This window comes from Microtetraspora sp. AC03309 (genome assembly GCF_020826795.1).
GTDB lineage: Bacteria > Actinomycetota > Actinomycetes > Streptosporangiales > Streptosporangiaceae > Microtetraspora > Microtetraspora glauca.
Genome location: NZ_JADDIL010000013.1, coordinates 1 through 57,010 on the forward strand (window position 1 = coordinate 1; position 57,010 = coordinate 57,010).

Consider the following 57,010-nt stretch of genomic DNA (forward strand, 5'->3'; position numbering starts at 1 on the left):
CACCGACACGCCCGTCCCCACCCCCACGGGAAAGCCCATCACCGTCACCAAGGTCACGCCGATACACCGCAGTAACGACGCGACCTGGATTTCGGGCGCGGTGGTCGACGCCGCGACCTTGGCACGGATCAACGGTGAGATGAAGGCATTCGGCGGGTACGTGGCCGACGAACGCGCGGACGCTGTGATGCGGGCCGCCGGCGCGGTCGAGGCGACCTCCTCGACGGTCGAGTTGGAACTGACGGGCAACCATCCGAAACCCGTAAGGATCACCAACGTGCGCACCGTCTCGCAGTGCGACGAGCCGCTGAAGGGCACCGTGTTCTTCTCGGGGCCGCAGGGAACGTCCGACACGGTCCGCATCGGGTTCGATCTGGACGAGACGTCGCCGATCGCCCACTATGCCAAGCCTGACCCCAACGACGGCCCGCCCCTGCTGTACGGGGACTACTTCGCCGACCACAAATACACCCTGGAGCAGGGCGAACAGACGACGTTCCGCCTGGCCGCCCGTACGTCCGAGAAGTACTGCGAATATCGCTTCAGGTTCGAACTCATCGTCGACGGCAAGCCGGCGGAGCAGATCATCCCCGAAGACGGGCCGCCGTTCAAGGTGACGGCCGAGGTACGAAAGGGTGAGTACGCGCTCGCACCCCTGGACTGCTCGGCCTATCGGAGCCGCTATGCCAGCAAGCTCTTCTATTCGGGCACGATTCCATCATCCGACTTTCCGGCCTGGATTCCCATGAGCAAAGCCCAGTCGGTGTGCGGGTGAACGTCTGTCTCCCGCGGGCCGTTTCCCGCCCGGCCGAACGTCGTGACCCGCGCTCGGGAATCGAGGCGTCCGGCCGTGCACAGGTGCGGTCCTCCCCCGAACGACCGCGCCACGTGAACCGGCCGCGCCGGGAGGTCGCGCCGAGAGATCGCACCGTGCCGTTTCGCCGCCTGCTCGCAGTCGCCGCCACCGCCGGTGTCGCCGCCCTGCTGCTGAGTGGTTGCCAGAACAGCGGACCCGACCCGGCGCCATCCGCTCGGCCGGAACGATCAGAACGATCCGACCGGCCCGAACGAGATGCCCGTCCGGGAGTCACGGTCGAGGTCGTGACGACCAAGAAGCTCTACGTCGATCTCGACCTGAAACAGAAACTCCAGTACGTCAAGGTGAGCGGAATCGGCGATCCGGCCCTTTCCCAGAAGATCAATGAAAGGCTGCGCGGCGCCGCGGAGGAGATCCTCGACGATTTCCAGGACGACCTCAAGGACCTTCCCATGGGCGAGGTGAGAGAGGGGTCGACCCTGAGCTCGACGGCGACGGTAGGGTTGCGCGGCCCGCGGGTCGTCTCTGCCTATTACCGTTTCTCCACCGATGCCCCGGAACTGGGTCGTGTCCCTTTCATGACCTACACATCGCTGGTCATCGACCTCGCGACGGGCCGCGAACTGACCGTCCGGGACCTGCTGGCGCCTCGGGTCCGCACGGCGGAAGGAACGACAGATTTCGCGCGGGTGCTCACCAGGTCCGGGCCGAGTGGAAGGCTCTGCGAGCAAAGTCCTCCGGGCACCCGGCCACTTCAGCCCAACGACATCTTCTCCGGCAAGCCCGAAGAACACGTGGTGGACGTCTTCCCCACAGCCGAGGGCGTCACCTTCACCCTCGCGCTGTGGAAGCTCGGCTATCCGATGTCCTGCAACGGCCAGGCGATCACCGTGCCGTACACGAACCTGGCCGGGTTGCTCGCCCCCGCTCTGGACCCTTCACCGCATCAAGGCGGGTGACCGTCCTCGCCGGGCTGCTCGTACCCGCCGCCGGCCCCTGAACCGCGTCGAGCATACGATCGCGCCGCGCGTGACCTAATCGCCGCGCGTGACCTACACGCCGCGCGTGACCTAATCGCCGCGCGTGACCTACACGCCGCGCGTGACCTACACGCCGCGCGTGACCTAATCGCCGCGCGTGACCTACACGCCGCGCGTGACCTACACGCCGCGCGTGACCTACACGCCGCGCGTGACCTACACGCCGCGCGTGACCTAATCGCCGGTCGCGCCGTCGACGCGCTCCCGCAGCAGGTCGGCGTGGCCGTTGTGCCGGGCGTACTCCTCGATCATGTGAACGAGGATCCACCGGTGGGAGCAGTCCTGACCGTGGCGCCGGCTCTTGCCCACAGCGTCCAGCGGGACTCCGGCCGACAGCTCGCGGGCGTGCTCGATCTCGGCCTGCCAGACCGCGAAGGCCTCCTCGGCCGAGGCGGTGTCCACCTCGTCGAAGTCCGCGTCCTGGTTGACGTCCTTGCCCCACAGGCGGGGGGCGCCCTCGCCGTTGAGGACGTTCCTGAACCAGACCTGCTCCACATGGGCCATGTGGCGGACCAGGCCGAGCAGGGACATGGTCGACGGCGGCGTCGAGCGCTCCCGGAGCTGCTCCTCCGACAGACCGGCGCACTTCACGGCGAGGGTCCCGCGATGCCATTCGAGCCAGTTGTTCAACATGGCCCGCTCATCGCCGATGAAAGGGGGAGGAACGCGGTTGTCAGTCATGCCTTGCAACGTAGCGCCATGCCGGCCTGACAACGAACCGAATTGCGGCACCGCACCGGCACCTGCGCCACACCTGTACGGCACCTGTACGGCACCTGCACCGCGCCGGAACCTGCCCGGCGGTCCGGCTCGAACGAACCCGTGCTCGGGCGATGCCCGGCCTGATCTGCGCCGACCTCGTCGTTCGGCGCGCTGTCCCCGTCTGTCGGCAGGCCGCCGCCCGGCTCCACTCCCGGCAGCCCGACGCCCGGCTCCACTTCCGGCAGGCCGCCGCGTCGGGCGTCGGGCGGAGGGTGACCTGCGGGTCGATCAGAAGCCGATGGCCTCGCGGACGAGCACGACGGTGCCCCGTTCGGGCATGGCCTCCCGCTCCAAGATGAGGATCTTGCCGATGAACGAGGTCTGCCCGTACAGGTCATGCAGCCGGCGCCACTCCCTTGGCAGGCTGTAGGCGCGGATGCGGCGCAGGCCCGTCTCCTCGTCGGGCACCACCTTCTGCGCGCCGACCACCCAGACCGCCTGGCGGGCGCCCGACGCGTACGGCGCGATCTGGCTGCCGCTGGCGGAGGCGACGAGCATGCGACCGTCCTCGGTGACGGCGTGCACGCTGCCGACGACCACCTCGGGAGTCGCCCCCAGCCGGATCCGGGCCTGCACGTCGTCACCCAGGTCACCGGACCGTGCCCGCACGGACTGGTACTCACCGGACTCGTCGATGTCCTCGGCGATGCCGGAGAGCCGAAGCGTCTCGCTCGAGGCGGTGAACACCTCCCGGTCCCGTGGTACCAGGTCGGCGACCAGCTTGCGCGCCTCGGCGGCGGTGTCCACCAGGTGTACGGCATAGCCGTGGTCGCGCAGAGCGGCGGCGGCGCGGCCGAGCCGGGCCTCGCCCGCCGGGTCCGCGAACGCCTCGTCGATGGCGGGGGCTTGTACCGTCATAACGGTTCCTTTCAGGAACTAACTGGATGTGTGGTAACTGGCCTCATTCTCAGGAACCATGGACGTGGAGCGGAAGACGGCACCTTTTCCTGCCTCGGTTACCTGGAGAGAACCTTGACCACAGACACCCACCCGTCCATCGGCGATCGGGCCCACGAGCTCATAGCGGCCCGCGACGACGCCACATGCCGCGTACGGGAAATCCTGGACCGGGTCGGCGACAAGTGGTCACTGGCCGTCGTCGCCGAACTCGGCAAGGAAGGGCGGCGCTTCACGGAGCTCAAACGCGCGGTTCCGGGCATCAGCCAGCGCATGCTGACCGCGACGCTGCGCGGTCTGGAACGCGACGGCCTGGTCCTGCGCACCGTGCATCCGGTCGTGCCGCCCAGGGTCGACTACGCGCTCACCTCGCTGGGGCGGACGTTGCTCACCACGGTGTGGGCGCTCATGGACTGGGCGTTGGAGCACATCGACGACATCGATCGGGCCCGCAACGAATACGACGCCCGATAGCCCGATAGCCCGATAGCCCGATAGCCCGATAGAAGGTCCTGAAGACCGCCCCGAAGACGGCCGTCGGCAACGACTCCCCCGATGCCGACATCCCGGGCACCATGCACGAGAACGTGCTCACCGCGCTGCTCGGCCCGCCCCGCGCCGGGGCCATCGCGTACGGTTCCACGCCGGGCCCGATCCGGTGGCCTCGACAGACGGCGGGCGGGGTCACCTGGCGGCGGATTAATCGATGGATTCGCCCTTTTCCCCTCTCGTACAGTCACCGGGGCACAACGTCGTCACGGGGGGCACAACATGCGCGTCCACTACCCTCGCACCCCGCATCTGCCCTGGTCGCCAGGAGCGACGACGGACGACGTGCGCGCCGGCGGCCTGTCCGGGCTCGTGGGACGCGAGGTCGTCGTCACCGAGAAGCTCGACGGCGAGAACACGACCATGTATTCGGACGGGCTGCACGCCCGTTCTCTCGACTCGGCGCACCACCCGTCCCGCGCGTGGATCAAGGGTCTGCACGGCAGGATCGCCCGGCACATCCCGCCGGCCTGGCGGGTGTGCGGGGAGAACCTCTACGCCCGGCACTCGCTCGCGTACCACGATCTGGAGAGCTGGTTCTACGCCTTCTCGGTGTGGGACGGCGACCGCTGCCTGGACTGGGACGAGACCGTGCGCTTCAGCCGGCGGCTGGGAGTCCCGGTCCCCGCGGTTCTGTGGCGCGGTGTCTGCGACGAGCGCGCGTTGCGGGCACTGCGCCTGGACACGGCGCGGCACGAGGGATACGTGGTACGGACCGTCGAAGGGTTCCGGCGGGAGGAGTTCGCCCATCGCGTGGCGAAATGGGTGCGTTCCGCGCATGTGACGACCGACGAGCACTGGATGCTCGCGCCCGTCGTGCCGAACGGCCTGGGCCCCGCCGCCGCGCTGTGGGAGGTTCGTTCGGGGGCCGGTCCCGCCGTGCCGTCACTCCTTGCCGCGCTGGGGACGGCGATCGACGAGCTCCGCCAGGCCACCGCGCCTTCCGTCGAGCCCGCCGTACCGGAGCGGGCTCCCATGGAGCGGGCCGGGGCGGCGGTCGCCGACGTCTCCGCACGGCTCGACGTGCTGGAACGGTCGGGGGACGCCCGGCTGGCGGGCGTGCTGGCGGCGCTGTTCGACGACGCACCGCGGCCCTGGCTGGCGTCCCGGCTGGTGGCGCCCCTCGGCATGGGGCTCGCGCGGCGGGTCGCCGATCTGGCCGGGCTGCACGCCCGCCTGCGCGATCCGTATCCCGAGGAAGCGCGCAGGACCGGGCTGGTACGGCTGGCCGGAGCCGCCGACCTGGGCGTCCTGCACGCGGTCGCCGCCGCCACCCTGGCCGGGTGCCACGACGACGGATCCCTCGCCGCGCGAGAGCAGATCGCGTGGTCGGAGCTCCACGCCGAGGACGCGGGGCTGCTCGGCGAGGCGCCGCTGCGCCCGCTGCGCGAGGGACTGCGCGCGATGCTCGGCGGATGCGGTCCGGACGCGGCGGACCGATGCTGGGCCGAGGCCCGGGAAGCCTACGCACTCGGCCGGATCTCCTCACCGGAGGAGGCCGTGGCGGCGACCTGGCGATGGCGATCGGGCGCGTTTCCCCGGCTCGTCATCATGGTCGGGCCGTCGGGCACCGGGAAGAGCACCTTCGCCAGGAACCTCATCACCACAGGCACCACAATCAGACCCACAGGCACCTCAGGCACCTCAGGCAACGCCGGCACCGATACCGGCACCGATGGAGGCGTCCGCCCGGCCACCCGCGCCGACGCCGTCGTCTCGCTCGACGACCTGCGTGCGGCCCGTGGATCCCGGTCGGACCAGCGGGCCAATCCCGCGATCCTCCGCGAGGGTCTGCACCGGCTCGACGAGCTGCTGGCCGGCGGCGGGACAATCGTCTGGGACGCCACGGCACTGAACCGGCGACAACGCTCGCTGGTGCACGCGGTGGCCCGCCGTCGCGACGCGCTGACGACGCACGTCGTCATGCTGGTACCCGACGGCGAGCTGGCGCTGCGCAACAGCGGCCGCGCGAACCCGGTACCACCGGAGGTGCTCTCGGCCCAGCTCCGACGCTTCGCCCCGCCCTTCCCGTGGGAAGCGCACCGCACCTGGTACGCCGGGCCGGACGGACGGGTCCACGACACCGCCGGAGCCCTCGACAGTACGGACTGAGCCCATGCGAACAAGCGAAGAGATCTATCACCGGGTCCGCTGGGATCCGCGCTTCGATCCGGCGCGCTTCGTGCTGGGGATCAACGTGCGGGCGGCCGCTCCCACGCGGGTGCCGCTGCCCGCGTTCGTGCCCGGAGGCGACATCCCCTGGCACCGGATCATGTTCGTCGAGGCGGACGGCGAGGTGGTCTGGGATCGGGCCTCCGGCCTCGACCTCCTCGACTCGTCCCAGGCGGGCCGGGTACGGGAACCGCGCAGGTTGCGGGAGCCGTCCTTCACCGCGTGCGTGCCGTACGTGTGGGACCCGCTCACCGGTTGGAGTCCGGCCCCTGCCGTACAGGCGGGGATGCCCCACGTGCCGGGCGCGTCCGGGGCGCGCCTGCGTGTGCTGACCTGGAACACCCTGTGGGATCGCTACGACAGCGACCGGATCGACACCGCCGGGCGCAGGCCGCTGCTGCTGGAGGCCCTGGAACGGGCCGACGCCGACGTCATCGCGTTGCAGGAGGTCGAGACCGGGCTGCTCGACATGCTGCTGCGGGCGCCGTGGGTTCGCTCCGCGTACACGCTGGGCACCGATCCGCGCGGCGGGGACGTCGACGACAGCGGGCTCCTCCTGCTCAGCCGCCTGCCCGTGCGGGAGGCGGGCCGACATGCCCTCGGCCCGCACAAGGCCGTCGTCGCCGTCACGGTGGAGTCCGCGGCGGGGCCGATCGTGGTGGCCGGCACGCATCTGACCAGCGACCATTCGGAGAACGGCCCGGCCCGGCGCGGGGCCGAGCTCGACCGGCTGGCCGAGGTGCTGCGCGGCGTGGAGGGTGACGTCATCCTGCTCGGCGACCTCAATGACGGGGGAGGCGGGCCCGCCGACGTGCTCGGCCTGCGCGACGCCTGGACCGAGGTGCACGGGCTCGACGACCAGACGCCGACCTTCGATCCACGGGCCAATCCGCTGGCGGCCGTCTCCTCGCTCTCCGGCCGAGCGTCCCGGCTCGACCGCGTACTGCTGCGCGGTCACGACCTGCGGGCCGGCGCGGCGGTTCTGCGGGGCGACTCCCCCGCGACGCCGGGCGGGCTGTTCGTGTCGGATCACTACGGCGTCGCCGTGGATATCGTCGCCGGCGAGAGCGAGTACGGGCAGGGCACGCAGGCCGGCGTTCTCGACGCCCGGCCCACCGCGCGGACGGCGGTGGCGTGGATCCCGCCGGAGGAACTCTGGCCCGCGATCCAGGAGATCCGCGAGGAACACGACCCCAAGGCCGGCAGGTGGCCGCCGCATGTCACGGTGATGTTCGGTTTTGTACCGGAATCCGATTTCGAGGAGGCGGCGCCTCTCGTGGCGGCCGCCGCGGCCGCGACCGCTCCGTTCACCGCACTGCTCGAAGGCGTGCGCGCCTTCCGTCACCGTGACGGCTCCACGGTCTGGCTGGACCCTGCCTCCGCCGGGCGTGAGCCGTGGGCGGAGCTGCGCGGCGCGCTGGAGCGCGCCTTCCCCCGCTGCCGGGGCGGCGCGGAGGGCTACACGCCGCACCTCACGCTCGGAAGGGCCCGCGATCCGGAGCGCCTCATCGACGAGTGCGCGGCACGACTCGGCGGCGGGCCGGTGCGTGTCGACGAACTGGTCCTGCTGTCCCGACGCGGCGAGGAGCCGATGCGGCCCCGGGCGACCGTCGCCCTGGGAACCGGCGAGGTGCGCTGGATCACTGACAACACGCGTGAACCCGGCCCACACACCCCGGCCGGGCGCGCAGGCGGGACTCCCGGCGACGTTCCACGAGCGGCCGGGCGCGGCCCCGGCGGGCAGGGGACGGTCGAGGACATCGATGTCCCCGGGGAACCGGCGGCGCGTGACGTCGTGGAACGGCTGCGGGTCTCGCTGGCCGGAGGCGTGGTCCACGTCGCCGGATCGCGCCGGCTGGGGTGCGCGCTGCCCGGTGCGGACCTCGACCTGGTCGTGGCGCTGCCCGGTGAGCCCGATCTCACGGACGTCGAGGCGCGCGTGGCGGCGGCGCTGCCGGAGGCGACGGAGACGCGGCGCGTGGTCGGCGCCCGGGTCCCCGGGCTGCGGATGCGGGTCGGCGGTCTCGACGTCGGTCTGGACGTCGATCTGGTCGTCGTCCCGACCGCCGGAATGCCCCCGGCCGAGGCGGTGGCCCGCCGTACCGAGCTGGGAGAGGAAGCGGCGATCGCCCTGAGCGCGATCAGCGACGCCGACGCCGTCCTCGCCTCCGTCGGCGTGGACGCTGCCGCGTTCACCCGGCTGGCCCGTGAGGTGAAGGCATGGGCGAAGGCGCGCGGGCTGGACTCGGCTCCGTTCGGCGGTCTTCCTGGCCTGGCCTGGGCCGTCCTCGCGGCACGGACGGTACGGGAGGCCGGGGATCTCCCGCCCGGCGACCTGCTCGGCCACTTCTTCGGCATGTGGGCGGCATGGGACTGGCGGCGGCCGGTCAGCCTGTGGCCGGAGGCCACCCCGGGCGCGGGGCAGGAGACACCGCCCCCGCCTGGTACGGCACCGGCCGGAGGGCAGGAAACGCCGCCGCGACCTGGTACGGCACCGCGCCGAGGGCAGGAGACGCCGCCGGATGACGGTCGGGGCGCGGCTGTACAGATCATGACTCCCACGGCCCCGGTCCGCCTGTGCAGCGAGCAGGTCGGCGCCGGCTGGCGGGATCTTCTGACGCGGGAGCTCTACAACGCCTGGGAGACCACGGAGGCGGCGGCGGAGGCCGGCCGCGATCCCCTGGCGGAGCTGCTGTCGCCGCCGCCGTTGCATCGGCGGCACGCCGCGTGGGCCGTCGTGACCGTACGGGCCGGGCGGACGGAGGAGTTCGGCGTGACGCTGGGGCGGGTCCGGGGCCGGATGCGGGCGCTGCTCGCCTCTCTCGAACGCGCGGGAATCCAGGACGCGCATGCCTGGCCTCAGCCGTTCGACGCCGGGCAGGGACGGGCCCGGTTCGCCATCGGGCTCGGGCGCACCCCGCCCGACGCGGCCGGGCTCGCCGAGGTGACGGGGCCCTGGGCCGCCGGACTGCGCGGGGTCGGCGTGGAGTGGGCCGAGTGCGGCGTCGTGCCGACGCTCGGCGGCGCTTCTCGATGACCGAGGGCAGGCTCATGGCCGCCCGGACGGCGGGCGGTGGGGCGTGCCGTCAGCGGAGCAGTTCCACCGAGCGGGCGGCGGCGTGGAGGAAGACCGGGTCGCCGGTCCGCGCGTGCTGGCGGAGCGCGGCCTCGGTCAGCTTGATGGCGTGGGCGTCGCCGGTCTCGGCGGCCCTCCCGGCCAGCTCGCCCGGCGCCGGAGGGTCATCGGAGGGAAGCGGCTCGGCCGTGCCCTGATACGCGAAGCCGCTGTACAGCGCGGCGGCCACCTGCCACAGGGCGTCGTACGTGGGCCGCCAGAGCTCCCTGGGCAGGTGGTCCAGCACCGACGACACCGCCACCGGCGCCGTCACCGCGTGGATGAAGTCGATCGGCGCGTGCCTGCCGTGCGTCAGGAACACCCCGGCGAACACCCGGGTCAGCTCGGTCAGGTCGGCGGCGACGTCCGTGGGCGGGCGCAGCGAGGAGACGACTCCGGCGAACTCCGGCAGGTCCCGCAGGTGGGCGAGGTGCGCCACGATCAGTTCGGTCGGCGCCAGTTCCAGGATCGGCAGTACGGCGACCGCCTGTTCCAGCGTCCGCACACCGCTGGTCAGCGGCCGTCCCGGCAGTTCGACGTATCCGGCCGCCCAGTAAGCCAGCGCCTGGGCCAGCTCGGTGAGCCTTGGCGGGGTCTCCTGCTCGGCCAGCGCCCGGACGGCGTGCGAGGTGCGGATCACGCCGTGCGTCGCGCCCGCGGCCAGGCCCGGGGTGAGCCGCGGCCACCATTCGGCCAGGACCGCACGCCACGGGGCCTCGGTCAGGCGCTCAGTGAAGTAGGCGGTCCAGTCGCCGACCCTGCGCCGGTCGCCGAGCGCGGCCCGCCAGTCGGTGACGCGGCCACGGGTGTCGGGCCCGCCGTCGAGCCGGGGCAGGTAGCCCGAGACCCAGTCGGCGATCGTCTCCGCCGCGCCCAGCCGTACCAGGGCCTCGGCGACCATCGGGCCGTGGTTGGACAGGCCGCCGCGATACTCGGGTCCGGTGGGCGCCAGCCGGACCAGTGCTTCGTCGAGATGATCCATCGTTCTCCTTCTATATAGGGTTCAGACTATATAGTTCGGAGACGATACGCTGTCCATCGTGGGGACTGTGGACGCTGTGGAGACCGTGGACGGCGTGAACGCTGTGGAGACCGTGGACGTCGCGGTGCTTCGTGCGCTGGCCAATCCGGTGCGACTCGGGATCGTGCGCAGGCTCGCGGTCGAGTCCGACATCTGCGCGTGCGACTTCACCGACGAGTTCTCCGTGAGCCAGCCGACGATCTCCGCGCACCTGAAGGTGCTGCGCGAGGCCGGACTGGTGCGTACGCGGCGCGAAGGCACCACCATCTGCTACTCGCTGGTGCCGGAAACACTGGCCGGACTCGTGGCCGACCTCCAGCGGCTGACCGCACCCCAACCGGCGCCCAGCAGCTGACCGCACCCCAACCGGCGCCGGGCCGGGCTCCGGGAGCCTCAGACGCCGCCCGGCCGGCGGGAGACGCTCTCGAGATAGGCGGCGGCCACCCTCTTGGGGACGGCCATCCGCCACGCGTCGATGACGATCTCCCGCATCTCGGTCGCGTCGATCGCCGCCATCGTGAGCTGGACCCAGTTGTACCGCTCATCGGACGGGCGCGGCATGTGGAACTTCCCGGGCTCGGCCGCGACGAGCGCCGCGCGCTCTTCCTTGGGGAAGGCGAACCCCATCGTCGTCTCGTCGGGCGAGATCGCGAGATAGACGATCCTGCCGACCCGGAACTTGATCCGATCTCGTATCAGATGCTCCGAGGTGCGCGGCAGGGCCAGCGCCACCCGGCGCACGTCGTCGACTGTGATCATCTCTACCACCATCTCCTGTTCGTACGGCTCAGCAGGACGCCTTCGGCCGGCGCGCCCGCCGGTCGGCGCGAGTACGTGAAGAGCGGGCGCGGCACGATGACCTCGCCACCCATCATGATCGAGGGCGGGCGCGGCGCGGGAGGGTGGCTTCAACGCGGCGGCCGCCTCCTGAGACCGGGGGTCACCGATCCCGTTCGGCGGCCGCCGCCTCCCGGGACCGGGGCCCTCCGATCCCATTCGGCGGCCGTGGCGACCGCCTGATCCCGCCGGCCTGGATGTTCTTCGAGATTCCGGGCAACTGACGACCGTCTTCCTGCGAACACACCTGTGTCAGGAAGCAACGCGGGCGCGAGCCGTACTCGGACGGTTCGACGGCCGCGCGTCGACGCGGGGGGCGTGACCATGCTCAAGAACTTCTGGTACGCGGTGGAGTTCGGCGACAAAGTCGGGCGCAGGCCGGCGAAGGTGACCTGCCTCGGCCAGGACTTCGTCCTCTACCGCACACGCAGGGGCGAGGTCGTCTGCCTGTCCGACCTGTGCGTGCACCGGGGCGGCGCGCTGTCGATGGGCACGGTGAAGGGCGACACCGTCGCGTGCCCCTACCACGGCTGGGAGTACGAGCCCGGGGGCGCCTGCGTGCGGATCCCCGCCAACCCGCCGGGACGCGGGATTCCCGGGAAGGCCCGGGTCGACTCCTATCCGACCGTCGAGAGGTACGGCATGGTGTGGGCGTTCCTCGGCGACCTGCCCGAGGAGGAGCGGCCGCCCATCCCGCACATCCCCGAGCACGGCGACCCGGCCTTCCACTCCGTCCACGTCGAGATGGAGTTCGCCGCCAACTACGAGCGGACACTGGAGAACGTCGTGGACTCCGCGCACATCCCGTTCGTGCACGGCACGACGTTCGGCAACCCCGACAGGCCGGAGATCCCCGACTACACGATCACCCTGGACGACTGGTCCGCGGTGGCGGACATCCGGCTCAGCTCGGCACCGCCCAGAGGGCTGCGGGGCGTCCTCACGCGCCGCCGGAGCAGGCCCGAACAGGTGACGGTCACCAACGGCTGGTACCTGCCGAACATGGTCAAGATCCACATCCGGCTCCCGTTCGGCGACATGATCCTCTACGACTTCAACATCCCGATCTCGCAGGACCGTACGCTGGTCAAGATCCTGGGCTTTCGCAACTTCCTCACCGGCCGCTGGGCGGACGGCAACGCGCGCAGACGGATCGAGCGGATCCTGCTCCAGGACCGGCCGGTGGTGGAGTCGCAGCGCCCCGAGTTGCTGCCGTTCGACCTGTCCGACGAGCTGCACCTGCGCAGCGACGCCCTCCAGGTCGCCTATCGCCGGCGGCGCGCCCAGCTCATCGAGCGCGGCTGGTGGGTCGGCGGGGACGACGTCGTCACCGGCGACGGCCCGCGCCGCACCGCGACCGTCATCCCGTCTCCCGCGCGCCGCGACGATCCCGAGCTCACCCGCGCCTGGGTGCACAAGGCGAGGGGTGGCAGCGGCGCGCCGGTCTCGGACGACGCCGCCACCTGATCGCCCGGCCGGGTCGAGCGCCGCCGCGAACCCGCCGGAACACCCTGTGCCGGACGGGCGCCCTGTGCCGCGGCCCGGCGCCCTGTACCGGCCGGGTCAGGAGGGGGCAGGGGCCGCGAGCATCGCGGCGGCCATGACGCGTAGCGACGCGGCCAGCCGCGCCGACTCCCCGCGCTCCAGCAACCGCAGGACCGGTTCACTCTGCAGGCTGCACAGCAGAATGTGGGCCAGCAGTTCCGCGTCCAGTTCCGGTCGCCGCTCGGCGATCAGCGCGCTGGTGTGGCCGTGCCAGAACCGATAGACGGGATGGTCGTCCGGTGACCCCTGGGCACAGTCGTCGGCCTGACCCGCCTGTGCCTCCTGCTCCTTCCACTCCGGCCTGGACGCGGTGGCGGCGTGACCGAGCGCGGCGAGCAGCCCCTTGTTGCGGCCGACCAGCTCGGCGATCGCGTCCAGGAAGGCCATGAGCCGTTCCTCCGGCGGAGCACCGGGGCCCAACGGCGGTGGTCCGTTCGTGACGGCCTCGTTCAACGCGTACGCGCGCTCCTGCATCAGCGCGACCATGAGCCCCAGCCGGCTGCCGAAACGGTGGAACACCGTGCCCTTGCCGACTCCGGCCGCGGCGGCGACCCGCTCCATGGAGACCTGCTCCGGCCGGTACCGAGCCAGCAGCTCCTCCGTCGCCCGCAGGATCGCCTGCCGGTTCCGTGCCGCGTCGGCGCGCTCGCGACGCCCCTCAGCCATAAGGACCTCTTCACATAGACAAGTGGACCGTCGGTCAAGTACGCTCTCGCCTATCTTGACCGTCGGTCCAGTTTATTGCGAACTCTGGAGGACATCATGCGCCGAATCCGCTATCACGCCTACGGTGGCCCCGAGGTACTCGTCATGGAGGAGGCCGAGCCTCCCGTCCCCGGCCCCGGGCAGGTACGGATCCGCGCCGAGGCGATCGGCGCCAACTTCGTCGACGTGAAGTTCCGCCAGGGGCCCGACACCGGCGGCATCTATCGGCGGGAGTTGCCCGCCGTGCTCACCGGCGACGTGGTGGGGACGATCGACGCCGTCGGACCGGGCGTCGGCCCCGAGCTCGTCGGGCGGCGGGTCGCCACGCTGGCCGAGGACGCCTTCGCCGATCAGGTCCTGGCCGACGCCGAGTGGCTCGCGCCCGTACCGGACGGGATCGACGACGCCACCGCCAGCATGCTGCCGATGGGCGCCCCGGTGGCACTGGGCGCCCTGCGCACCGCCCGGCTGTCGCCCGGCGAAACCGTGCTGGTCCACGCCGCCACGGGAGGCATCGGCCACCTGGCCGTGCAACTCGCCAAGATCGCCGGCGCCACGGTGATCGCCACCGCGGGCTCCCCCGCCAAGCTCGACTTCGCCCGTGCGCTCGGTGCGGACGCCGCCGTCGACTACTCCGCCGCGGACTGGCCCGAGCGGGTACGCGAGATCGCGCCGGGCGGCGTCGACGTCGTCCTGGACTCCGTCGGGGGCGACGTCCTGAGAAGCAGCCTCGACCTCCTTGCCCCGTTCGGCCGGGCCGTCGTCTACGGGGCGGCGAGCGGCGAGGTCACCGACATCCCCGTGATGAGCCTGTTCGCGGTCAGGTCGGTGACGGGGTTCTCGCTGCTCGCCTGGCGCGCCGCCGCGCCCAAGCAGGCACGCGAGGACATGGACGAGGCGGCACGCCACGCGGTGGAGGGGAGACTGCGCGCCACGCTGCACGCCCGCCTGCCCCTGACCGAGGCGGCCGAGGCGCACCGGATCCTGGAGAGCCGCTCGCAGCTCGGCCGCGTCCTCCTCATCCCCTGACCACGGGACCGGCGGACATCCGCGTCCCCTGACCAAGAGACCCGCGGACATCCGCGCGAGCCGCGTCGGCTTCGTGCGAGCGCGTCGGCTTCACACGTCGGCGTGGCGACCCGATGGCCGCCACGCCGCAGACCGTACGGCAGGGGCGGGTCAGCCGGTGACGCAGGTCGTGGAGTTGAGCGTGAACGAGGTCGGCTTACCGGTATCGCCGGTGTGGGTGGCCTGGAAGCCGAACTCGGTCGAGCCGCCCGGCGGGATGCTCGCGTTGTAGGAGAGGTTCCTGGCGGTGACCTGGCCGCTGGAGGGTGACACCGTGGTGTTCCACGCGGAGGTGACACTCTGCCCGCCGGGCAGCGTGAACGACAGGCCCCACCCGTTGATCGCCGAACTTCCGGTGTTGGCGATGGTGACGGACGCGGTGAAGCCGGTGTTCCAGCTGTTCATCGTGTAGGTGACCCGGCACGGGCCGGACCCGGTCGGCGACGCCGAGGGGCTGGGCGAGGGTGACGGACTCGCCGAGGGGCTCGCAGAAGGGCTGGGTGACGCACTGGTGGTGTCCAGGCCGAGGAACCGGATGGCGGCCAGTTCCATACCGCTGGTGGGCAGGCTGTGCCCCACGCCCTGGACGCTGATCGCCTCGACGGGGGCGTTCACCCCACTGCTTCCGTACCGCGTACGCGTCCAGTTCGACTGCGGCTGGTCGGTGAAGGTCGGCGTCTGACTGAGCCCGTGGACGTTGGTCCACTGCTTGATCTCCTCCTGGAGGTTGGGATAGCGCAGCGTCGAGTCCTCGGTGCCGTGCCAGACCTGCATGCGCGGCCGGGCCCCGCTGTAGCCGGGGTACGCGGCCCGCACCAGGTCACCCCACTCCTGCGGGGTCTTGATCAGGTTGCCGTTGGCGCAGGTGCTGTTCCAGCTGGAGCCGTCGGTCGTGGCGAAGCAGCCGAACGGCACGCCCATGAACGCCGCCCCCGCCTTGAACACGTCGGGGTAGCCGCCCAGGAGGACGTTGGTCATCATCGCTCCGGAGGACGCCCCGGTGACGTAGACCCGGGACGTGTCGGTGGTGTAGCGCTGCTGGACGTACCTGACCATGGACACGATCCCCACCGGGTCGCTGCCGCCGTCGTGGCGCAACGCCTGCGAGGAGGAGACGTCGAAGCAGGAACCACTCCTGGTCGCCGACGGATAGATCACGATGAATCCGTACTGGTCCGCCAGTGAGGCGAACTGGGTGCCGGAGTAGAAGGCCGGGCCGGAGCCGGTGCAGTAGTGCACCGCGACCAGGATCGCCGGACGCGCGGGGAGGCGGTCCGGTACGTACAGGTGCATCCGCAGGTTGGTGGGGTTGGTGCCGAAGCCGGTCACTTCGGTGAGCGACGCCGAGGAGGCCGGTACGGCCATGACCAGGCCCGTGAGCATGAGCAGCACGGTTGCGATCACCGCGCCCAACGCCCGAGCTTTCACCCTCATCCGCTGTCCTTCCTGACTAGGGGGTGCGTTCGCGTGGAGGAGTGCGCAGATATGAAACATTCCGGATGGTTATCCGAAATATTTCGCAGCACAAGGTGCGTGGCCGAACCGTCTTCAATCCCATGAAGCTGAGCTGGTGCGCGAGGCGAATTCACGGCTCGGGGGTCTGAAAGTTTCCATCGGTGGCGACCGGGCGACCGGGTTCCACCCGTCGCTCGCCACGCCGATGTCGATGCCGGATGCCGACGGCGCCAGCCGGCCGTACGCGGTCCGACGCCGCGCTGCGCCCATGACCGTGCCCCTGACCGTGACCGTGCCCATGACCGTGACCGTGTGGCCTGCGCGTGGGCGTGGGCGTGGGCGTGGGCGTGGCCAAGTGTGGATCTTCGGTCTATAGTCGGACCACACCCCTGATCTCGTCGATGGTCTGGGCGCGCCGCTGAAAGCGCCCGTCACGATGAACATTCCTCTCCTCGCGGGAGCCTTCCGCGCCCTGTCATGAGCCCGGTCGTCAGCGGTCCCGCGATACGCGTCAGGACCCGCGAAGATCTGCGAACCCAGCGCCGCCGGCGCCCCCAGCGCTGTCTCGGCCATCTGTGCGTCGCGCCGTTGTGGCCCATGCACGGAGCCAACCTCGGAACGCTGCTCCGCACGTGCGACGCCGCCGGGGCCTGCCTGGCCGTACCCCGGTTGCCGTGGGTGCCCGAGGCGCTCGACCGCGGGAACACGCTTCGCCGTCCGGCCTGCGTGCACTGGGTGCGCGGGCCGCTGAGATGGCTCGCCCAGCAGAGGGCGGCCGGGACCCGGGTTCTGGGCGTGGAGCTCGCCGAGAACGCGGTACGGCTGGCCGACCTGCCGATGGCCCGCCGTCCGACCGTCGCGGTCCTGGGCCACGAGCGCGACGGCATCCCGCCCGAAGCGCTCGACCTCCTCGACGCCGTCGTGGAGATCCCGATGATCGGCACCGGGGCCAGCCTCAACGTCGCGGTCGCGGGTTCGCTGGTCCTCTACAAGCTCGCCGGCTTCGCCTGATCCCCTACTCCCCCGGGGTCACGTCCAGTCCGGACTCGGCGATGCGCTGCCGGAAGGGCTTGCGCCGCAGCGCCAGCACGGTCTGCGTCAGCAGGTCGGCGAGGGGCATCGGCAACTCGGCGTCCAGCCCCCTGGCGGCGGCCTCGGTCGCCGCCCACTCCGCCTCGATCACCGGCAGCGACTCGCGGGCCCTGGAGGTGAGGCGCACGATCCGCCGCCGGGCGTCCGCACCGGGGTCGACGGCCACCAGGCCGGAGCGGGTCATCTGAGCCACGGTCTGACTGGCGGCCGAGTGCGTGACCCCGACCTTCCCGGCCAGCTCGCGGATCGACGCCGGGCCGTCCGCCACCAGCGCCCGCACGTACGGCGAGAAGCGGGGCCGGTAGCCGGGCAGGCCCAGCTCGTCGTACACCTTGGCCACGTCGCCGTCGAGCAGTTCCAGTACGTGACGCAGCAACGTCCCGACGGCCGCGCGCTCCGGCATGCTCTCCATGGCCGCTAATGTAACAGCGCTGTCATAACTTTGCGGAAGGAGATCGCATGAGCCTCTATCCCCAGATCGAGCCGTACGACAGCGGCATGCTCGACGTGGGCGACGGTCACCTCGTCCACTGGGAGACCTGCGGCAACCCCGAGGGGAAGCCCGCCGTCGTGCTGCACGGCGGGCCCGGGTCCGGGTGCGCCCCGGGGTGGCGGCGCTACTTCGATCCGGAGGCGTACCGGATCGTGCTGTTCGACCAGCGCGGCTGCGGGCGCAGCACGCCGCGCGCCGACGCCCCGGACACCGACCTGTCCGCCAACACGACCGCGCATCTACTGGCCGACGTCGAACGGCTGCGCGCGCACCTGGCGATCGACCGCTGGCTGGTCTTCGGCGGCTCGTGGGGCTCGACGCTCGGGCTGGCGTACGCCGAGACGCACCCCGAACGTGTCTCGGAGATGATCCTGTTCAGCGTCGTCACGACCTCGCGCCGAGAGGTCGAGTGGGTGACCCGCGACATGGGCCGGGTCTTCCCCGAGGAGTGGGCACGCTTCCGTGACGGCGCCCCGGAGGGCGAGCGTGACGGCGACCTCGCCGGGGCGTACAGCAGGCTGCTGCACGACCCCGACCCCGCCGTACGCGAGAAGGCGGCCAGGGACTGGTGCGCGTGGGAGGACACCCACGTCGCCACCGTGAGAGATCACCGGCCCGACCCGCGCTATGAGGACCCGGCGTTCCGGATGACCTTCGCCCGGCTGGTCACGCATTACTGGTCGAACACCGCGTGGCTGGAGGAGGGCGCCCTCCTCCGGGACGCGGACCGGCTGGCCGGCATCCCGGGGGTCCTGGTTCACGGCCGCCTCGACATCAGCGGACCGCCCGACATCGCCTGGCGACTCGCCCGCGCCTGGCCCGACGCGACGCTCGTCCTCGTGGACGACGCGGCGCACGGCGCCGGCCACTCCGGTGTCAGGGACGCTCTCGTCGCCGCGACCGACCGCTTCGCCGCACTCGCGCCGTGACCGGAGACGGCCGCCCGGGCCGTGCTCCCGACGAGCGGTCCTGGCCGGACACTCCGTGGCGGCCGGAGACGACCGTCCGGGCCCGTGCTCGCGAGAGGCGATCGCCGTCGGACACTCCGTAGCGGCCTGTCATGCCACCTGGCCAGGCATTTCACGGCGACCTGGGCACGAACCCAGATCACGACCCGCTGGAACGCGACCCGGGCCGCGGGCGGAGGAGCCCGGCCCGGGAGCGGATGGCCGCGGTGGCGGCGTTCAGCTCCCGTTCGTCGCCGATCGTCACGTTTCCCTCGTACGTCACCCCGGCGGGCGGGCTGTCGTGCCCCACCGGATCGGCGTCCCAGAAGTTCCCCCGGTAGACCACGTTCTCCAGCGGCGGCGCCACGGTCAGGATGGCCGTGCTGTCCGCCCGCGCCACGACGTTGCCCTCCAGGGTCACCCACGAGGCCCCGTAGTCGGTGTAGAGCCCGAAGTTGTACCGCGTGCGCGTGTCCTCGATGACGTTGCCCCGCACCAGCGCCCCGTCATCCGGCGAGGACCCCTGCGCCGAGGACAGGTAGATTCCGCCCCCGTCGGCGAGCACTCCCATGGTGTCCACGGTGAGGTTGCGCAGGACCCGCGCCCCCTCCCCCGGCCCGAGCACGATGCCGCAGTGGGGCACGTCCGCGATCTCGTTCCGCGCGATCGTGCACCTCCGCGCGCCCGACACCGAAATGCCCGGCGACCCGCTGTATTCGAGCCCGACATGATGCACCCAGGTGTCCTCGATCGTGACGTCCCGGCCGCCCGACACCGAGACGCCGCCGCCCGACAACGTGTCGAGGTCGCAGCCCCTGACCGAGACCTCGGAGCCGCCGGATATGCCGAGCCCGGACGCCCCGAGCCGGGTGAACCTGCAGTTCTCGAACGCCACCCCTGCCACATCCTTCAACGTCACGCACGCCGGGATCGACGCCGACGCGACCGGGTACGTCACCGAAGCGCCCTCCCCGAAGACGGCCGTCTCGACACCGCCGCCCTCGTAGTAGCCGCTGCCGTGATAGTGCACGAAGCCCTCGGGCCGGCTGGGCCGCAGCCAGGTGGCGTCGGCGAAGACCAGTCCCCGGAACGACACGTTCCGCGTTCCCGCGGCCCTGACGAGGGTCTCCAGAACCGGCGCGACCACCTCGGCGCGTTCGGGGTCCTCTCCCGGCAGGGGCAGGTAGCGCAGGACGTGCCGCCCAGGGCGCGAGCGGTCCAGCACGAACGTGCCCGGCTCCCGGAGGAAGGAGGCGTCGTTCTCGATCCGCGTAGGAAGGCCGGGCCCGCTGGACGTCCGCCCGTCCCAGACGGAGTTGTACAGCTCGGCGGCCCAGGCGAACGCCGGCTGGGCCATGGTGATCACCGTGGTGTCGCGGTCAGCCGAGACGCCGGCCACTCCGCAGCGGGCCTCGGTCCACGGGTAGACGCCCCGGTAGACGAACTCGACGTCGCCCGGGCTCCGCCACCCGCGCGGGTCCGCGCTGTCCGTGACGTAACCCGTGACGGTTGGGGTCGCGGCACCGGGCAGACCCGGGATGCCGGCGCGGGATGCCCGGCGGCCGTCCACGTAGAGCTGGCGGAAGTCAAGGTCGCCGACGTCGGCGGTCCAGACGCCGTCCCGCTCCCGCCACCCCTCGACGCGACGGCCGCCGCTCACCACGGCCTCCTCCTGATCGGAGGTGCCGAAGCCGTACGCCTGGTAAACCACCCCGGAGTCGGCCTCGGTGAGCTCCAGCGGCCCGGACAACACGTGCGTGCCCGCCCTGAGATGCACCACGACGTCCCCGGACGCCTCGCGGGCCGCGGACCGGGCGCGTTCGAGCGTGGCGAAAGGACGCTCGGCCGAGCCCGGCGAGCTGTCGTCGCCGGAGGGGGCGACATGGAACTGGAACATCAGACCGCCTTTGCTGTTTATGGCGTACACGTAGTAGTACACCATAAACAAGGAGGAGGCCCATGGCGAACGGCAGAGCCGGAGATCCGGACCACGCGCTGGAACTGCTGTGGCGAGCGCGGGAGCGCGAGTCACGGCCCGGACTGAGCCTGGACGGGATCGTGCGGGCCGCCGTCGAGCTGGCCGACGCCGAGGGCCTGGCGGGTCTGTCGATGCGCAAGGTCGCCGACCGGCTCGGCTTCACGACCATGTCCCTCTACCGGCACGTGCCGGGCCGGGACCAACTCGTCGATCTGATGGTGGACGCGGTCCTGGGCGAGCACCCCGACGACATCGCGGACGAGGAGGGGTGGCGCGCGCGGCTGGAGACGGCCGCCCGACAGGCGTGGCGCATCCGCGGACGGCACCCGTGGCTGGCCGAGGTGCGCGGCACCCGTCACCTCCCGGGCCCGAACGCCGTGGCTCACTACGACTACATGCTGAGCACCCTCACCGGCACCGCGCTCACGCCCGCCGAGATGCTCGCCGTCGTCGGCATGGTCGGCCGCTTCGTCGACGCCGAGGCCCTGCGTCTGCTGGAGATCAGGCACGAGGAGCGGCGCAGCGGCATGTCCGAAGCGGACTGGTGGGGCGCCCGCGACACGCTCTACGACCGCCTCGACCGTTACCCCACTATCTCCGCCCTCTGGGAGGCGGGCGGCTGGGACGCTCCGGAGGACCCCTTCGAGTTCGGCCTGCGCCGCCTGCTGGACGGCGTCCAGGTTCTCATCGGCCAGCGTGACGAAAGCAGTGACGAAAGTTGCGAAGTGTGCGGCGGGCCGCTGGAGTCGACGACGTCGGGCCGCCCCCGCGTCTACTGCTCCCACGCCTGCCGGCAACGCGCCTACCGCAGGCGCAGGCCGGACTGACGATCCACTCCCCCCGCGCCGGCGGGCCTCAGCGGGTGAGCTCCCTGATGGGCTCGACATGCGGGTCGCCGGCGTCGGCGTGGTAGTCACCGGTGGCCGTCCCGTCGCGCCCGTTGGACAGCCCGGCCGCACGCAGCAGGATGGTGACGGCCACGCTGACGACCGCGTTCAACGCGCAGGCGGTGAGCGCGATGTAGCCCAGGCGCCCGTCGCCCAGCAACGGGATCTCGGCCAGCGAGCCGCCGAAGTGCTTCCCTGTCCGCGGGCTGACGATGTCGTACGCCGTGAGAGTGCCGTAGACCATGCCCGCGGCCCAGCCGGCCAGCAGCGCCGCCGGGTGGAACCAGCGGGTGTACAGCCCGAAGACGATCGCGGGGAAGGTCTGCAGGATCCAGATCCCGCCGAGGAGCTGGAAGTCCAGCGCGAACCTCCTGTCGAGGAACAGGACGAAGGCGAGCGCACCGAACTTGACGAGGAACGACGCGGCCTTGGAGACCCGTACCTCCTGGCGGGCGGTCGCGTCCGGGTTGACCAGCTCGCGGTAGATGTTGCGGCTCACCAGGTTCGCGGCGGCGATCGACATGATCGCGGCGGGCACGAGGGCGCTGATGGCGATGGTCGCCATCGCGACGCCGCCGAACCAGCTCGGGAACTGGGTCGCGAACAGCTCCGGCACCACCAGCTGGGGGTTGGGCAGGCCGTCCAGCCCCGTGGGCCGGACACGCGCCGCCACCGCGAAGAACCCGAGCAGCGCGAACAGCCCGAGGACCAGCGTGAAGACGGGCAGCAGGGCCGCGTTGCGGCGCATGACGTCGCGGCTTCGCGTGGCCAGCGCCGCGGTGACCGTGTGCGGGTAGACCACCAGCGCCATCGCCGACCCGAGGGCCAGCGTGGCGTACGCCCAGAAACCGGTCTCGCCGGGAACGAAGACGCCGGCGGCCTGACCGGTCCGCGGATCGACCGCCGCCATCTTCTCACCGGCCGAGGTGAAGATCGCCTCGAATCCACCGAGCTTGTGGGGCAGGTAGGCGAACGCCACGAAGACCACCAGGCACAGCAGCACGCCCTTGAGCACCGCGATGAGCGCGGGCGCCCGCAGGCCGCTGAAGTACGTGAAGGCGGCCAGCACGGTGAAGGAGGCGGCGAGCGGCAGGTCGTTGACGAATGCGTTGCTGCTTCCGAGGCCGATGACCTCGAACACCGCCTGGATGCCCACGAGCTGCAACGCGATGTAGGGCAGGGTGGCCATGAGTCCGGTCACGGCCACCGCCAGCGCGAGGCTCCTGCTCTGGTAGCGCCCGCGTACGAAGTCCGCGGGCGTGACGTATCCGCGGCGGTGGGCCACCGACCACAGACGCGGCATCACGATGAACATCAGCGGATACGTGAGGATGGTGTAGGGCACGGCGAAGAACCCGCTCACCGCGCCCGTCGAGAACATCGCCGCAGGTATGGCGATGAACGTGTACGCGGTGTAGATGGTGCCGCCCAGGAGGAACCAGGACGACAGGGTGCCGAAGCCCCGGTCCCCCAACCCCCACTCGTCCAGCGTGTGCATCGGTCCCGCCGTGTGCCGTCCCCGGCGCCCCTGTACGGCGGTGAATCCCATGACGGTCACCACCAAGAAGAAGATCACCAGGATCGTCAGTGCGGTCCAGTCAACGGTGTCCAGATTCATCGGAACCTCTCGCGGTGCTCGCCGTGGTCCCCGAACCCGTACTCCCCGTACTCCCCGTACTCCCCGAAATCGCCGCGACCGGCGCGACCGTCGCGACCGGCGTATCCGCCGTATCCGCCGTATCCGCGGTCCTCGGGGTTCCGACTCCGCCCGCTGGACGTGCCGTATCCGCCATACCTTCGGTCCTCATCGGGCCCGCCGTACGCGCCGGGCGTGTGGTCCGGCGAGCGACCCGTACGGGTCATGAGGAGATAGGCGCACCAGGTCATGCCGGAGGACAGGAACACCCACAGCAGCTGATACCAGTAGAAATACGGGAAACCGAGCAACCACGGGCCCGTACGCGCGTATCCCCCGACCCACAGCAGGGCAGGGAAGGGTGCCGCCAGCAGCGCCGTGGCGCCCAGGCGAGCCCAGGGGCCCGGACTGCGCGGCCGGGGTGTCCGGACCTGCGGTAACGGTGGGTCTGTCACGTCGTTCTCCTCGGTGTTCCATCCGCGGTTTCGTCCACGGTCCGGGCGCTCCTTCCGTGGACCGGTGGACCGGTGGACCGGTGGGTCGGTGGACCGGTGGGTCGGTGAACCGGTCAGGCCGGGCGGCAGGGCGGTCTGGCGGTCTGGCGGTAGGGATCGGCGGTAGGGGGACGACGCGTCCCCCGCACGGCCGGTCTGACAGACGGCGGCGCCCGACCGGCCGCCGGTGGGACGGCCGGTCGGACGGTGGCCGGTCGACCGATCGCGGGAGACGCGTCGGTGGGTGGGGTGTGTGGATGGGCTGTCAGCGGACCCTGTGGGTGTGGGTGTGGGTGTGGACTGCCGGTGTCGGTAGGCCTGTGGACGGCCGTGGGTTGTGGGTTGTCGGTGTCGGTGGTCCGTGTGGACGGGCCTTCTCAGTGGGCCGTGTCGGTGGGTTCTCGGTGTCGGTGGGCCGTGTCGGCTGTGTGGATGGCCCGTGTGGATGGCCAGTGTGGATGGCCAGTGTGGATGGCTGTCGGTGCGGTCTCGTGCGGTTTCGCGTAGTTTCGCGTGGTTTCGTGTGCCGGCGGATCTCTCAGCAGCACCTGGCGCCGGGGTCGGCGTCCCGCCGGTCGATGCGCATCCGCTCGTACTCCCGCCTGGAAAGCAACGGCATGTGCGGGTGGGCGCGGTGCCAGTCGAGGTACCGGTCGTACTCGGTCACCCCGGTGATCTCGCGGACGTACCACCGCGCGAAGCGCAGCAGGGATCGCGGGGTCACGGCGTCTCCGCCTCCCTGGTACCCGCGTCCGCGCCGTCTCCTCCCGTACCGGCGTCGCCCGCGTGACCGGCGCCCGCGTGACCGGCGCCCGCGTGACCGGCGCCCGCGTGACCAGTGCCCGCATGACCGGCGCCCGCGTGACCGGCGCCCGACCCACCGGCGGCCGTGGCGCCGACTCCGGCGTACGCGAGCTCGCGACGCTCGGCGGCGGAGGAGAACAGTCCGGACGGCGCGACGATGACGGACTCGACGTACGGCGCCTCGGCGATCGGCAGCGGCTCACGGGAGCGTATCGCCCGCAGGCAGACGACCGCGGCGTTACCGATGACCAGGAGGACGAGCGCCGCGAACATCGCCGCGAGCACGCCGTCGACGGTGGAGTTCACGACGACGGTGTGCATCTGGTCGAGGTTCTTCGCCGGTGCGAGCACCTTGCCCGCCGCCAGCGCGTCGGCGTACTTCTCCCGCTGGGCGAAGAAGCCGATCTTGGGGTCGTCGTGGAAGACCTTCTGCCAGCTCGCGGTCATCGTCACCGCGACGACCCACAGCAGCGGCATGCCGGGGACCCACGCCCACCGCAGCTTGCCCGACTTGACCAGGATCGTGGTGGCCAGGGTCAGCGCGACGGCGATCAGGAGCTGGTTGGAGAGGCCGAACAGCGGGTAGAGCTGGTTGATGCCGCCCAGCGGGTTGGTGACGCCGGTGTAGAGGAAGTAGCCCCAGGCCAGCACGACCGCGGCGCTGGTGCCCCACAGGCCGGGCTTCCAGCTCACCCGCCCGATCGGCTTCCACAGGTTGCCAAGGGAGTCTTGAAGCATGAAGCGGGCGACGCGGGTGCCGGCGTCCACGGTGGTCAGGATGAACAGCGCCTCGAACATGATCGCGAAGTGGTACCAGAACGCCTTGAACGCGGCGCCGCCGAAGATCCCGGACAGGATCTCAGAGATGCCGACGGCAAGGGTGGGGGCACCGCCGGTGCGGGCGATCACGGTCTGCTCCTGGACCGCCGCCGCGGCGGCGCGCAGGTCGTCCGGGGTGATGACGAAGCCCAGCTTCGTGACGGCGGCCGCCGCGCTCTCGGGAGTGGTGCCGAGCAGGGCGACGGGCGCGTTCATCGCGTAGTAGAGGCCGGGTTCGAGCGCGCTCGCGGCGATCAGCGCCATGATGGCGACGAACGACTCCATGAGCATCGCTCCGTAGCCGATCAGCCGGACCTGCGACTCCTTCTGGAGCATCTTCGGCGTGGTGCCGGAGGCGATGAGCGAGTGGAAGCCCGACATCGCGCCGCAGGTGATGGTGATGAACAGGAACGGGAACAGCGACCCGGCGAAGACCGGCCCGGTGCCGCTGAGCGCGAACTTGGTGATCGCCTCGTTCTGCAGGTGCGGCGCCGCGACGACCACGCCGACGGCGAGCAGTCCGATCGTGCCGACCTTCATGAACGTCGACAGGTAGTCGCGCGGCGTCAGCAGCATCCACACCGGCAGCACCGAGGCCAGGAAGCCGTAGACCACCAGGCAGATGACGAGGGTCTGGGGGCTCAGCGTGAAGGCGTCGGCCCAGGCCGAGTTCTGGACCCAGCCGCCGCCCGCGATGGCCAGCAGCAGCAGCACCACGCCGACGACGCTGGCCTCCATGACCTTACCCGGCCGCAGCATGCGCAGGTAGACCCCCATGAACAGGGCGATGGGGATGGTCATCGCGATGGAGAAGGTGCCCCACGGCGAGTGCGCGAGCGCGTTCACCACGACGAGCGCGAGCACCGCGAGCAGGATGATCATGATGGCGAACACCGCGACCAGCGCGGCAGTCCCGCCCACCGGGCCGATCTCCTCGCGCACCATCTGGCCGAGGCTCTTGCCGTCGCGGCGCATCGAGAAGAACAGGGTCACCATGTCCTGGACCGCACCGGCCAGGATGACCCCGACGATGATCCAGATCGTGCCCGGCAGATAGCCCATCTGCGCGGCGAGGACCGGTCCGACCAGCGGCCCGGCTCCGGCGATCGCGGCGAAGTGGTGGCCGAACAGCACGCGCCGGTCGGTCGGATGGAAGTCGACGCCGTTGTCGAGTCGTTCGGCCGGCGTCGCCCTGCGATCGTCGACACCGAGCACCCGGCGGGCGATGAATCGGGAGTAGAAGCGGTACGCGATCGCGTAGGAGCCGAGCGCGGCGGCCACCAGCCAGATCGCCGAGATCTTCTCACCACGGGACAGGGCCAGGACACCCCAGGCCACCGCGCCCACCGCCGCGACGGCGCCCCATACGAGGATCGATTTGGGAGTGACTCTGGCGCCACCCGAGCCGATTTTGGACATGGATGATCCTCCTGAAAACAAGCAGGACAAAACACGCGTGATTGCCGGGAAAGATCAGCTCAGGGTCCGAGGAAGGGACCGAGCCGCATTATCCGCGACGCGCGCCACCATTACGGGGTGACGCGCGCCGCGTTCACGACCAGCGATCGTTCGCGATATCCACGCCGCGCGAGGCGGATATTACAAACGACGCTCATCGTGCGTTACAGGCCGCTGTCATCGCGCCCGGAATGATCGTCAGGCGGACGATCACGTCGCAGCGCGTACGCAACGGCCATGAACACCACGCTTCCCGGTACCCAGAGCAGCTGATACCAGAAGAAGAACCGCATTCCGGCCAAATGCGGCGCATCGTGGGGATACCACGGCACCCACAGGAGCGCCAGTACGGGAATGGCCAGGCAGACAGCGGCGGCGGCGCGCCGTGCCGTCCAATTCGGCTTCACCATCGTGCCCTCCGGAGAGTTTCCGCGGTCTGATGCAGGGTTGCGGACACGAGCGAGTTGGTTTACCCCGTTTTTCGAGGAGATTTCGTGTCAACCAATCGGGGACTCCACGCAACATGAAGGTAATTGCCGGGCTTCTATGGACGGTGGCCGATGATCGAGCCGTTGAGTGCGACCACGTTCCTCGCGGTGCTCGGTGGTACCTCGCTGCTCGCGGTCGCCGCCCGCAGGTTCCGCCTCCCTCCCGAGTTGCCGACGCTGGAGAGCTGGGCGCTGGCGGATCGCCGGTTCGGCACCCCGACGACCTGGTTCCTGCTCGGCGGGACGATCTACACGGCCTACACCTTCGCCGCCGTTCCCGGACTGGTGTACGGCACCGGGGCGATCGGGTTCTTCGCGCTGCCGTACACCGTGATCGTGTGCCCGCTCGCCTTCGTCCTGCTGCCGCGGCTCTGGTCGGAGGCACGCCGCCACGGGCACATCACCGTCGCCGACGTCGTCCGGGGACGGTACGGCTCTCCGGCTCTCGCGCTCGTCGTCGCGGTGACGGGAGTGCTGGCCACGATGCCCTACATCGCGTTGCAGCTCGTGGGCATCCGGGCGGTGCTGTCGGCGGGCGGGCTCTACCCGCGCGGGGTGTTCGGCGATCTCGCGCTGGTCGGCGTGTTCGCGGTGCTCGCCGTGGCCACCTACCGGCACGGCCTGCGCGCCCCGGCGGTCATCTCGCTGATGAAGGGCGTGGCGATCTTCTGTGCCGCCCTCGCCGTGTCCTTCCTCGTGCTCGACCGGCTCGGCGGGCCCGGCCCGATGTTCGACGGCGCCGAGCGCGCGCTCTCCTCGGGGGCGGTGCCCGCGGCGTCGCTCAGCCTCGACCCGAACCTGTTCGCGGTGTACGCCACCCTCGCGCTGGGCTCGGCGCTGGCCCTGCTGCTCTACCCTCACGTGCTGACCGCGACGTTCGCCGCGTCGAGCGCCGACACACTGCGCCGCGCGTCGATCGCGCTGCCCGCCTGGACGGCGGTGCTGGCGATGTTCGCCATGCTGGGCGTCGCCGCGCTCGCGGCCGGCATCCACGCGCCGTCCGGCAGCGCCGAGGCCGCCGTCCCGCTGCTCGTCAAGGAGCTGATGCCCGCCGCCCTGACCGGCCTGGTCTTCGGCGCCCTCGCCGTCGGCGCGCTGGTGCCGGCCGCGGTGATGTCGATCGCGGTGGCCACCACGTTCGTCCGCAACATCTATGTCGAGTGCTTCCATCCGACCGCCACGCCGAAGCATCAGACGCGGATCGCCCAGCTGGTCTCGCTCAGCACCAAGATCGGGGCGGTCGTCTTCGTCTTCGGGCTGCGCGACCAGGACGCCATCAACCTGCAACTGCTCGGCGGGGTCTGGATCCTGCAGACCTTCCCCGCCGTCGCCATCGGGCTGTTCACCCGGCGACTCCACCACAGGGCCCTGCTGGTCGGGTGGGGCGCCGGCATGGCCGCGGGCACGCTCATGGTCGTCTACAGCGGCTTCTCCTCGCTGGTCCCCGTGGGTCTGGGCGGCCAAGGGGTGCAGGCGTACGCCGCGGTCGTGGCGCTGGCGCTGAACCTCGCCGTCGTCGTGGCCCTCACACCGCTCATCAACCGCACCTGCGGGACCCGTCCGCCACCGCTGGACGAACCGGTCCGCACGCCACCGGAAGCGGGGACGGTCCGATGACCGGGACACGCCCGATGACAGCACCGTTGACACCACCGCCGACGCCACCGCCGACACCACTGTCCGCAGCGCCGCCGACTCCACCGCCGGCGACACCACCGACCCCAGCGACCCGGCCGTCGGCACCGCCGACACCGCCCTCGGCACCGTCGGCCGCGCCCGTACCGCCGGGCATGGAACGCGAGGCCGCGCTGACCCGACTGTTCGAGTCGCACTACACCGGCCTGCTCCGGCTGGCCGTGCTGCTCGGCGCGGACGACGCCGAGGACATCGTCGCCGAGGCGTTCTGCGAGCTGCACCGCCGCTGGAACCGGCTGCGCACGGCCGACGCCGCCCTGCCGTACCTGCGCTCGGTGGTCTGCAACCTCACCCGGATGCGGCTGCGCCATCTCCAGGTCGTACGCAAGCACGCGGATTGGAGCACCGATCTGGAACGGTCGGCGGAGAGCGTCGCCCTGCTCCGCGACGACCAGAAGGCGCTGATCGACGCGCTGCGGCAACTCTCGGTACGGCAGCGCGAGGCGCTGGTCCTGCGCTACTGGCTCGGGCTGCGGGAGAGCGACATCGCCGCGGCCATGAGCATCTCCTGTGGCGCGGTCAAGGCGCATACGAACCGCGGCATGGCCACCCTCACCAAGATCATGCGGGAGCGACGATGACCACCGGCCCGGCCAGCACCGAGGACCAGCTGCGCGAGGTCTTCGAAACGCTCGCCAGCGGCGTGCGGGCGGCTCCGGACGCCTACCAGCGGGTGCAGCACGAGTGGCGGCGCCGCGAGCGCAGGCGCCGCCTCATCCTGGCCGCCCTGGTGGTGCTCGTGTTCACCCTCGCCGACGCCGCGGGCCTGTGGGCGCTCAACCAGGCCCGCAACCAGCCGCACATCGTCTTCAACGACCCCTCCCCTGCCCGGTCGCATGTCCTACCCTCCGGTCCGACGGCTCCGTGACCGCTGCCGTCCGGCGTGCGGTCAGCCGTTGATCCGGGTCTCGCTCGCCGAGCGGGAGACGCGACGCCGTACAGGACAGAGCGAGGGTGAGTGGCACGCGAGCGTCGCGCCGTACATCCTCGAGGTCGTCGAGAGCGGCGCCTATCCCCACTTCACCAGACGGGTCGTCGAGGCGCGCGACCCGAGCTTCACCGAGCAGTTCACCTTCGGACTCGAGCGCATCCTCGACGGCGTCAGCGCGGGCTGAGCGGGCGCGACGCGTGTTTCGGGGCCGCCTCTCGCGACCGCACGGCTGTTTCATCCCACGCGGTAGGGTCCGTCGCGTGGCGGAGGAGATCCTTTCCGGCGGAGGCGTCAACCAGGTCGTCCGGGTGGGCACGACGGTCCGGCGTCCGGCCGGGCCGTGGACGCGGGGCGTGCACGCGTTGCTCCGCCACCTCGCGGAAGCTGGGTTCGACGGCGCCCCACGAGCGCACGGCCTGGACGAGAGCGGCCGCGAGGTTCTCGACTTCGTCCCGGGCGAGGTCGCGCACTACCCGCTCCCCGACCATGTCTGGACCGACGTCACGCTTGAGGCCGTGGCGCGGCTCCTGCGCGCCTACCACGACGCGACCACGAGCTTCCGCCCTTCGGAACATCAGGACTGGTACTTCCCCGCACGCGAGCCCGCCGAGGTGATCTGTCACGGGGACGTCGCGCCGTACAACTGCGTCTTCCGGCATGGGCGACCGGTGGCGTTCATCGACTTCGACACCGCGCATCCGGGGCCACGGCTGGGGGACGTCGCGTACGCCGCCTACCGGTTCGCGCCACTGACCGCCGTGGGCGACGGCGAACCGGTGCGGCCGGTCGAGGAGCAGGCCCGCAGGCTCCGCCTGTTCTGCGACGCGTACGGCCTGGGCGACGACGACCGCGCGGCGCTTCCCGAGATCGCCCGGGAGCGACTGCACGCGCTCGTGGCCCATATGCGCGACCAGGCCGCTGCCGGAAACGCCGCGTTCGCCGGGCACCTGGCGGCGGGGCACCACACGCTGTACCTCACCGACGCCGCCCACATCGACCGGCACGCCGACCTTTTCCGTACGGCGCTCATGCAGCAGCCATGACAGATCTTGCTTCGCCGTCGACGGCATCGCGTCGACGATCCGGACGGGCGTGGGATGCCATATGTCCCCCTTGTCAGTCCCCCATGTTGTGGCAGGCCAGATAGTGTCCGTCGCCGACCTCGCGCAGCAGCGGCTCCTCCGCCGCGCAGCGGTCGGTGGCCAGCGGGCAGCGCGTACGGAACCGGCAGCCGCTGGGCGGGTTCAGCGGAGACGGCAGTTCGACGGACTTCTCCCCCGGCTCCGCCAGGCCGCCCGGTGATCGGCTGCCCGCCGCCCGACCATCAGCCGCCTGACCGTCCGTGGTCGGGTCGGCCTCGGGCACGGAGGCGAGCAGCAACCGGGTGTAGGGGTGCAGGGCCGACCCGGCCAGCCGCGCGGACGGCGTGACCTCGCACACCTTGCCGAGGTACATCACCATGATCCGGTCGCTGATGTTCTTCACCACGGCGAGGTCGTGCGCGATGAAGATCATGCTCAGGTCGTAGCGCGACCTGGTCTCCTCAAGGAGGTTGAGGATCTGGGCCTGCACGGAGACGTCGAGGCTGGAGACGGGCTCGTCGCAGATCAACACCCGCGGGTCCAGCATGAGCGCGCGGGCGATGCAGATCCGCTGGCACTGGCCGCCGGAGAGCTCGTGCGGCCGCCGGTCCCAGACGACGGCGGGATCCAGCCCGACCGAGGAGAGGACCGACTCGACCTGCTCCCTGCTCGGCCTGGTCCCCCAGATCGACAGGCCCTCGGCGACGAGGTCCCTGACCCTGCGGCGCGGGTTCAGGGAGGAGACGGGGTCCTGCAGGATCATCTGCATCTTCTTGCGCCGGGTGCGCAGCGTCCTGGGGGTGAGCCCGGTCAGCTCGGTCCCGTCCAGCCGTACCGAGCCTGACTTCGGCGAGGGGAGCTGCATCACGGCGCGTCCGGCGCTCGACTTGCCGCAGCCGGACTCGCCCAGGATGCCCAGGGTCTCACCGTCGAGCAGGTCGAAGCTCACCCCGGAGACCGCGTGCACCTTCTGACCGCGTCCGGCGGGGAACTCCACGACCAGGTCGTCGACGACCAGGACACGATCCTGGCCGGAGCGCATGTGCGCGGTGCCGGTACCGGCCATCATGATCCTCCTGCGTTGACGGAGCGGACGGGGTGATGGCAGGCGAACGCGCGCGCCGCGTCGCCGTCGGCCTCGGGGAGCAGTCGCGGGGAGACCTGCCGGCAGTCGTCCGCCGCGTAACGGCAGCGCGGCGCGAACCGGCATCCCTGCGGGGGCGCGACCATGTCCGGCGGCGAGCCGTCGATCGCCTCCAGCCGGGAGTGCGGCGGGTGATGCAGGCGCGGGACCGCTGACAGCAGCGCCTCGGTGTACGGGTGGCGTGGAGCGGCGAACAGGACGTCCGCGTCGGCGAGCTCCACGATCCGGCCGGCGTACATCACCGCGACCCGGTTCGCCCGGCCCGCGACGACCTGGAGGTTGTGGCTGACCAGGATGATCGCCATGCCGAGTTCGGCCTGGAGCCTGCCGAGCAGGTCCAGGATCTGCTTCTGCACGGTGACGTCGAGCGCGGTGGTCGGCTCGTCGGCGATGAGCAGCTTCGGCCCGTTGGCCAGCGCCATGGCGATGACCACCCGCTGGCGCATGCCGCCCGACAGCTCGTGGGGGTACTGGCCGAGGCGGCGTCCGGGCTCGGGAATGCCGACCAGCCGGAGCAGCTCCTCGGCGCGGGCCCGGGCGGCGGCCCGGGAGAGCCCGCCGTGCCTGCGCAGGCTCTCGGTCAGGTGGAGGCCGATCTTCTTGACCGGGTTGAGCGCGCTCATCGGGTCCTGGAAGACCATGCCGACGTCGGATCCCCACAGCTCGCGACGCCCGGCGCCCGTGAGCGCGTGGATGTCGGTGCCGTCCATGAGCACGCGGCCCGAGACCGTCATGGTGGCGCCGGTGGTGTAGAGGCCCATGATCGTACGGCCGAGCACGGACTTCCCCGACCCGGACTCACCGACGATGCCGAGCGTCTCCCCCGCGTTCAGGGTGAGGGAGACGCCGTCCACCGCCTTCATGTCCCCGCGGCGGGTGTGGATTTCGGTGCGCAGGTCGTCGACGACCAGCAGCGGCGCCGGGTCACCGGCGGGCGGCCGCGTGTCCGCGGGGAGGGGGCTCTGACTCATGACACTCCTCGGCCGTGTCCGGCGGATCTTCTCGACCTGGCGCGGCCGCCCGGGCGACGCCTCGGCGCGGATCCGCGACGCGTTGCTAGAGCTTCGCCTGGCGGGGGTCCCACCGCTTCCTCGCCTTCTCACCGATGAGGTTGAACGCGAAGACGGTCAGGAAGAGCGTCACGCCGGGAACGAGCACGATGTGCGGATGGTCCTGGAAGGCGTTGCCCTCGCCCTCGGCGATCATGTTCCCCCATGAGGGGTCCGGCGGCTGGATGCCCAGGCCGAGGAAGCTCAGCGACGCCTCGGCCACGATCAGCACCGACACGATGACCATGCCGTACGACGCGAGGGGCAGCAGGACGTTGGGCAGCAGTTCCCGGACCATCACCCGCCACCGCGAGGCGCCCATCGCCTTCGCCGCCAGCACGAACTCCCGCTGGGCGAAGGTCAGCGTGCCGGCCCGCGCCATCCGGATCATGCTGGGCAGGGCGAGCAGCGACAGGGCGATCGCGATGTTGCGCAGGTTCGGCTCCAGCACGGTGCCCAGCGCGATCAGCAGGATCAGGGGCGGTACGGCGAGCAGCGAGTTGGTGAACACGCCGACGACGGTGTCCGTCAGCCTCCGGAAGAACCCGGCCAGGATGCCGATCGCGCCGCCCGCCACCATGCCGATGGCGACCGCGCCGATCGAGACCAGCAGCGACGCGCGGGCGCCGTAGACGATCCGCGCCAGCAGGTCCAGCCCGAAGTTGTTGGTCCCGAGCGGATGCTCGGAGAACAGGGCGGGCGGTGCCATCGCGGGCGCCTCGATCGTCTTCGCGATGTCCCGGTACTCCCCGAGGGGCAGGACCGGAGCCAGCAGCGCCGCCAGCACCAGCACGACGAGCCACACCAGGCAGAGCCAGAACATGAGGTCGAAGGAGCCGCCGAAGGCACCTCGGCCGAGCCGGGCGACACCCGCGTACGCGACCGCGAGTCCGGCGGCGAACGCGAGGAAGCACACCCAGCCGGGCGCGGGCAGCATGGTCGGCGAGACGGTGGTCAGGGCGATGCCCGGTACGGCGAGGCCGAGCCCGCTCCAGGACAGGTGACGAGGTCGCGGCCCGCGTGCCGTTCCCCCCGTTCCCCCCGTGCTCCCTCTGCCCCCCGTGCCCGCTACACCTCCCGGGCGCACATGGTCCAGGTGGTCCGCGCCGTCGCCGGGACGGGAGCCGCCCTCCGCCGGGCCGGTGCTCTCAACGATGTCAGACATGCGCCCGCCTGATCCGTGGGTCGAGGTAGCCGTACGACAGGTCGATCAGCGCGTTCGCCAGGACGTAGATGAGCGCGATGACCAGCACGGCCCCCTGCACCATGGGGAAGTCGCCCTTGTCCGCCGATCCGATGATCAGCGTGCCCATGCCGGGAAGGGCGAACAGGTACTCCACGATCACGGTGCTCCCGATCAGCCGCCCCAGGCTGATGCCCAGAAGTGTGATCAGTGAGAAGGACGAGGGCCGGAGCGCGTCGCTGAACAGCACGCGCGCCGCCGTCATCCCCTTGGCCTTGGCCGCGAGGATGAAGTCCTCCTGGAGCGTGGTGATCAGGTCGCCGCGCAGGATCCTGGTGAACATCGCGGTCTCGGCCAGCGCGATCGTCAGCGCGGGCAGGAACGCGTGGTAGAGGTTGTCGCCGAGGCCCTCGCCGAGCCGTACCCACTCGGCTCTCGGGAACCAGCCGAGCTGGTTCGAGAAGACCATGATGATCAGCAGGCCCGCGAGGAAGCTGGGGACCGAGAGTACGCCGAACGTACCGGCGCTGATGATCCGGTCCACTCTGCCGTCGGCGTGGTAGGCCGACCACATCGCCAGCGGCACCGAGACGACCAGTGCCATGACGAGCCCGAGGACGGCCACCTCCGCGCTCACCGGGAGGGCCGCGGCGATGCGCTCGGCGACGTCGCTGTTGGGAGGGATGAGGGAGGCGCCCAGGTCGCCCTGGAGCGCCGACCCCAGCCAGCTTCCGTACCTCACCAGGAACGGGTCGTTCAGTCCCATCTCTTCGCGCAACGCCGCATACTCTGCGGGCGTGTGCCCTTCGCCGAGAACGGTGATCGCGGGATCTCCGGGGGTCAGGTCCACCAGCGCGAAGGTGCCCACGCTGACGACGAACAGGACCGCCGCGATCTCGGCCAGCCGTTTCAGCACACCGCGTGCCATGCCGGTCGCCCTCCTTTCCTCGTCACGTCTCCTCCTCGCGTCACGAACTCGCGTCACGAACTCGTGTCGCGGTCATGTCGCAGGGTGATGTCGCAGGGGATGTCACGAGCGGGCCGCCCGGCCGGCCTGGCTGCCGGGCCCGCCGGTCACCGGGCCCGCCGTGAGGCCGGGCGGCCGCTCTACTGACCGGGTCCCGGTCAGCCTGCCGGGGCGATCCACGCGTCGTCGAGCAGGATCATGCTGTTCACGCTGTCCTCGACGCCGTGGACGTTCTTCTGCCACGCGAGGAACTCGGGAGTGGGCCCGTAGACGAGCGCGGGGACGTCCGTGTTCCACTGCTTCTGGATCCGGCCCATGATCGCGCGCTGCTCGTCCTCGGTCTCCGCGACCTGGAACTCGTCGATCAGCGCGTCCATCTCGGGACCGGTGTGCATGCCGACGCTGAGGTTGCCCTTGCTGTGCAGGGTCGCGAACATCCGCCCGTACGGCCCGGCCTCGCGCCAGCTGATGCCCCATCCGGCCACGTCGTAGTCCTTGTTGACCGCCACCTTGGTGATCTGGTCGGCGACGGCGCGGACCAGGTCGAGCTCGACCTGGAAGCCGACGCTCTCCAGCATCGCCTTGATCGCCAACGCGGTGGCCCGGGCGGAGGGATCCTGGCGGCCGAGATAGGTGATCTTCCCGTCGAACCCGTCGGCCTTCGCCTGCTTGAGCAGTTCCCTGGCCTTGTCCGGGTCGTACGCCAGGGACGCGTTGTCGGTGTGCCAGCGTGAGAAGTCCGGGAAGACCTCGTTGTTGGCGACGCCCGCCCCGTTGTAGGCGCGCTGGTAGATCACCTCGGGCTTGATCGCGTGGAACAGCGCCTGGCGCACACGCGGGTCGGCTCCCGGTCGGCCCTCGGAGGCGTTGATGACGCCGACGTTGCCCAGGGCGACCAGGTTCATGTACCCGTGGAACCCGTCGCCCAGCGCCTTGTCGATGAGTGCGGGGTCACGGAAGAAGGCGGCCTGTGCCCCGCCCGATCTGAGGGTGTCCAGCAGGGCGTTGGGGTCGGTCATGTAGATGACCCGGATCTTGTCCAGGTTCGGGCGGCCGTCCCAGTAGTCCGCACGCGCGTTGAGCACGGTCTCCTCGTGCGGCGCGTAGGTGCCGAAGGTGAACGCCCCGGCTCCCACGGGCGTGAACGTGCCGCCGTCGTCCGACGACTTGGCGACGATCATGCCGGGGCCGGTGGTCAGCATGTACGGGAAGGTGGGCCACTTCTTCGCCAGCGTGAAGACCACGGTCGAGTCGTCCGGCGTCTCGACGGACGTGACGTTGTCCTTCCAGAGCCGTGCCTCGTCCGCGCCCTTCTCGACGTAGCGGTCGAGGCTCCACTTGACGGCCTTGGCGTTCAGCGGCGTGCCGTCGCTGAACGTGACGCCGTCGCGCAGGGTGAGCGTCCACTTCTTGTAGCCGTCGCCTGCCTCCAGCCCCTTCGCGAGCTGCGGCTTCACCTCACCGGCCGTGCTGTCCCAGCGCATGAGCACGTCGTAGATCGCCGCCATCTCCAGGCCGCCGGTGGAACCGGCGACGATGGTCTGCGCGGGGTCGAGCACGGCGGCCTCGGCGTAGGCGCCGAACGTCAGCGTGCCGCCCTTCACCGGTTCGCCGCCGGAGTCGTCGCCGATCATTCCCACCTGGTAGGTGGAGGGTGACGGCTTGGTGGTCTGGCCGGTCGCGGCGGTGTTCTTGCCTGCGGGGGATGACGTGCACGCCGCCGTGAGCGCCGCGGCGACGAGCAGTCCGGCCGCCGGGCGCAACCACGTCGTGTTTCGAGGCTTCATCGCTTCCTCCTATTGGCCGCCCGGAAATCGCGCATACGGGCGGACAGGAAGCGAGGCAATCAGGACAGATCATCACGAGTTCCGCTATGTCCCACTGAGTGAGACATAGGCCACACAAGATCACATACTGCCTGGTAATCGACATGAGGACCACTGAAACGGCCGGTGCGTGCCGTACCAGATCTTCCCGAAACGCCCCCGATACACAAGGAGCGCCAGTGCCAGAGGACAGCCCCCGAGCCCTGCTCTCCGACGACCGACCCGCCGACCGGATCACCTTCGCCGGACTGGTGGCGGCCCGCGCGGACGACGACCGTACGGGGTTGAAGTTCGAGGACCGGTGCTGGACCTGGCGGGAGATCGTCGCCGAAGCCCGGCTGCGGGCCGGGCTCGCCCGCGACCTCAGGAAGCCCGGCCCCTGGCACATCGGCCTGTTCCTGGAGAACACCCCGGAGCACCTGTTCTGGTTGCTCGGCGCCGCCCTCGCCGGGGCGACCGTGATCGGGGTCAACCCGACCCGGCGGGGCTCCGAACTGGCCGGAGACATCAACTTCACCGACTGCCAGCTCCTCGTCACCGAGACAGGGAGGCAGGACCTGCTCGACGGGCTCGCGCTGGACTGCCGGGACCGGATGCTGGTCACCGACTCGGACGCGTACGCGACGGCCCTCGCGGGGACCGCGCCGCTGGGCTCAGAGGCCGGCGCGGTGCCTCCCGAGACGTACTTCTCGCTGATCTTCACCTCCGGGACCACGGCCGCGCCGAAGGCGGTGATCTGCAGCCAGGCCCGGCTCGGCCGGATCGCCCTCCAGCAGCGGCAGCGAAGGAATCTCCGCCCGGACGACGTCTTCTACGTCGTGATGCCGATGTTCCACTCGAACGCGATCATGGCGGGCATCGCGCCCGCCGTCGCCTCCGGCGGATGCGTCGTGCTGCGGCGCAAGTTCTCCGCGTCCGCGTTCCTGCCCGACGTACGCAAGTACGGCGTGACCTTCTTCAACTACGTCGGCAAGCCGCTCAACTACATCCTCGCCGTGCCCGAGAAGCCCGACGACGCCGACAACCCGCTGCGCATCGCGTTCGGGAACGAGGCGGCCGACCGCGACATCGAGGAGTTCGCCCGGCGCTTCGGCTGCACGGTCATCGACTCGTACGGCACAAGCGAGGGCGAGGTGCGGCTCAACCGTGTTCCGGGCACGCCGCGCGGCTCCCTGGGAGTGTCGGAGGCGGGCATCGTCGTCGTCGATCCGGAGACGCTGGAGGAGTGCCCGCGAGCGGAGTTCGACGAGGCGGGCGCTCTCCTCAACGCCGACCAGGCGATCGGAGAGATCGTCAACACGGTCGGAGCCGCCGCGTTCGAGGGCTACTACAAGAACCCCGAGGCCACCGCGGCGCGGATCCGGGGCGGCTGGGTGTGGTCGGGTGACCTCGCCTACCGCGACGCCCAGGGGTTCTGGTACTTCGCCGGCCGGAACAGCGACTGGCTGCGCGTGGACGGGGAGAACTTCGCGGCCGCGCCCGTGGAGCGGCTGCTGGCCCGCTTCGAGGCGTTCACGGACGTCGCGGTCTACGCCGTTCCCGACGCCGAGGTGGGCGACCAGGTGATGGCCGCCGTCGTGCTCGCCGACGGCCGCGCCTTCGACGCGGAGGCGTTCGCGGACTTCCTCGGCCGCCAGCCGGACCTCGGAACCAAGTGGGTGCCCCGGTATATCCGGATCATGGCGGATTTGCCCCGCACGGCCACGAGCAAGGTGGTCAAACGGCCGCTGCGCGACGAGGCGTGGCGCACCCCCGACCCCGTGTTCGTACGGCACGGCGCCACCCTCGCCTACACGGCCCTCACACCGGACAGCACCGCCTGACCTGCGAGAACGCGATCCATTCGGCCGCAGGTCGGGGCGGAGGCCGGCTGTGGTCCCGTTCAACGGGAGCGGCACGGTCCCGGCATGATCGGAGGTCATAGCCTGCCGCGCATGAGGTACGCCGTCATCGCCCCCGTTGCCGCCGACACCACCGCGGATCCGGAATGGATCAGCGGGTTCGCCCAGCATGCCGAGGCGTGCGGATTCGAGTCGATCGTGGTTGTCGAGCACGCGGTGGTGATGACCGGCTACTCCAGCGTCTACCCGTACGACAGGTCGGGGAAGATGGAGCTCGCCGACGACTGCGACATCCCGGACCCGCTGGACCTCCTGTCCTTCCTCGCCGGCCGTACCAGCCGGATCGGGCTCGCGACCGGAGTCCTGGTGTTGCCCAACCACCACCCCGTCGTCCTGGCCAAGCGCCTCGCCACCATCGACGCGCTGTCGGGCGGCCGGCTCCGCCTGTGCGTGGGCATGGGCTGGATGAAAGAGGAGATCGAGGCGTGCGGCGCCCCCTTCGAGGCGCGCGGCCGTCGTGCGGACGAGCAGATCGACGTGATGCGGAAGCTATGGGCCGGCACCTCGCCCGGCGGCGTCGAGCACCACGGAGAGTTCTTCGACTTCCGCGGCGCGATGAGCTACCCGAAGCCCGCGCGGGAGGGCGGCGTGCCCATCCACATCGGCGGGCACAGCGTGGCCGCCGCGCGGCGGGCCGGCCGGCGCGGCGACGGACTCCAGCCGCTCGGCCTGGCCGGCGACGAGCTGCGCAGGCTCGTGGGCATCATGCGCGAGGAAGCGGAGAAGAACGACCGCGACCCGGACGCCCTGGAGCTCTCGCTCGGGCACCTGGTCACCCGGATCACGGCGGAGAAGGCCGAGTCCCTCGCCGCACTCGGCGCCGACCGGATCGTGCTCGCCGCCGACCCGACGCCGGACCTCGCCCGGGCCAAGGACGATCTGTCGGCCTGCGCCGACCGCCTCGGACTGGCCGGCGCATGACGCTCACCACCGGCGACCGGGTGGAGCTCGGCGACCTGGTGGCCCGGTACGCGTTGTACACCGACCGCCGGGACCTGGACGGCCTGGTGAGTCTGTTCACGGAGGACGGCGTGCTCGTCCTCCCGGAGCCGCCGCACACCCTCGGGCCCGTACGGACCGCCACCGGCCGCGCCGAGATCCGCGCGGCGATGGCGCGACTGGCCGATATCCCGGTCACCCTGCACGCGCTGGCCGGGCAGGTGTTCGACGCCGGCCCGGGCGCCGGGACGGCCACGGGGCACATCGCCTGCGTCGCCCACCACCTGACGGAACGGGCGCCCGGCGAGGTGTCCGACCTGGTGTGGCACCTGCGCTACACCGACTCCTACCGGCGCGACGACGACGGCTGGCGCATCCGGCACCGCGCGCTGCGGATCGACTGGATCGAGACACGGCCCGTACGCCGGTGGAACGGCGGGGAACGAGGAGGACGATCGTGAGCGGCACCCCATCGACATCGGCCCGGGTCTCCGTCGTGACCGGCGGCGCGCTCGGCATCGGGGGCGCGATCAGCCGCCGGCTCGCCGCCGCGGGCGACCTGGTGGTACTCAACGACATCGACGGCGAGGCCGCGGAACGGACCAGGGCCGAGATCGAGACCGCCGGAGGCCGATGCGTCACGGTGATCGGCGACGCCGCCCACGACGACACGGTCACGCGGGTCGTCGAGACCGCTCTCGACGCGGGCGGCGGCCGGGTCGACGTGCTGGTGAACAACGTCGGCGACTTTCGCCCGGCGTCCAAGACCTTCCTCCACAGCAAGCCCGAGCAGTGGCAGCGCCTGTACGAGCTGAACCTGCTGCACGTCTTCGCGATGAGCCACGCGCTGCTCCCCGTGATGATCGAGCAACGCTCCGGCGTGGTGATCAACAATTCCACCGTCGAGGCGTTCCGCGGCATTCCCGGCCACGCGGTGTACTCCGCGTACAACGCCGGGGTGTCGGCGTTCACCAAGAGCCTTGCCGTCGAGGTCGGGCAGTACGGCATCCGGGTGAACGCCATCGCGCCCGACCTGGCCGACACGCCGCAGACCCCGGCGGCCGCGATGCTGCGCGGGCGCGATCCCGAACTGCTCCGCACCTGGATCCCGCTCGGCCGGTTCGGGGAGCCCGACGACTACGCGGCCGTCGTGGCGTTCCTCGCCTCGGACGACGCCCGGTTCGTCACCGGCCACACCATCCCGGTGGACGGCGGGACCCTCGCCGCGTCCGGCTGGTACGGCAGGGCCGACCGCAAGGGCTGGACGAACATGCCCAACGAGCCATGACCACACCACCGAGCCACCGTGCGGCCCGGCGTTCCCGATCTTCCGCTAGGGAGCGCCGGGCCGCACGGTTGTAGGCGGCCATCACGGTTCAGGTCGTCTCCACCGTCGTCGGGAGCGTCTCCTGCGTTTCGACTACACGAAGGGTCGCACGCCAGGTGAGCTGCACGAAGGGTCGCACGTCAGGTGACGGGCACGATCGTCGCCTCGACGAGGGACCCGTCGTCGATGAGGAGCACTCCCAGGGTCCCGTACGGCTGGCGCCGCCGGTCGGTGGGCGAACCGGGATTGAAGACACGCAGTCCCTCCTCGGTCTCGTCCAGCGGGATGTGGGAGTGCCCGAAGATCACGAGATCGGCGGACGGGAACCTGCGGCGCATCCGGGTGATCCGCCCGCGCGCCTGGCCGCTGTCGTGGATCATCGCCACGCTCACGCCACCGAGATCCAGTTCCAACGTCTCCGGAGCCACCAGGTCCGGGACGTCGTTGTTGCCCTTGACGACGTGGACGGGGGCATAGGCCGCCAGTTCGTCGAGCACCGAGGGCACGCACACGTCCCCGGCGTGCAGGATCACGTCCGCGTCGCGAAGCTGCTCCGCCACCCGGGGTGGGCACGACTTCCACCGGCGCGGCGCGTGGGTGTCCGACAGGACGACGACCTTCATCTCTCCCCCTCCGCTCCGCGTTCGTTCCCCGTGCCCTACCCTTGCGCTCTGCCCCTGCGCCCTACCCGCGACAGAGCCCGATTTTCCGGATTAGGAGTGGACTTCGATCTCGATGATCCTGCTGTAGTCGTTGGCGCCGTTCGAGGCCAGCGCGGAGATGCGGACGGCATCGGTGGTGACGGGGGTGAAGTCGGACCTGACCATACCGGCGGTGTTACCGCGGACCTGGGCGACCGTACGCCACTGGCCGTCCACCCTGGCCTGGACGTCCCAGTCGCGCAGCCCCACCGAGGACGCCGGGTAGCGCTCGGTGTCCAGGGTGTACAGGTCGACCCGGGAGATCTGCCGGGGCTCGCCGAGCGCGATGTCGAGGGTGTCGGGCCATTTACGGGAGGTCGCGTCGTTCCAGCCGTTGCCGCCCGCCCAGCCGTTGGAGCTGCGGTCGCCGTCGACGACGCTGCACGGGGGGTAGTTGGCGTTGGTGTGCTGCGACGACGCGGTGACCGGCCGGCGGAGCGCCAGGTTGCCGCCATTGTCCAGCTCCCCGACGTCGACGACGGAGATCGGCACGGCCAGTTCCTCCTGCCCCGCCTTCAGGCGCAGGCCGTACTGGCCCTTGGGGGTGGCGGGCGGGACGGCGACCAGCAGCTTGGCGCCGAGCTCGTAGCCGGGCGGCAGGTAGCTCGACAGCATGAGCCGTGAGGCGGTGAGCGGCTGGTCGAGCTCGATGGACATGTCGGCGTAGAGGGGGTTCCTCGCGTCGCTGCGCATGCCGATCTCCAGCTTGGCCGGGCACGCGGGGTCGACGCCGAGCGGCGCGACCAGCCGGTCGGTGCCGGAGATCGGGGTCAGCCTGCCCGTCCCCTTCGAGGTGCCGCGCTTGACCCGCACGGTGGGATCCTGCGCGGGAGCGCCGATCTCGGGCTCCGGTGACTGTACGGCCGTCCCGGGTCCGGTCGTCCCGGGTCCGGGTGTCCCGGGTCCGGGTGTCCCGGCGGCGGCGGGTCCGGCGAGTGCGGCCACGGCGGCGGCGGCGAGTGCGGCGGTGAGATGTGGATGACGCATGGTCGTTGCCTCCCTTCAGAGAGCGTGCAGGCCCGGGACGCCGTCCAGTGCCACGAGGCTGCCTCTGGTCGACACCGGGGCGCCGATCTTGTCGATGTAGGGGACGACCTTGAAGTCGGCCTGCCACCGGGCCTTCGTGATGTCACAGGAGACATAGCCGCGCTGGTAGCTGGAGAACCTGATGTGCGGGTTCACCGGGTCGGTGCCGCCCGCGGGCAGGCCGGTCGTGGCGTTGCCGTTGCCGCCGCTGCTGATGGAGGTGCCGACGAACTCGACGCCGACGGTCGGCGAGGACGGGTTGTCGAAGTCCGTCTTGAGCTCCCCGGCGAGGTTGTAGTGGATGTCGCCGGTGAGCACGACCGGGTTGCTCACCTTCCGCTCGACCATGCCGTTGATCACCCGGTCCTTGGCGGCCTTGTAGCCGTCCCACAGGTCCATGCTGAGCCGCTGCGCGGGCGCGGGGTCGTAGTCGAGCTGGCACATGGCGATCTGCTGGGCGAGGACGTTCCACCGGGCCCGGGAGGCGCCGAGACCGTCGAGCAGCCACTTCTCCTGCTCGGCGCCCAGCATCGTGCGGGCGGGGTCGAGCCTTTCCGCGCAGTCGTACTGCTGGCCGTCGCCACACACCTGGTCGTCGCGGTACTGCCGGGTGTCGAGGACATTGAACTCGGCGAGGTCGCCGAACGTGAAGCGGCGGTGGATCCGCACGTCCGGGCCGGACGCGGGCTGTGACAGCCGCATCGGCAGGTTCTCCCAGTAAGCCCGGAAGGCGTTCGCCCGGATGACGAGGAAATCCTCGGGGCTGACCTCCCCACCCGCGCCGTTGGGCCCGGCCCAGTTGTCGAGCACCTCGTGGTCGTCCCAGGTGACGATCCACGGGGCGGAGTGGTGGGCGGCCTGCAGGTCGGGGTCGCTCTTGTAGAGGCCGTACTGGACCCGGTAGCGGTCGAGGGTGTCGCACTGCACCCGGAACTGGTCGGGCACCGGGGTGTTCCGGTTCCCGCCGGTCGGGACGATCCCGTACTCGTAGATGTAGTCGCCCAGGTGGAAGACCACGTCGGCGTTCTCGTCCGCGAGGTGGCGGTAGGCGGTGTAGAACCCGTCCTGCCAGGAGGCGCACGAGGCGAACGCCATCAGCAGGTGCTCGGGGCTGCTCCCGGCGGCCGGTGCGGTCTTGGTCCTGCCGACGGGGCTGATCTCGCCGCCGGTGCGGAAGCGGTAGAAGTATTCCCGGCCCGGTCTGAGGCCGCGCACGTCCACGTGGACCGAGTGGCCGTACTCCGGGGTGGCCCAGGCGCTGCCGTGCTTGGCCCGCCGGGTGAACGCCCGGTCCTCGGCGATCTCCCAGTCGACCTTGATCCGTCCGTACGGCATGCCGCCCAGGGGTTCGAGCGGCCGTACGGCGAGCCGGGTCCAGAGGATCACGCTGTCGGGCAGCGGGTCTCCGGAGGCGACGCCGAGCTGGAAGGGGTAACCGTCCCCGCCCTTGGACCGCGAGGTCCAGGGGTCGGCGAGGTTGGTGGTGAAGGCCAGCGCCAGCGCGGCGCCGGTGAGACCGAAGAAGGTGCGGCGAGAGGGATCGCTGAGCGCGCGAGCGAGCCGCCGAGCGTCGTCCATGGTTCTCCCAGGGGGTTGGCGGGAGGAGATCTGCTGCAGCCCACACTTTTTAGCAAGTGAAATGTGTTCTTAACAAGACCTGTCTTTATATTTCACAGTCCACTTCTCAGATGCCGCACGTCGTCGAGGTAGCGCCGGTAGTGCTCCTCCAGGTCGTGGCGGGGCTCGTACCAGCGGGTGCCCGCCGTCCAGGCAGCCTCGTCCACGGGGACGCCGAACCGGCGGGCGGCGGCCAGCGCCGCGCCCCTCGCGCCCACCTCCGGCCCCCTGGCCAGCCGGAGCGGACGCCCCAGCGCGTCGGCGAACAGCTGCAGCCAGGCCTCAGAGCCGGCGCCGCCGCCGCAGACGGCCACCTCCCCGGTGAGCCCCGCCGCCTCGAAGCAGTGCCTGGCGGCGAAGGCCAGGCCCTCGCACCCTGCGCGGACGACGTCCGCCTTGGTCGCGGCCAGCTCCAGTCCGTCGAGCCTGCCTCGCGCCGCCGGCTCGACGAACGGCGCACGCTCGCCCGACGGCGAGAGGTAGGGCAGGAAACGCACGCCCCGCGCGCCCGGCGGGCTCTGGCCGAGGAGGTCACCGAGCTCGCCGTGCCCGACGCCGACCAGGCGGAGCAGCCAGTCGAGCGCCGCGGTGCCGGTCATGGCGGGCATCGCCCGCAGCCAGCCGTCCGGCGTGCAGAGGGTCTGGCCCGCGGGCTCCCCGCCAAGGTCGAGCCGGTCGGTGACCACCTCGCAGGCGAGCGTGGTCCCGATGATCAGCAGGCCGTCGCCCGGCCGGGCGACCCCCGCCCCGGCGGCGCAGGCCGGCAGGTCGTACGGCCCGGCGGAGAGCGGGACGCCCCGGAAGGCGCCCCGCAGGATCTCCCCGGCCGGCAGCTCCGCCGCGACGGCCGGCAGCAGTCCCCGCCGGTGCTCCAGGCCGCACAGGCGGAGAAGGTCCACGTCGCGTTCCCTCGTCCGCGGATCGGTGAAGAGGTTGGAGGCGTCGGACAGGTCCGTGGCACGCACCCCGGTGAACCGCTGCATGATCATGTCCTTGCAGCGCGCGGCGGTGGCCGCCCGGTCCAGTGTTTCGGGGCTGGTGCGGTCGAGGTGGGCGAGCAGGGGGGCACCCGAGCCGGGGAAGGCGGCGTTGCCGGTGCGCCGGAAGAGCTCCTCGAACGTGCCGTCGCGCATCCACTCGCCGACCAGCGGGGTGGCACGGCCGTCCAGCCAGGACAGGGCGGGCCCGGCGGGCCCACCGTCCTCGTCGAGCATCCAGAGCCCGTCTCCCTGGCCGGTGAGCCCGGCGGCCCGGACCTCGCCGGTCCGCACGCCACCCGCCGCGAGCCGCCCGAGGACATCCTCGACGGCCGCGACCACCGCCTCCGCGTCCTGCTCCACCTGGCCGGGGCCCGGATAGCCGAGCGCGAGCGGCCGCGATTCGACCGCCACCACCTCGCCGTCCGGCGCGAAGGCCACCGCCTTGACCCCGGACGTCCCGGCGTCTACTCCGACGATCATCTCTGGCTCCTGCTTGTCGGGGGATTGCTGGACCCGGGATCGCCGACCCGGGAAGAAGAGGAGGGGAGCGCGGTGGCCGATCGCCCGCGAACGTCTGACGGGACGGAGGTCACCGATCCGACCACAGGCCGGGACGGTCGTCGAGCGGCCTCGGGGAGTCCGCCACCGGGCCGGGGCGGGGCGTGCTCAGCCGGTGAGGGCCGGGACGGTGACCGTGTAGGAGAGGGGCTCGCCGCGGCACCAGCGGGCGACCTCCTCGACCGCCATCCGGACCGCGCGGTCGGCGGTCTGCTGGGTGGCCCCCGCCAGGTGCGGGATGAGGAGGGTGTTGGGCGCGGACCTCAGCGGATGGGACGCGGGCAGCGGCTCCGGCTCGTAGACGTCCAGGCCGGCCCCGCCAAGGTGCCCCGACTCCAGGGCGGCGGCGAGCGCGTCGGTGTCCACGAGGGCGCCCCGCGCGGTGTTGACCAGGACCGCGCCGCGGGGCATCAGTGCCAGCTCAGCGGCGCCGATCAGGCCGTGCGTCTCGGCGGTGAGCCGGGCGTGCAGGCTCACCACCCGGGAGCGCGCGAGCAGCTCGGGCAGCTGCACCGGGGTGAAGCCCGCGGGCAGCGTGCCGGCGAACGGGTCGGCCACGAGGACGTGTGCGCCGAGCGACTGGAAGGCGGCGGCGACCCGGCGGCCGATGGCTCCGAACCCGACGACGCCCACCTCGGCGCCGTCGAGCTCGCCGCCGCAGACGTCGTAGGAGTACAGGTCCGAGCGCCACTGCCCGTCGCGCATCGTGGCGTGCACTTCGCTGAGGCGGCGCAGCACGCCCAGAGTCAGCGCCACGGCCAGCTCGGCCGCGGCGGGGGCGTTCCGTCCCGGCGTGGAGCACACCGTCACCCCCCGCTCGGCGGCCCTGGCGAGGTTCACGTTGACGGGGCCGCCGCGGGTGACGACGAGCAGCTTCAGAGCGGGGGCGTTCGCGAGGACCCGGGCGGTGAACGGGGCCATCTGGGTGATGGCCACCTCGACGTCCCGCAGCGCGGCGATCAGCTCGTCCTCGTCCCCCGACGCCTCGTGCACCTCCGCGATCGGGCCGAACGGCCGCACCGGCCACGGCCCGCTCAGGGACGTCACCGCGACGTGCTCGCCGAGCTCGGCGCGGAGCCCGTCGGCGATGGCGGAGGGCCGGACGAAATGATCTCCGGCTGCGAGCACGTTCACTACATCTCTCAGCATGACGTGAAACGCTACATCAGCTCTGAGATAATTAACATAGAAAATGTTAAATGTCTCAGTGTAGATCACTCCGGCACCGCCCGGATCCACCGACTTCTAGAGCTCGGCGATCTCTATGTTTCGGTGCCTGTCGCGCAGGCGCTGGACGGCGTCGGCGGGGGCGCGTGAGTCGACCACGATGGTGTCGAAGTCGTCCAGTGGCGCCACTTTGTGCAGCGCCACCCGGGCGAGCTTGGAATGGTCGATCGCCAGGACGCGGCGCGAGGCGGAGCGGAGCATCGCCCGCTTCACCAGCACGATCTCTTGCTCCTGGTGGAAGGCGTAGCGGTCGGAGACCGCGGAGGTGGAGACGACCACCAGGTCCGTGCTCATCGCCTCGATGGCGTCCACACAGGCGACGCCGAGGAAGGAGTCGTGCGTGGGGTGGTACTCCCCGCCGAGCGCCATCAGCCGAATGCCGGGCGCCGCCGCGAGCAGCTTGATGGCCTCCAGGAAGTTGGTGACCACGGTCAGCGGGGCGACCTCGCCGAGGTGCCTGGCCACCGCGAGCGCGGTCGTGGAGTCGTCGAGCATGATCGAGCTGCCGGGCTCGATGAGCCGGGCGACGTGCCGCGCGATCGCCTCCTTCTCCTCCTGGTGGGCCGTGCGTCGATAGACGATGTTGCTCTCGAAGATGTTGGACGCCTGCGCGGTCGCGCCTCCCCTGAACTTGCGGACCATCCCCTGACGTTCGAGCTCGTCCAGGTCGCGGTGGACCGTCATCACACTGACGCCGAAGGCCTCGGCGAGATCGGTGACCGAGGCCGATCCCTGGCGCATGACGTGCTCTGCCATCGCCTGGCGCCGGGAGGCGCCGCCTGCCGTGTGCTGACGCGAATTCACCTGGCGAGCTCCAAGTCGTTGTTGATCGCGCATCGTAGCGCTATCGGATGGGGGAGTTGAAGCACCGGAGAGCCGGGCCGCCAGGGCCGAAGGCCAGCTCGGTCACCGTGCCGTGCTCGATGAGCGGCAGCCGCCTGCGGTAGTCGGCCAGCGGGATGTCCAGGAGCCCGCACAGGGCCAGGCGCAGGATCGTGTTGTGCGCGACCACGAGGACCCGTCCCGCCGCGTCCAGCTCCCGCAGGCACCGGGTGACCCGCTCCACGGCGTCGACGGGGTCCTCCCCGCCGGGCAAGAAGTCCGTGACGGGGTCGGCCTCGAAGCGCCGCAGGGCCTCAGGGTCCATCTCGGTGCGGCGGAGCCCCTCGGCGTCGCCGAAGTCCAGCTCACGCAGGCGGGGGTCGGTGCGCAACGGGAGCCCCGCCGCATGGGCGGCGTCCGTGGCGGTGTCGCGGGCACGCAGCAGCGGTGAGGAGACCACGCCGGTCAGCTCGGCTCCCCGCGCCCAGTCCGCGAGCAGCCGCGCCTGTCCCCGCCCCACCTCGTCCAGGGGGATGTCGCTGACGCCCGCGTAGCGTCCCTGGACGCTCCACTCGGTACGGCCGTGCCGGGAGAGGAAGATCGTCATGACGTGACCGCCTTCGCTGCGAGTTCGGTGGTGAGGTAGTCCCGCTCGACGAGCGCGTCGACGAGCAGGCGGAAGCTTCGCTCGAACCGTGCCACGCGGTCCGGGCGGGGATCCAGCTGTTCGCCCCGGGACACCATCTCCCGGATGGTGTCGTCGAGTGAGCGCCCGGATGAGGCGGCGAGCACCGCCATGCCTACCGACGCCTCGGGGTGGCGGGGGATCCGGACCGGCATGCCCAGGACGTCGGCGCGGAGTTGGCACCAGTAGCGGCTGCGCGTGGCCCCGCCGACCAGCGCGAGGCTCTCGGAGACGGGGGCGCCGAGCAGCGCGAGGGAGGCCAGGCCCAGCCGTTCCCCGTACGCGACGCCCTGCAGCAGCGCCGCGTAGTGCTCGGCCTCCGACCCGGTCTCGCCGACCACGACCTGCTCGGCGTCCGGCCGGTAGAAGGGGAAGCGCTCACCTCGGGTGGTGAGCGGGTAGACGACGGCCCCCGCGGGTTCGTACCGGGCGGCGGCCTCGTCGAGGGCGGCCAGGTCACGACCGGGGAACGCGGAGGCCAGCACGCCGGCGCCGACGTTGGACGCGCCGCCGGGCAGCCAGCCGCCGCCGGGGTGGCGGTGGCTGTAGACGGCGCCGGCGGGGTCGCGCAGGAGCTTGTCGCTCACCCCCTTGAGCACCAGCGTGGTGCCCAGCACGGACACGCCGCTGCCTGGCGTCAGCGCGCCGGCGGCGATCTGGCCCGCGCAGCCGTCGGTCATGCCCGCGACGATCCCGCATCCTTCGGGCAGCCCGGTGAGGGCGGCGGCCTCCGCCCCCACCTCGCCGATCGGGCTGCCCGGCCGCGCGACGGGGCCGAACAGGTCGGAGGGCAGGCCGAGCCGGGACATCACTTCCAGGGGCCAGCGCTCCCTGAGCGAGTCGTAGCCGGTCTTCAGCGCGTGGCTGAAGTCGGTCGCGGTCAGCTCGCCCGCCAGGCGGGCGGTCACCAGGTCGGCGGAGTGCAGCAGCCGCGCGCCGGCGGGCAGCCCGCCGTTCCCGGCGAGCCAGAGCAGCTTGGGCAGCGCCCACGAGGCCTGGATCCGCACGGCCAGGTCGTCCCAGAGTTCCTGTCCGGCGGCGGTCACCTGTTCCACGTAGGGGCGGCCCCGGTCGTCGTCATACATGAGGGCGGGCGAGACGGGCCTGGCCGCGGCGTCGGCGAGCACGATCGTGCCGGAGGTGCTGCACACCGCGAGCGCCCGGATCCGCCCGGGGGCGAGGCCCGCCGTGGCCTGCCTGCACGCCGTGACCGCGGCCCGCCACCAGTCTTCGGGGTCCTGCTCGTGCCCGCGTCCCGCACCGCGCAGGCTGCGCAGCGGGGCGGACCCCGTCGCCAGCGGCGTGCCCCGGCTGTCCACGACGGTCACCCGCACCCCTTGAGTGCCGATGTCCATCCCGGCCCACGCGGGATCACCTGTGAATCTCTCTGAAACCATGCGCCCTCTCACGCCCCGGCTTCGGCGGAATCCCGCATCGGCCACCCTTGACACTCGGATCTGGCGGCTCATAGTCTCCACCCATCAATCACAAAATCACATCATAAGTCGTTAGATTTAACAAAGAAATAGCAGGGAGGTGTGCATGATCGGCAATGCGGCCCACCGTGCCCCCGCCCAGACCCCGGCCTTCCCCTCCGCGCCGGCCCGGCTGACGCCGTACGGCCTGCGCTGCGAGCACCGGGAGACGCCGCTCGGCGTCGGCGAGCCCCGGCCGCTGCTGTCGTGGCGGCTCGCGTCCGCGCGGGCGGGCGACGACCCGGTGGCCTACGAGCTGGAGGTGGGCGGCTGGTCCAGCGGCAGGATCGAAGACCCCGCCGCGATCGGCGCGGTGTACGGCGGGCCACCGCTCCTTCCCCGCACGAGGTACGGCTGGCGCGTCACGGTCTGGGCGGAGGACGGCGCCGAGGGCAGCGCGGAGTCGTGGTTCGAGACCGGCCAGGACGTCTGGCAGGCGTCCTGGATCGCGCACGACCCCGACGCCGTCGAGCACGTCGACCCGCCGACAGAGGGCGACCAGGCGCTCAGCCACCACGGCCTGCTGCCCTGTCCCCAACTGCGCACGAGCTTCGAGAGCACGACCGGGGTGACCCGGGCCAGGCTCCACATCAGCGCCAAGGGCCTGTACGAGGCCAGGGTCAACGGCCACCGGGTCGGCGACGCCGAGCTCGCCCCGGGCTGGACCGACTACCGCAGGCGGATCCAGTATCAGGTCCACGACGTGACCCCGTTCCTGCTCGACGGCGAGAACGTGCTGGCCGCGACGCTCGCCGACGGCTGGTGGAGCGGCTTCACGGGCTTCGACCCCCGCCGCCCCGGCTACCACTACGGCCGCTTCCCCGAGCTCATCGCCGAACTCCACCTGACGTTCGACGACGGTTCCACCCGGATCGTCGCCACCGGCGAGGGCTGGCGTACGGGTCCCGGCAAGATCCGCTACGGCGACCTGCTCAAGGGCGAGTGCCACGACGCCCGCGCCGAGACCCCCGGCTGGGATCTGCCCGGTTTCGACGACTCCTCCTGGCGCCCCGCCGTGATCACCGGGGACGACCACTCCCTCCTTGTCGCCTCTCGCGACGAGCCGGTGCGCGCCCTCGGCGAGCTGCTCCCGGTCTCGTCCATCCTGGTCCGGCCGGGCGTGCACCTGGTGGACTTCGGGCAGAACATCGCGGGCCGAGTGCGGCTCGCCGTACGGGAGCAGGAGCCGGGACGACGGGTGACCGTGCGGCACGGTGAGACGCTCGACGGCGAGGACCGCCTGCACACCGCCAACCTGCGGACCGCCGAGGCGACCGACGTGCTGATCACCGCGGGTGGAGCGGAGGAGGTGTTCGAGCCGCGATTCACCTACCACGGATTCCGCTACGCAGAAGTGAGCGGGCTTGACCGGATCGACGACATCCGGGCGGTCGTCCTGCACAGCGACACCCCGTGGACCGGCACGTTCGAGTGCTCGGACGCGGAGGTCAACCGGCTGTACGAGAGCATCGGCTGGGGCCAGCGCGGCAACTTCGTCAGCGTCCCCACCGACTGCCCGCAGCGCGACGAGCGGCTGGGCTGGCTCGCGGACGCGCAGGTGTTCCTGCCCACGGCCTGCTTCAACGCCGATGTCTCCGCGTTTTTCAGTAAATGGATGCGGGACGTGGTGGACGCCCAGTCACCGGAGGGCGGTTTCTCCAACGTCGCCCCGCTACTCACCGGAGTGGCCGACGAGGGCGCGCCGGGCTGGGCGGACGCGGGAGTGCTGGTGCCCTGGCACCTCTACCGGGTGTACGGCGACGACAGGTTCCTCGACGTGGACTCCATGGCCCGGTGGGTGGACTTCGTCGCGCGGCACAACCCCGACCTGATCTGGCGGCACCGGACCGGCCCGCACTTCGCCGACTGGCTGGCCCCCGGCCCCGCCACCCCGCGCGAGGTGCTGGCCACGGCGTTCTTCCACCGCAGCGCGGCGCTCGCCGCGGAGGCCGCCCGGATACGCGGCCGGCACGGCGAGACGGAGCGCCTGGGGGCGCTGGCCGCCCGCATCCGTGAGGCGTTCGCCGCGGCGTTCGTCGGCGACGGCGGCCTGGTCGAGGGCGACACACAGACCGGCTATCTCCTGGCGCTCGCGTTCGGCCTGCTCACCCCCGAACAGGGGCGCGGCGCCGCCGCCCGGCTGGCCACGCTGGTCGAGGAGTCGGGTCCGCAGACCGGGTTCCTCGGCGTCAACCTGCTCTGCCCGGTGCTGTCCGCGTACGGCCGCGCCGACCTCGCGCATGCCCTGCTCCGCCGTACCGACCCGCCGTCGTGGCTCTACCAGGTGCGGCACGGCGCGACCACCGTCTGGGAGCGCTGGGACGGGGTCGGGGCGGCCTCGATGAACTCCTTCAACCACTACGCGTTCGGGTCGGTCGGCGAGTGGCTCTACAGCGGCGTCGCGGGGATCGACCAGGCGCCCGGCTCCGTCGCCTTCCGCGAAGTGGTGATTCGACCCCTCCCCGGCGACCTGAGCCGGGCCTCCGCATCCTACGAGTCGGCGCGCGGCCTCATCTCGGTGAGCTGGCGGAACGATGAGGAGGGCTTCCGCCTTCAGACGCGCATCCCGCCCGGCGCCACGGCGACGGTGTACCTGCCCAGCGGTGACACCCGCCGGGTGCCCTCGGGGGACCACATTTTCGAGCTAGTCCGAGGAGAGAAACCATGACCGACCTTCGCGACGCCAGGATGAGCCGCGCCCATTTCTTCCGCATGATGGGTGGCCTGGCGGCGGCAGCCGCGGCGGCCGGGTGTTCCACCAAGCCGCAGGCGGGCGGCGTCACCGGTGCGGGCGACGCCGCGGCGCTCGACCTGAAGTTCGTGGGCGTCGCCGACCAGAAGACGCCGATGGACGAGCTGGTCGCCGCCTACAAGCAGGCCAGAGCCGGTGTGTCGATCACGACCTCGTACGCCCCGACCGACCAGGTGCAGACCTCGCTGCGCACCCAGCTCGGCGCGGGCAACGCCCCCGACCTGCACGTCGTCTACCCGGGCAGCGGCAGCGCGATGTCGATGGCCCAGATCGCCGGGGCCGGGCTGCTCGCCGACCTGTCCGCCCAGGCGTGGACGAAGACGATCCCCACCGGCTTCAAGCCGGCCTTCCAGCTCGACGGCAAGACCCTCATGTACTCGGCGGGCTCGACGGTCATCGGCGCGATCTACAACAAGAAGGTCTTCCAGGAGGCGGGCATCGACGCCCCGCCCACCACGTGGACCGAGTTCCTCGGGGTCTGCGAGAAGCTGAAGAAGGCGGGCAAGATCCCGATCGCGCTGGGCGCGCAGACCCCGTGGGTCACCCAGCTCATCACCTACGCGCTCGTGCCCTCCACGGTCTACGCCAAGGACCCGACCTTCGACGACAAGCAGGCCGCGGGGCAGACGAGCTTCGCCCAGTCCGGCTGGCGCGACGCCATGGAGATGTACCTGGAGCTGCAGAAGCGCGGCTACTTCAACGACAAGCCCAACGGCACCACCTTCGAGCAGCAGACCTCGATGGTCGCGACCGGCAAGGCCGCGATGGCGATCCAGGTGTCGGCGGTGCTGCCGTCCTTCCGTGACGCCGCCGCAAGCCCCGACGACCTGTCGATGTTCCCGCTGCCCGGCGCCGACGACGCCGCCTCGGTGTGGATCCCCGCGGGCGTCGTCGTGGGGCTCGGCGCGAGCGCCAAGGGCAGGAACGCAGAGGAGGCCAAGGCCTTCATCGACTTCCTCGGCAGGCAGGAGAACATCAACCGCTGGGCCAAGGCGATCGCCGCGATCCCGCTGACCCAGGACGCGAGCTCCACGATCGACCCGGCCGTGGAGTCGTTCCTGTCCTTCACCAAGGACCGGGCGGTGCCGTTCATGGACCAGCGCTGGCCCAACGCGGAGGTGCAGCCGACCCACTTCGCGGTCATCCAGGACCTGCTCGCCGGGAAGAGCAAGATCGACGAAGCCCTGAAGAAGATGGACGAGGCGTACGCCAAGTGAACGGCCCGCACCCCCTGACAGGCCCGGACCGCGCCGGGCGGCATGCCGCCCCGGACGGGCGGGAGGTCTCGTGACCCTGGCGACCCGGCCGGTCGACGCGCCACCCGCCGTGCGGACGCGGCGGGTCAGGCCCCTGACCGGTCTCTCCCCCTCCTGGCTGTTCGCCGTCCCCGCCCTGCTCGTCTACGCGGCGGTCGTGCTCTACCCGAGCGTCGTCGGCGTGTTCTACGCCTTCACCGACTGGAGCGGGGTCGGCGAGGACATGTCCTTCGTCGGGCTGTCGAACTTCCAGGCGATCCTCGGTGACGAGCAGGTCATGGGCTCCCTCGGGAACACGCTCATGCTGACCGTGGCGATCCTGGTCGTGCAGAACGGCGTGGGGCTGTTGCTCGCGCTCGGCGTGCACGCCCGGCTGAAGAGCCGCGCGCTGCTGCGGGTGGTCTTCTTCGCCCCCGTCGTGGTCAGCCCGGTCATGGTCGCCTTCCTGTGGAAGTACGTCTACACCCCGGACCCCTCCACGGGCCTGAACGGCCTGCTCGGCCTGGAGGTCGACTGGCTGGGTGACCCGTCGGTCGCGCTGTGGTCGATCGCGGGCATGGTCGTGTGGCAGTACGCCGGCTACTCGATGGTCATCTTCCTGGCCGGGCTGGAGGGCATCCCGAAGGAGTTGCACGAGGCCGCGATGATCGACGGGGCGGGCACGCTCCAGCGGTTCCGCTACGTCACCTGGCCGCTGCTCGCCCCGGCCCTGACGATCAACCTGATGCTGTCCACGATCGGCGGGCTGAAGCTGTTCGACCAGGTGTTCGCGGCGACCAACGGCGGCCCCGGCTACGCCACCGAGACCCTGTCGACCGTCCTGTACAAGCAGGCGTTCGTCTACGGCAAGTTCGGCTACAGCACGGCGATCGCACTTGTGCTCGCCCTGTTCGTGGCGGCGGTCTCACTCGTCCAGATCTACTACCTGCGCTCCCGGGAGGTGGCCCAGTGAGGTCGAGGACCTTCCTGCTGGAGATCGTCATGATCGCGGTGGCGGTCGCGTTCCTCTTCCCGGTCTACGCGCTGGTCACCCTGGCGCTGAAGGACCCCGGGCAGATCGCGCAGACCCCCCTCTCGCCGCCGAACCCGCCCACCATGGCCAACTTCGCCGAGGCGTGGTCGGCGGCGGCGCTCGGCCCGTCGCTGATCAACAGCACGGTGATCACGGTGGTCAGCCTGATCGCGCTGATCGGGCTCGGCTCGTTCACCGCCTACTTCCTGGCCCGGACCGCGACCCGCCTCGGCTACGCGCTGTACGTCCTGTTCCTGCTCGGCATCGTGCTGCCGTTCCAGCTCGGCATGATCCCGCTGTACGGACTGGTCAACGACCTGGGCCTGATCGGCACGCATACCGGGATGATCGTGTTCTACACCGGCATCCAGCTACCGTTCACGGTCTTCCTCTACACCGGCTTCATCCGGGCGCTCCCCCGGGAGTACGCGAGCGCCGCCCAGATCGACGGCGCCTCGCACCTCACCGCCTTCACCAGGGTCGTCTTCCCGCTGCTGCGGCCGATCACCGGTACCGTGCTGATCCTCAACGCGGTCTTCATCTGGAACGACTTCTTCACGCCGCTGCTCTACCTCGGCGGATCCGGCTTCGAGACGGTCCCGGTGAGCATCTTCGCATTCGTCGGCCAGTATGTCTCCGACTACGGCCTGGTCTTCGCCGGACTGGTGCTGGCCGCGCTGCCGATCGTGGCGGTCTTCCTGGTGCTGCAGAAGTACGTGATCAAGGGCTTCTCCAGCGGTCTCAAGGGCTGACGCCCGTCTCCGGCGGGAGGCCGGGGTCTTCCACCGGAGGTATTCGATGAACGTGTTCGACGCGCTGCGGAACCCGCCCCGCAGCCATTCACCCGCGGCGATCTGGTGGTGGAGCGGCGAGCCGCTGCGCAGGGAACGGCTGCGCTGGCAGATGGAGCGCCTCGTCGCGGGCGGCGTGCACAACCTGGTCATCCTGAACCTGGCCCCGTCGGGACCGTTGTTCGGCGCCGACGCCGACGACCCTCCGTTCCTGTCGGAGGCGTGGTGGGAACTGCTGGACGGAGTCTGCGAGGACGCCCTGCGTGTCGGCGCGCGCCTGTGGTTCTACGACCAGCTGGGCTTCTCCGGCGCCGACCTGCAGGCCCGCCTCGTGCAGGAGAACCCGGCCTTCGCCGGGCAGTGGCTGGCAGCCGACGGCTCGGTGTCGCTCCGCGGGTTCGACTACCTGTCCCGTACGGCGTGCGAGGTGCTGCTCGACCGGGTGCACGGCGAGTTCGCGCGGCGGCTGGGCCACCGGTTCGGCAGCGTGATCGCCGGCTCGTTCCAGGACGAGCTGCCGTCGATGCCCACGTGGTCGGCGACGTTCAGCGAGGAGTTCCTCGCCAGGCGCGGCTACCCGTTCTCCCGGGACGGAGGCCCCTCCGTCTGGCGCGACTACCAGCGGACCAGGGCCGAGCTCGCCGAGGAGGCGTTCTTCCGGCCGCTGGCCGAGTGGCACGCCGAGCACGGTCTGCTCAATGGCTGCGACCAGCAGGACCCGGCCCGCGCGGGGCACCCGGTGGAGGGCGTCGAGCTATACGCCGACTACACGCGCACGCACCGCTGGTTCAGCGCGCCCGGCTCCGACCACCACGGGGACGCACGGGTGCACTCCTCCCTCGCCCACCTGTACGGCCGGCCCCGCACGTGGATCGAGGCGTTCCACTCCAGCGGCTGGGGCGGCACGCTGGAGGAGACGTTCGACTGGCTGCTGCCCTGGCTGCGGGCGGGGGCCAACCTCTACAACCCGCACGCGGTCTACTAC

General features: G+C 71.1%; 51 protein-coding genes (1 of these 51 cut by a window edge). 25 read left to right on the forward strand and 26 right to left on the reverse strand.

Annotated features, from left to right (window positions below):
* Together IMZ11_RS09430 and IMZ11_RS09435 are read left to right on the forward strand one after the other, a co-directional pair.
* Positions 1-775: hypothetical protein (locus IMZ11_RS09430; protein WP_228639661.1), on the forward strand; the 775-nt coding region annotated here is incomplete at its 5' end.
* A gap of 326 nt (positions 776-1,101) precedes the next feature.
* Entirely contained in the window at positions 1,102-1,776 is a 675-nt protein-coding gene (locus tag IMZ11_RS09435; protein WP_228639663.1) for a hypothetical protein, read from the forward strand.
* Positions 1,777-2,031: 255 nt separating this feature from the next.
* Here IMZ11_RS09435 and IMZ11_RS09440 read toward each other — a convergent pair whose 3' ends face one another.
* Both IMZ11_RS09440 and IMZ11_RS09445 read right to left on the reverse strand, forming a co-directional pair.
* On the reverse strand, positions 2,032-2,538 hold the full coding sequence (locus tag IMZ11_RS09440; protein ID WP_228639665.1) for a DinB family protein: 507 nt from the start codon (positions 2,536-2,538) through the stop codon (positions 2,032-2,034).
* Positions 2,539-2,847: 309 nt separating this feature from the next.
* Positions 2,848-3,477: an LUD domain-containing protein gene (locus IMZ11_RS09445; RefSeq protein ID WP_228639667.1), complete on the reverse strand. Its 630-nt coding sequence runs from the start codon at positions 3,475-3,477 to the stop codon at positions 2,848-2,850.
* A gap of 114 nt (positions 3,478-3,591) precedes the next feature.
* Between IMZ11_RS09445 and IMZ11_RS09450 the strand changes: the two genes are divergently transcribed.
* From IMZ11_RS09450 to IMZ11_RS09460, 3 genes are all read left to right on the forward strand, one after another.
* A complete protein-coding gene (locus tag IMZ11_RS09450) occupies positions 3,592-3,990 on the forward strand; it encodes a helix-turn-helix domain-containing protein (protein WP_228639669.1) in 399 nt (132 codons plus the stop codon).
* A 297-nt stretch (positions 3,991-4,287) separates the two neighbouring features.
* Entirely contained in the window at positions 4,288-6,177 is a 1,890-nt protein-coding gene (locus IMZ11_RS09455; protein ID WP_228639671.1) for an RNA ligase family protein, read from the forward strand.
* Between the two features lie 4 nt (positions 6,178-6,181).
* The gene (locus tag IMZ11_RS09460; protein ID WP_228639673.1) at positions 6,182-9,274 is read left to right on the forward strand and encodes a poly(A) polymerase; all 3,093 of its coding nucleotides are present in this window, start codon (positions 6,182-6,184) and stop codon (positions 9,272-9,274) included.
* A gap of 49 nt (positions 9,275-9,323) precedes the next feature.
* On the opposite strand, the gene IMZ11_RS09465 is transcribed toward IMZ11_RS09460, so the two are convergent.
* Positions 9,324-10,334, reverse strand: a complete 1,011-nt coding sequence (locus IMZ11_RS09465) for a questin oxidase family protein (protein ID WP_228639675.1) — start codon at positions 10,332-10,334, stop codon at positions 9,324-9,326.
* A gap of 58 nt (positions 10,335-10,392) precedes the next feature.
* Here IMZ11_RS09465 and IMZ11_RS09470 point away from each other — a divergent pair, with 58 nt between their 5' ends.
* A complete protein-coding gene (locus IMZ11_RS09470; RefSeq protein WP_228639677.1) occupies positions 10,393-10,728 on the forward strand; it encodes a helix-turn-helix transcriptional regulator in 336 nt (111 codons plus the stop codon).
* 38 nt (positions 10,729-10,766) lie between these two features.
* Here the strand turns inward: IMZ11_RS09470 and IMZ11_RS09475 are convergent, their stop codons facing one another.
* Positions 10,767-11,132 (reverse strand): MmcQ/YjbR family DNA-binding protein, encoded by a 366-nt coding sequence (locus IMZ11_RS09475; RefSeq protein WP_228639679.1) that lies wholly within the window; start codon positions 11,130-11,132, stop codon positions 10,767-10,769.
* Between the two features lie 402 nt (positions 11,133-11,534).
* Between IMZ11_RS09475 and IMZ11_RS09480 the strand changes: the two genes are divergently transcribed.
* On the forward strand, positions 11,535-12,677 hold the full coding sequence (locus IMZ11_RS09480) for an aromatic ring-hydroxylating dioxygenase subunit alpha (protein WP_228639873.1): 1,143 nt from the start codon (positions 11,535-11,537) through the stop codon (positions 12,675-12,677).
* Positions 12,678-12,773: 96 nt separating this feature from the next.
* Here the strand turns inward: IMZ11_RS09480 and IMZ11_RS09485 are convergent, their stop codons facing one another.
* Positions 12,774-13,421, reverse strand: coding sequence for a TetR/AcrR family transcriptional regulator (locus tag IMZ11_RS09485; RefSeq protein WP_228639682.1), 648 nt, complete (start codon positions 13,419-13,421; stop codon positions 12,774-12,776).
* 96 nt (positions 13,422-13,517) lie between these two features.
* Here IMZ11_RS09485 and IMZ11_RS09490 point away from each other — a divergent pair, with 96 nt between their 5' ends.
* A complete protein-coding gene (locus tag IMZ11_RS09490) occupies positions 13,518-14,489 on the forward strand; it encodes a zinc-binding dehydrogenase (protein ID WP_228639684.1) in 972 nt (323 codons plus the stop codon).
* A gap of 150 nt (positions 14,490-14,639) precedes the next feature.
* Here IMZ11_RS09490 and IMZ11_RS09495 read toward each other — a convergent pair whose 3' ends face one another.
* Positions 14,640-15,962, reverse strand: a complete 1,323-nt coding sequence (locus IMZ11_RS09495; protein WP_228639686.1) for a PHB depolymerase family esterase — start codon at positions 15,960-15,962, stop codon at positions 14,640-14,642.
* Positions 15,963-16,580: 618 nt separating this feature from the next.
* Between IMZ11_RS09495 and IMZ11_RS09500 the strand changes: the two genes are divergently transcribed.
* Positions 16,581-16,994 (forward strand): TrmH family RNA methyltransferase, encoded by a 414-nt coding sequence (locus IMZ11_RS09500; RefSeq protein ID WP_228639688.1) that lies wholly within the window; start codon positions 16,581-16,583, stop codon positions 16,992-16,994.
* Positions 16,995-16,998: 4 nt separating this feature from the next.
* On the opposite strand, the gene IMZ11_RS09505 is transcribed toward IMZ11_RS09500, so the two are convergent.
* Complete coding sequence (locus tag IMZ11_RS09505) at positions 16,999-17,487, reverse strand: MarR family winged helix-turn-helix transcriptional regulator (RefSeq protein WP_228639690.1); 489 nt, start codon at positions 17,485-17,487, stop codon at positions 16,999-17,001.
* Between the two features lie 47 nt (positions 17,488-17,534).
* Between IMZ11_RS09505 and pip the strand changes: the two genes are divergently transcribed.
* The gene (gene pip / locus IMZ11_RS09510) at positions 17,535-18,497 is read left to right on the forward strand and encodes a prolyl aminopeptidase (protein WP_228639692.1); all 963 of its coding nucleotides are present in this window, start codon (positions 17,535-17,537) and stop codon (positions 18,495-18,497) included.
* 178 nt (positions 18,498-18,675) lie between these two features.
* Here the strand turns inward: pip and IMZ11_RS09515 are convergent, their stop codons facing one another.
* Positions 18,676-20,412 (reverse strand): right-handed parallel beta-helix repeat-containing protein, encoded by a 1,737-nt coding sequence (locus tag IMZ11_RS09515; protein WP_228639694.1) that lies wholly within the window; start codon positions 20,410-20,412, stop codon positions 18,676-18,678.
* Positions 20,413-20,474: 62 nt separating this feature from the next.
* On the opposite strand from IMZ11_RS09515, the gene IMZ11_RS09520 reads away from it, so the two are divergent.
* On the forward strand, positions 20,475-21,320 hold the full coding sequence (locus IMZ11_RS09520) for a TetR/AcrR family transcriptional regulator (protein ID WP_228639696.1): 846 nt from the start codon (positions 20,475-20,477) through the stop codon (positions 21,318-21,320).
* Positions 21,321-21,348: 28 nt separating this feature from the next.
* Here IMZ11_RS09520 and mctP read toward each other — a convergent pair whose 3' ends face one another.
* The 5 genes from mctP to IMZ11_RS09545 all read right to left on the reverse strand — a co-directional run bounded on the left by mctP (position 21,349) and on the right by IMZ11_RS09545 (position 27,001).
* Positions 21,349-22,998, reverse strand: coding sequence for a monocarboxylate uptake permease MctP (mctP, locus tag IMZ11_RS09525; RefSeq protein WP_228639698.1), 1,650 nt, complete (start codon positions 22,996-22,998; stop codon positions 21,349-21,351).
* Positions 22,995-23,471 carry a DUF3311 domain-containing protein gene (locus IMZ11_RS09530; RefSeq protein ID WP_228639700.1) on the reverse strand — a complete coding sequence of 159 codons (477 nt, stop codon included), beginning with the start codon at positions 23,469-23,471 and terminating at the stop codon, positions 22,995-22,997. The genes mctP and IMZ11_RS09530 overlap by 4 nt, the downstream gene beginning before the upstream one ends.
* 577 nt (positions 23,472-24,048) lie before the next feature.
* Entirely contained in the window at positions 24,049-24,234 is a 186-nt protein-coding gene (locus IMZ11_RS09535; RefSeq protein WP_061259642.1) for a YbdD/YjiX family protein, read from the reverse strand.
* Complete coding sequence (locus tag IMZ11_RS09540; RefSeq protein WP_305075864.1) at positions 24,231-26,552, reverse strand: carbon starvation CstA family protein; 2,322 nt, start codon at positions 26,550-26,552, stop codon at positions 24,231-24,233. The genes IMZ11_RS09535 and IMZ11_RS09540 overlap by 4 nt, the downstream gene beginning before the upstream one ends.
* A gap of 203 nt (positions 26,553-26,755) precedes the next feature.
* Positions 26,756-27,001, reverse strand: a complete 246-nt coding sequence (locus IMZ11_RS09545; protein ID WP_228639702.1) for a DUF3311 domain-containing protein — start codon at positions 26,999-27,001, stop codon at positions 26,756-26,758.
* Between the two features lie 150 nt (positions 27,002-27,151).
* On the opposite strand from IMZ11_RS09545, the gene IMZ11_RS09550 reads away from it, so the two are divergent.
* From IMZ11_RS09550 to IMZ11_RS09570, 5 genes are all read left to right on the forward strand, one after another.
* Positions 27,152-28,696 carry a sodium:solute symporter gene (locus IMZ11_RS09550; RefSeq protein ID WP_228639704.1) on the forward strand — a complete coding sequence of 515 codons (1,545 nt, stop codon included), beginning with the start codon at positions 27,152-27,154 and terminating at the stop codon, positions 28,694-28,696.
* Between the two features lie 173 nt (positions 28,697-28,869).
* The gene (locus tag IMZ11_RS09555) at positions 28,870-29,355 is read left to right on the forward strand and encodes a sigma-70 family RNA polymerase sigma factor (protein ID WP_228639706.1); all 486 of its coding nucleotides are present in this window, start codon (positions 28,870-28,872) and stop codon (positions 29,353-29,355) included.
* Positions 29,352-29,642: a hypothetical protein gene (locus IMZ11_RS09560; RefSeq protein WP_228639708.1), complete on the forward strand. Its 291-nt coding sequence runs from the start codon at positions 29,352-29,354 to the stop codon at positions 29,640-29,642. The genes IMZ11_RS09555 and IMZ11_RS09560 overlap by 4 nt, the downstream gene beginning before the upstream one ends.
* 28 nt (positions 29,643-29,670) lie before the next feature.
* Complete coding sequence (locus IMZ11_RS09565) at positions 29,671-29,889, forward strand: TetR/AcrR family transcriptional regulator C-terminal domain-containing protein (RefSeq protein WP_228639710.1); 219 nt, start codon at positions 29,671-29,673, stop codon at positions 29,887-29,889.
* A gap of 76 nt (positions 29,890-29,965) precedes the next feature.
* Positions 29,966-30,748, forward strand: a complete 783-nt coding sequence (locus IMZ11_RS09570; RefSeq protein WP_228639712.1) for a phosphotransferase enzyme family protein — start codon at positions 29,966-29,968, stop codon at positions 30,746-30,748.
* 73 nt (positions 30,749-30,821) lie between these two features.
* Here the strand turns inward: IMZ11_RS09570 and IMZ11_RS09575 are convergent, their stop codons facing one another.
* The 5 genes from IMZ11_RS09575 to IMZ11_RS09595 all read right to left on the reverse strand — a co-directional run bounded on the left by IMZ11_RS09575 (position 30,822) and on the right by IMZ11_RS09595 (position 36,917).
* Positions 30,822-31,856: an ABC transporter ATP-binding protein gene (locus tag IMZ11_RS09575; RefSeq protein ID WP_228639715.1), complete on the reverse strand. Its 1,035-nt coding sequence runs from the start codon at positions 31,854-31,856 to the stop codon at positions 30,822-30,824.
* Entirely contained in the window at positions 31,853-32,902 is a 1,050-nt protein-coding gene (locus IMZ11_RS09580) for an ABC transporter ATP-binding protein (RefSeq protein WP_228639717.1), read from the reverse strand. Before IMZ11_RS09580 ends, IMZ11_RS09575 begins: the two co-directional genes overlap by 4 nt.
* Positions 32,903-32,987: 85 nt before the next feature.
* Positions 32,988-34,145, reverse strand: coding sequence for an ABC transporter permease (locus IMZ11_RS09585; protein WP_228639720.1), 1,158 nt, complete (start codon positions 34,143-34,145; stop codon positions 32,988-32,990).
* On the reverse strand, positions 34,138-35,091 hold the full coding sequence (locus tag IMZ11_RS09590; RefSeq protein WP_228639722.1) for an ABC transporter permease: 954 nt from the start codon (positions 35,089-35,091) through the stop codon (positions 34,138-34,140). The genes IMZ11_RS09585 and IMZ11_RS09590 overlap by 8 nt, the downstream gene beginning before the upstream one ends.
* 197 nt (positions 35,092-35,288) lie before the next feature.
* A complete protein-coding gene (locus IMZ11_RS09595) occupies positions 35,289-36,917 on the reverse strand; it encodes an ABC transporter substrate-binding protein (RefSeq protein WP_228639724.1) in 1,629 nt (542 codons plus the stop codon).
* Positions 36,918-37,135: 218 nt separating this feature from the next.
* On the opposite strand from IMZ11_RS09595, the gene IMZ11_RS09600 reads away from it, so the two are divergent.
* From IMZ11_RS09600 to IMZ11_RS09615, 4 genes are all read left to right on the forward strand, one after another.
* Positions 37,136-38,779: an AMP-binding protein gene (locus IMZ11_RS09600; RefSeq protein WP_228639726.1), complete on the forward strand. Its 1,644-nt coding sequence runs from the start codon at positions 37,136-37,138 to the stop codon at positions 38,777-38,779.
* A 111-nt stretch (positions 38,780-38,890) separates the two neighbouring features.
* Positions 38,891-39,778 (forward strand): LLM class F420-dependent oxidoreductase, encoded by an 888-nt coding sequence (locus IMZ11_RS09605; RefSeq protein ID WP_228639728.1) that lies wholly within the window; start codon positions 38,891-38,893, stop codon positions 39,776-39,778.
* Positions 39,775-40,257, forward strand: a complete 483-nt coding sequence (locus IMZ11_RS09610) for a nuclear transport factor 2 family protein (RefSeq protein ID WP_228639730.1) — start codon at positions 39,775-39,777, stop codon at positions 40,255-40,257. Before IMZ11_RS09605 ends, IMZ11_RS09610 begins: the two co-directional genes overlap by 4 nt.
* Positions 40,254-41,084 (forward strand): SDR family NAD(P)-dependent oxidoreductase, encoded by an 831-nt coding sequence (locus tag IMZ11_RS09615; protein WP_228639732.1) that lies wholly within the window; start codon positions 40,254-40,256, stop codon positions 41,082-41,084. The genes IMZ11_RS09610 and IMZ11_RS09615 overlap by 4 nt, the downstream gene beginning before the upstream one ends.
* 179 nt (positions 41,085-41,263) lie before the next feature.
* Here IMZ11_RS09615 and IMZ11_RS09620 read toward each other — a convergent pair whose 3' ends face one another.
* The 8 genes from IMZ11_RS09620 to IMZ11_RS09655 all read right to left on the reverse strand — a co-directional run bounded on the left by IMZ11_RS09620 (position 41,264) and on the right by IMZ11_RS09655 (position 50,136).
* On the reverse strand, positions 41,264-41,746 hold the full coding sequence (locus tag IMZ11_RS09620; RefSeq protein ID WP_228639734.1) for a metallophosphoesterase family protein: 483 nt from the start codon (positions 41,744-41,746) through the stop codon (positions 41,264-41,266).
* 90 nt (positions 41,747-41,836) lie between these two features.
* Positions 41,837-42,811, reverse strand: coding sequence for a discoidin domain-containing protein (locus tag IMZ11_RS09625; RefSeq protein WP_228639736.1), 975 nt, complete (start codon positions 42,809-42,811; stop codon positions 41,837-41,839).
* Between the two features lie 15 nt (positions 42,812-42,826).
* Entirely contained in the window at positions 42,827-44,428 is a 1,602-nt protein-coding gene (locus IMZ11_RS09630; RefSeq protein WP_228639739.1) for an alkaline phosphatase, read from the reverse strand.
* A 92-nt stretch (positions 44,429-44,520) separates the two neighbouring features.
* Positions 44,521-45,927: an FGGY family carbohydrate kinase gene (locus IMZ11_RS09635; protein WP_228639741.1), complete on the reverse strand. Its 1,407-nt coding sequence runs from the start codon at positions 45,925-45,927 to the stop codon at positions 44,521-44,523.
* Between the two features lie 186 nt (positions 45,928-46,113).
* Entirely contained in the window at positions 46,114-47,154 is a 1,041-nt protein-coding gene (locus tag IMZ11_RS09640; RefSeq protein ID WP_228639742.1) for a 2-hydroxyacid dehydrogenase, read from the reverse strand.
* A 96-nt stretch (positions 47,155-47,250) separates the two neighbouring features.
* Positions 47,251-48,036 carry a DeoR/GlpR family DNA-binding transcription regulator gene (locus IMZ11_RS09645; RefSeq protein ID WP_228639744.1) on the reverse strand — a complete coding sequence of 262 codons (786 nt, stop codon included), beginning with the start codon at positions 48,034-48,036 and terminating at the stop codon, positions 47,251-47,253.
* A gap of 40 nt (positions 48,037-48,076) precedes the next feature.
* A complete protein-coding gene (locus IMZ11_RS09650) occupies positions 48,077-48,661 on the reverse strand; it encodes a histidine phosphatase family protein (protein WP_228639746.1) in 585 nt (194 codons plus the stop codon).
* Positions 48,658-50,136 carry an FGGY-family carbohydrate kinase gene (locus IMZ11_RS09655; RefSeq protein ID WP_228639748.1) on the reverse strand — a complete coding sequence of 493 codons (1,479 nt, stop codon included), beginning with the start codon at positions 50,134-50,136 and terminating at the stop codon, positions 48,658-48,660. The genes IMZ11_RS09650 and IMZ11_RS09655 overlap by 4 nt, the downstream gene beginning before the upstream one ends.
* A gap of 145 nt (positions 50,137-50,281) precedes the next feature.
* Between IMZ11_RS09655 and IMZ11_RS09660 the strand changes: the two genes are divergently transcribed.
* The 5 genes from IMZ11_RS09660 to IMZ11_RS09680 all read left to right on the forward strand — a co-directional run.
* The gene (locus IMZ11_RS09660) at positions 50,282-52,882 is read left to right on the forward strand and encodes an alpha-L-rhamnosidase (protein ID WP_228639750.1); all 2,601 of its coding nucleotides are present in this window, start codon (positions 50,282-50,284) and stop codon (positions 52,880-52,882) included.
* Positions 52,879-54,183: an extracellular solute-binding protein gene (locus IMZ11_RS09665; RefSeq protein ID WP_228639752.1), complete on the forward strand. Its 1,305-nt coding sequence runs from the start codon at positions 52,879-52,881 to the stop codon at positions 54,181-54,183. The genes IMZ11_RS09660 and IMZ11_RS09665 overlap by 4 nt, the downstream gene beginning before the upstream one ends.
* A 70-nt stretch (positions 54,184-54,253) precedes the next feature.
* On the forward strand, positions 54,254-55,174 hold the full coding sequence (locus IMZ11_RS09670) for a carbohydrate ABC transporter permease (protein ID WP_228639754.1): 921 nt from the start codon (positions 54,254-54,256) through the stop codon (positions 55,172-55,174).
* Entirely contained in the window at positions 55,171-55,986 is an 816-nt protein-coding gene (locus tag IMZ11_RS09675) for a carbohydrate ABC transporter permease (RefSeq protein WP_228639756.1), read from the forward strand. The genes IMZ11_RS09670 and IMZ11_RS09675 overlap by 4 nt, the downstream gene beginning before the upstream one ends.
* A 46-nt stretch (positions 55,987-56,032) precedes the next feature.
* Positions 56,033-57,010 carry the start of a hypothetical protein gene (locus IMZ11_RS09680; RefSeq protein ID WP_228639759.1) on the forward strand. The gene runs 2,745 nt beyond the window's last position, so 978 of the gene's 3,723 nt are visible here — the first part of the coding sequence; it begins with the start codon at positions 56,033-56,035; its stop codon lies off the right edge, out of view.

Coding starts and splice junctions, on each gene's coding strand:
- IMZ11_RS09440 (WP_228639665.1), bottom strand. CDS start 2,538: ATGACTGACAACCGCGTTCCTCCCCCTTTCATCGGCGATGAGCGGGCC.
- IMZ11_RS09445 (WP_228639667.1), bottom strand. CDS start 3,477: ATGACGGTACAAGCCCCCGCCATCGACGAGGCGTTCGCGGACCCGGCG.
- IMZ11_RS09455 (WP_228639671.1), top strand. CDS start 4,288: ATGCGCGTCCACTACCCTCGCACCCCGCATCTGCCCTGGTCGCCAGGA.
- IMZ11_RS09460 (WP_228639673.1), top strand. CDS start 6,182: ATGCGAACAAGCGAAGAGATCTATCACCGGGTCCGCTGGGATCCGCGC.
- IMZ11_RS09465 (WP_228639675.1), bottom strand. CDS start 10,334: ATGGATCATCTCGACGAAGCACTGGTCCGGCTGGCGCCCACCGGACCC.
- IMZ11_RS09475 (WP_228639679.1), bottom strand. CDS start 11,132: ATGATCACAGTCGACGACGTGCGCCGGGTGGCGCTGGCCCTGCCGCGC.
- IMZ11_RS09480 (WP_228639873.1), top strand. CDS start 11,535: ATGCTCAAGAACTTCTGGTACGCGGTGGAGTTCGGCGACAAAGTCGGG.
- IMZ11_RS09485 (WP_228639682.1), bottom strand. CDS start 13,421: ATGGCTGAGGGGCGTCGCGAGCGCGCCGACGCGGCACGGAACCGGCAG.
- IMZ11_RS09490 (WP_228639684.1), top strand. CDS start 13,518: ATGCGCCGAATCCGCTATCACGCCTACGGTGGCCCCGAGGTACTCGTC.
- IMZ11_RS09495 (WP_228639686.1), bottom strand. CDS start 15,962: ATGAGGGTGAAAGCTCGGGCGTTGGGCGCGGTGATCGCAACCGTGCTG.
- IMZ11_RS09500 (WP_228639688.1), top strand. CDS start 16,581: ATGCACGGAGCCAACCTCGGAACGCTGCTCCGCACGTGCGACGCCGCC.
- IMZ11_RS09505 (WP_228639690.1), bottom strand. CDS start 17,487: ATGGAGAGCATGCCGGAGCGCGCGGCCGTCGGGACGTTGCTGCGTCAC.
- pip (WP_228639692.1), top strand. CDS start 17,535: ATGAGCCTCTATCCCCAGATCGAGCCGTACGACAGCGGCATGCTCGAC.
- IMZ11_RS09515 (WP_228639694.1), bottom strand. CDS start 20,412: ATGTTCCAGTTCCATGTCGCCCCCTCCGGCGACGACAGCTCGCCGGGC.
- IMZ11_RS09520 (WP_228639696.1), top strand. CDS start 20,475: ATGGCGAACGGCAGAGCCGGAGATCCGGACCACGCGCTGGAACTGCTG.
- mctP (WP_228639698.1), bottom strand. CDS start 22,998: ATGAATCTGGACACCGTTGACTGGACCGCACTGACGATCCTGGTGATC.
- IMZ11_RS09540 (WP_305075864.1), bottom strand. CDS start 26,552: ATGTCCAAAATCGGCTCGGGTGGCGCCAGAGTCACTCCCAAATCGATC.
- IMZ11_RS09545 (WP_228639702.1), bottom strand. CDS start 27,001: ATGGTGAAGCCGAATTGGACGGCACGGCGCGCCGCCGCCGCTGTCTGC.
- IMZ11_RS09550 (WP_228639704.1), top strand. CDS start 27,152: ATGATCGAGCCGTTGAGTGCGACCACGTTCCTCGCGGTGCTCGGTGGT.
- IMZ11_RS09555 (WP_228639706.1), top strand. CDS start 28,870: ATGGAACGCGAGGCCGCGCTGACCCGACTGTTCGAGTCGCACTACACC.
- IMZ11_RS09560 (WP_228639708.1), top strand. CDS start 29,352: ATGACCACCGGCCCGGCCAGCACCGAGGACCAGCTGCGCGAGGTCTTC.
- IMZ11_RS09575 (WP_228639715.1), bottom strand. CDS start 31,856: ATGATGGCCGGTACCGGCACCGCGCACATGCGCTCCGGCCAGGATCGT.
- IMZ11_RS09580 (WP_228639717.1), bottom strand. CDS start 32,902: ATGAGTCAGAGCCCCCTCCCCGCGGACACGCGGCCGCCCGCCGGTGAC.
- IMZ11_RS09585 (WP_228639720.1), bottom strand. CDS start 34,145: ATGTCTGACATCGTTGAGAGCACCGGCCCGGCGGAGGGCGGCTCCCGT.
- IMZ11_RS09590 (WP_228639722.1), bottom strand. CDS start 35,091: ATGGCACGCGGTGTGCTGAAACGGCTGGCCGAGATCGCGGCGGTCCTG.
- IMZ11_RS09595 (WP_228639724.1), bottom strand. CDS start 36,917: ATGAAGCCTCGAAACACGACGTGGTTGCGCCCGGCGGCCGGACTGCTC.
- IMZ11_RS09605 (WP_228639728.1), top strand. CDS start 38,891: ATGAGGTACGCCGTCATCGCCCCCGTTGCCGCCGACACCACCGCGGAT.
- IMZ11_RS09610 (WP_228639730.1), top strand. CDS start 39,775: ATGACGCTCACCACCGGCGACCGGGTGGAGCTCGGCGACCTGGTGGCC.
- IMZ11_RS09620 (WP_228639734.1), bottom strand. CDS start 41,746: ATGAAGGTCGTCGTCCTGTCGGACACCCACGCGCCGCGCCGGTGGAAG.
- IMZ11_RS09625 (WP_228639736.1), bottom strand. CDS start 42,811: ATGCGTCATCCACATCTCACCGCCGCACTCGCCGCCGCCGCCGTGGCC.
- IMZ11_RS09630 (WP_228639739.1), bottom strand. CDS start 44,428: ATGGACGACGCTCGGCGGCTCGCTCGCGCGCTCAGCGATCCCTCTCGC.
- IMZ11_RS09635 (WP_228639741.1), bottom strand. CDS start 45,927: ATGATCGTCGGAGTAGACGCCGGGACGTCCGGGGTCAAGGCGGTGGCC.
- IMZ11_RS09640 (WP_228639742.1), bottom strand. CDS start 47,154: ATGCTGAGAGATGTAGTGAACGTGCTCGCAGCCGGAGATCATTTCGTC.
- IMZ11_RS09650 (WP_228639746.1), bottom strand. CDS start 48,661: ATGACGATCTTCCTCTCCCGGCACGGCCGTACCGAGTGGAGCGTCCAG.
- IMZ11_RS09655 (WP_228639748.1), bottom strand. CDS start 50,136: ATGGTTTCAGAGAGATTCACAGGTGATCCCGCGTGGGCCGGGATGGAC.
- IMZ11_RS09660 (WP_228639750.1), top strand. CDS start 50,282: ATGATCGGCAATGCGGCCCACCGTGCCCCCGCCCAGACCCCGGCCTTC.
- IMZ11_RS09665 (WP_228639752.1), top strand. CDS start 52,879: ATGACCGACCTTCGCGACGCCAGGATGAGCCGCGCCCATTTCTTCCGC.